The sequence below is a fragment of the Rathayibacter sp. AY1A5 genome, assembly GCF_002930875.1.
Classification (GTDB): domain Bacteria; phylum Actinomycetota; class Actinomycetes; order Actinomycetales; family Microbacteriaceae; genus Rathayibacter.
This window is the reverse complement of the sequence record NZ_PSTM01000001.1, coordinates 54,064-110,617: the sequence shown is the minus strand read 5'-3', so window position 1 is coordinate 110,617 and position 56,554 is coordinate 54,064. Positions and strand designations below refer to the sequence as shown.

The window sequence follows — 56,554 nt, the reverse complement described above, 5'->3', positions numbered from 1 at the left end:
GCGTCCGCAGGAGGTAGGAGATCAGGTAGAACGCGACGTAGTTGAGCATGATCGTGAGGATCACCTCGTGCGCGCCGGTGCGGGCCTTGAGCAGTCCCACGAGTCCGCCCCAGAGCGCGCCGCCCAGGATGCCGGCGGCGAGCGCGACGATCAGGTGCACGCCCCACGGGAGGTCGAAGGAGAAGCCGACCCAGCCCGCGCAGGCGGCGGCGATCAGCATCTGGCCGCGGCCGCCGATGTTGAACAGGCCGACGCGGAAGGCCAGCGCCACTCCGAGCCCGCCGGCGATCAGCGGAGTCGCGAAGGCCAGGGTGTCCGTCAGCGGCTTGATGCCGTTGGCGAAGCCCTCGCGGCGGAAGTTGTAGACCGAGCCCTGGAAGAGCGAGGAGTAGGCACCGGAGACGGACTGCCAGATCGCCTGCAGGGTGTCGAGCGGCCGGGCGAAGAAGTAGCCCGACGCCGCCTGGACGTCCTTGTCGGTCGCGGCGATCAGCACGCCGCCCGCGATGAGGGAGAGCAGCACGGCGAGCACCGACATCAGCGCGGTGCCGGAGAGGATCTCGCGCAGGACGCGGGAGGCGCCGCTCTCGAGCGGGCCGGGGCGCACCTCCTGATCCGGCTTCTGGCCGGGCTCGAGCCCGGACGCCTTCTCGGTCTCCGCGTCGGGATCGACCGCGGGCAGTTGCGCGTCGCTCACGCCGCCGCTCCCTTCTCGGCGGGCGTCTGCCCGGCCATCATGAGCCCCAGGACCTCGCGGGGCGTGTCGGCGGGGACGATGCCGATGATCCCGCCCTTGTACATGACCGCGATGCGGTCGGCGAGCGCCGCGACCTCGTCGAGCTCGGTCGACACCACGATCACGGGGACCCCGGTGTCGCGCGTCTCGACGATGCGCTTGTGGACGAACTCGATGGAGCCGACGTCGATGCCGCGAGTGGGCTGCGCCGCGATGAACAGCCGCAGCTCCCGGCTGAGCTCGCGCGCGAGCACCACCTTCTGCTGGTTGCCTCCGGAGAGGCGGCCGACGTGGGTGCCGATCCCCTGGGCGCGCACGTCGAACTCGCGCACCCGCTCCTCGGCGAAGCGCTCGAGCTCCTTGAGCCGCAGGCCCAGTCCCTTCACGAACGGACCGCGGTCGCTGCGGTCGAGCATGAGGTTCTCGGCGATCGTGAACTCGGCGACCAGACCGTCCTCGGTGCGGTCCTCGGGGACGAAGCCGACCCCCGACTCGAGGACGCGGCGCACGGACAGCCCGTCGAGGCGGCGCCCGTCCAGGGTCACCGAGCCCTCGACCCGCTCCTGCAGGCCCATGATCGCCTCGGTGAGCTCCGTCTGGCCGTTGCCCTGCACGCCCGCGATCGCGAGGATCTCGCCGCGGCGGACCTCGAAGGAGACGTCGTCGACGACGGCCTGACCGTTGGCGTCGCGCACGGTGAGGTTCGAGACGACGAGGGCCTCGTCGCCCGGCACCGCCTGCTCCTTCTGCACCGTCAGCTCGACGGCGCGGCCCACCATCAGCGAGGCGAGCTCGGCGTTGCTCGCCGTCGGCGACGCCTCCCCCACGACTCTGCCGAGGCGGATGACCGTGATGCGGTCTCCGACCTCGCGCACCTCGCGGAGCTTGTGCGTGATGAAGACGATGGCGGTCCCGGCCGCACGCAGCTGGCGCATGATCGCGATCAGCTCGTCGGTCTCCTGCGGGGTCAGCACCGCGGTCGGCTCGTCGAACACGAGCACCCGGGCGTCGCGCGAGAGCGCCTTGATGATCTCGACCCGCTGCTGCACGCCGACGGGGAGGTCCTCGACAAGGGCGTCGGGATCCACGTCGAAGCCGAAGCGGTCCGAGATCTCGCGCACCCGGGCGCGCGCGGCGGCGAGGTCCAGGCGCCCGCCGGCCTTCGTCTCCTCGTGGCCCAGCATGACGTTCTCGGCGACGGTGAACACGGGGACGAGCATGAAGTGCTGGTGGACCATCCCGATGCCCGCCTTCATGGCGTCACCCGGACCGGAGAAGTGCTGGACCGCGTCGTCCAGCAGGATCTCCCCCTCCTCGGCCTGGTAGAGGCCGTAGAGCACGTTCATAAGCGTCGACTTGCCCGCGCCGTTCTCGCCGAGGAGGCAGTGGATCTCACCGGGTTCGACGGTGAGATCGATGTGGTCGTTGGCCACGAGCGCGCCGAAGCGCTTCGTGATGCCACGCAGTTCGAGCTTCATGGGACCAATCTAACTTTCGGTTCGCGCCACGATGCGCCGTCGGCCGGGATCGAGGGACGCAGCGGAGCCGATCGGCCCGCCGGACCGACGAAGAGGCCGGCGGGCCCGAGGTGTGCTCGGGCCCGCCGGCCTCTTCGAGGAAGCGGCTAGGACGCCGCGGGAGCGGACGGGGAGGTGACGGTGATGGAGCCGTCGATGATGCCCGCCTTGATGGTGTCGAGCTCGCCCTGCAGGTCGCCCGAGACCTTCGACTCGAAGTCGTGGAACGGCGCGATGCCGACTCCGTCGTTCTCGAGGGTGCCCACGAAGGGAGTGGGGTCGAAGTCGTCGGCTCCGGCGGAGCTGGTGACGTCGGTCGTGCCGGCCTCGATGCCCTTGAGGATCGAGGTCAGGTACAGGTCGGCGCCGTCGGGGTAGGTCTCGTACAGGTCCGCGTCCACGCCGACCATCGCGATGTCCTTGCCGGAGTCGCGGATCGCCTCGATCGCCGACTGGAAGATCGGACCGCCGACGGGGAGGATGACGTCCGCGTTCTGGTCGATCAGCGACTGCGCGGCCGACTTGGCCTCGACGCCCGCCGCGAAGCCGCCGGTGAAGGAGCCGGTCTGCGCGTCGACGTCCCAGCCGACGACCTTGACGTCCTTCCCCTTCTGCTCGTTGTAGTACTTCACGCCGTCGGCGTAGCCGTCCATGAAGATCGTGACGGTCGGGAACTGCTGGCCGCCGTAGGTGCCGACGACGCCGGTCTTGGAGTACGACGCGGCCGCGTAGCCGGCGAGGAACGCCGCCTGCGAGGTGTCGAAGGTGATCGGCTTGACGTTCGGCAGGTCGATCGACGCGTCGTCGATGATCGCGAAGTCGATGTCCGTGTTCGCCTCGGCCGCGGCCGACGTGGCCTCGGCCAGCGCGAAGCCGACGGTGATGATCAGGTTGCAGCCCTGGTCGACGAGGCTGGTCAGGTTCGGGGCGTAGTCCGTCTCGGACTCCGAGGTGACGGTCTTCGGCGTGACGCCGAGGTCCTCCGAGGCCTTCACGAGGCCGTTGTAGCCGAGCTCGTTGAACGACTTGTCGTCGAACCCGCCCGCGTCGGAGACCATGCAGGGCAGGAAGTCGCCACCGGCGGCGGCGCTGGAGCCGCTCTCCTCGGGGGCGGAGGCGCAACCGGCGAGAAGCGCGGTGACGCCGAGGGCGGCGAGACCGCCGAACGCGGCCTTACGCGAGGTGATAGTCAAGATGTCGTCCTCCAGGAATGCGGCCCCGCGCGACGAGCGCAACAGGGCGTCGATCCCCACACGTTACCCAATGTGACAAGCCGCTCAGCCGCCCGGACGGTGGTGGTCAGGAAGAGTTACACAGTGTTGATCTTCGCGACATGCGGAGCGTGTCGCGGGGCGGTCGGCTGTGCTCGATTCCGAGCCGCGGAGCGGCTCGGCGCGGTCGGCTTCGCGACGGGTGCGTTCCGCAGAGCGGGTCACGTCGGGCTGGCCTGAATCGCTTGGCACGCGATTCCGGCTCGCGGCCCTCTCCCCTGCTGCCGGACGTCGAAGGCGTTCGGAGGAGCTCCGCGCTGCGCGCGGTCGGGCTCGACGCGATGCTCCTCCATGGTGGTCGAGTTGCCGCGGAAGCGGCGTATCGAGACCCAGCCACCAGCACCCAGGGCGACGGCCGAGGCCCTCATCGAGGGTGGTCGAGTGGCCGCGCGAACGGCGTATCAGGACCGCCGCACGCGCATGAGGCGAGGGGCGGAACGGCGAGGGGCGGAACGGCGAAGCGCGGCGCCTCCGAGGGGAGGGCCGCGCTTCGACGGGTGGGACGGAGGGCTAGAGGACGTCGGTGCGGCCGGAGAGGCGCAGGGCGTCGACGACGCCCTTGACCTTCTGGGCGTTCTCGGTCGTGGTCACCAGGAGTGCGTCGGGGGTGTCCACGACGACGATGTCCTTCACTCCGATGAGGGCGATGGTGCGGTTGCCGCCGCTGACTACGATGCCCGTCGCGGAGTCGGCCAGAACACGCGCGTCCTCGCCGAGGATGGCGAGGTCCGAGCGGAGTCCGCTCGAGTGCAGCTTCGCGATCGAGGCGAAGTCGCCCACGTCGTCCCAGGAGAAGTGGCCGGGCACGACGGCCAGCTTGCCCGCGGCCGCGGCCGGCTCGGCGACGGAGTAGTCGATCGCGATCTTCTCCAGGCCCGGCCAGATGCGGTCGACGACCGCGCCGCGCTCCGGGGTGTCCCACGCGGCGGCGAGCTCGAGCAGTCCGGCGAGCAGCTTCGGCTTGGCGCGGCCGAGCTCCTCGAGGAGGCGGTCGGCGCGGGCGATGAACATGCCCGCGTTCCAGAGGTACTGACCACTGGAGAGATAGGCGCGCGCGGTGTCGGCGTCGGGTTTCTCGACGAAGGAGTCGACGGCGAGCGTGTGCGTCGCCCCGTCGATCCCGAGGTGCTTCCCCGTGCGGATGTAGCCGAAGCCCACGGCAGGCTCGGTCGGCGTGATGCCGATGGTCGCGATGTAGCCCGCGTCCGCCGCGACGACGGCCTCGGCGACCGCGTCGTGGAACAGCTGCTGACCGCTGATGACGTGGTCGGCGGCGAACGAGCCGATGATCACGCCGGGCTGGCGGCGCTCGAGGATGGCGGCGGCCAGGCCGATCGCGGCGGACGAGTCCCGCGGCTCGCTCTCGAGGACGACGTTGAGGTCCTCGAGGCTCTCGAGCTGCTCCTCGACGGCGGCGCGGTGCGCGCGCCCGGTCACGACCATGATCCGGTCGGCGCCCGAGATGGGCGCGAGGCGGTCCCAGGTGTCGCGGAGGAGGGTCTGTCCCGACCCCGTCAGATCGTGCAGGAACTTCGGGGCGTCGGCCCGGGAGAGCGGCCACAGCCTCGAGCCGATCCCGCCGGCGGGGATCACGCTGTAGAAGCGGTCGAGCGGGGCGCGGCCATCGGTCTCAGGTGATGTCATGTCCGCAGGATACAAGGGAGCCCGAGCGCGACCGTCCGTTCACCCGGGCGCGCGCCGCCGTTCATCCCGCCGCCGTAGCGTCCGGGGCGTGAGAGTCGCGGTCGTCACCGAGAGCTTCCTGCCGTCGTTGAACGGCGTGACCACGAGCGTCCTGCGGGTGCTCGACGAGTTCGCGGAGCGCGGGATCGAGGCGCTCGTCGTCTGCCCGGCCGCGGGGGCGCCGGGCCACTACGCGGGCCACCGCGTCGTGGAGCACCCGGCGATCGCCTACCGCGACTTCCCGGTCGGGATCCCCACGCTCGCCCTCACCCGGGAGCTGGCCGACTTCGAGCCCGACGTGGTGCACGTCGCCTCGCCCTTCCTCCTCGGCGCCCGCGCCATCGCCTCGGCCGGCCGGCTCGGGGTGCCGAGTGTCGCGATCTACCAGACGGACGTCGCGCGATTCGCGGCCCGCTACGGCATCCGCGGCGCCCGCGCCCTCGCCTGGCGGGTGATCCGCCAGATCCACGCCGGGGCGGACCTGACCCTCGCCCCCTCCACGAGCGCCCTCGACGACCTCGCCGCCGCCGGCATCGAGCGCACCGCCCTGTGGGGCCGCGGCGTGCAGAGCGAGCGCTTCCACCCGCGCCGCCGCTCCTCCCCCTACGCGCAGGCCGTCCGTGCCGGACTCGGCGCCGACGACGCGCTCGTCGGCTACATCGGGCGCCTCTCCCCCGAGAAGAGGGTGGAGCGGATGGCGGCGCTCGCCTCCCTCCCGCACGCGGAGCTGGTCGTGGGCGGCTACGGCCCCTCCTCCGCCCGGGTCGCCGCCGCCCTCGGCCCGGCGGCGCGGATGCTCGGCCGGCTCGACGGCGACCGGCTGCCGGCGGTCTTCGCCGCGCTCGACGTCTTCGTGCACACCGGCACGGAGGAGACGTTCGGCCAGACGGTCCAGGAGGCGCAGGCGTCCGGCACCGCGGTGGTCGCGCCGCACGCGGGCGGCCCCACCGACCTCATCGAGCACGGCGTGGACGGCCTGCTCTACGCGCCCGAGAGCGACTCCGACCTCCGCCGGCAGGTGGAGCGCCTGGTCCGAGATCCCGCACTGCGCGCCCGGCTCGGCGAGGCGGGCCGCCGCCGCGTGCTCCACCGCACCTGGAGCGCGCTCACCGACGAGCTCCTCGCGCACTACGCGACCGCGGGGGCGCCCGCCCTCGCCCTGCCCCGCAGCTAAGGCTCGCCTAAGCCGCGCCCGCCTGCGAGCGCGCTTAGAATCGGAGGGCGAGTTTCTCGTCGCTCCCCGCCCCGTCCCCGTCCACGCGACGTGGGAACAGGTCAGGCCGTCGGAGCACAACCAGGGAGGGTTGTTCGTGTCAGTTCAAGCTGCTCAAACCCTCGCACCCCGGAAGCAGGGGAAGATCCGGCGTCCGGCCGGCACCCTGTACCGCGGTCGCGAAGGCATGTGGTCATGGGTGCTCCACCGGATCACCGGTGTCGCCATCTTCTTCTTCCTCCTCGTCCACGTCCTCGACTCCGCTCTCATCGCCGTGAGCCCCGAGGCGTACAACGCGGTCATCGGCACGTACAAGAATCCGATCATGGGACTCGGCGAGACCGGGCTCGTGGGCGCCATCGCGTTCCACGCGCTGAACGGCCTGCGGATCATCCTGGTCGACTTCTGGAGCTGGGCGACCCGCAACCAGCGCGTCCTCTTCTGGGTCGTCATGGGCCTCTGGGTCGTGCTGATGCTCGGCTTCGCGCCGCGCCACCTGATCAACGTCTTCAGCGAGGGGGGTGCGCATTGAGCACCGTCGCCGCACCGCGGACCCCGCACACCCCGACCCGCTCCTCCGGCACCAACTGGGAGAAGTGGGGCTGGATCTACATGCGCGCCTCCGGCGTCGTGCTGATCGTCCTGATCTTCGGGCACCTCATCTACAACCTGCTGCTGGGCGACGGCATCAAGGCCATCGACTTCGGCTTCGTCGGCGGCAAGCTGGCGAATCCGTTCTGGCAGTGGTGGGACGTCCTCATGCTATGGCTCGCGCTGATCCACGGCGGCAACGGCATGCGCACGCTGGTCAACGACTACGCGACCTCGCCCCTGCTGGCCAAGGCCTTCAAGGGCGGCATCCTCGTCGCCGTCGTCGCGCTGATCGCGCTCGGCACCTGGGTCGTCTTCGCGTTCGACCCGTGCCCCGCCGGCACCGCCGCGGACCTGCTGCCCTCCTTCTGCGCAGCGTGACCACGGTGCCGCGGATCGGAGAGGGGCCCGCGCCCCTCCCGGTTCGCGGCACCGCGTCCCGGCACCTCCCCCTCCCATCCCCGTACGACGGAGCACCCACCCCGTGAGCACACCAGGCCACTCCCACACCGGCGCCGACCAGAGCGCCTTCGCGCAGACCGTCGGACCCGACGGCGTCCACTACCACCAGTTCGACGTCGTCATCGTCGGCGCCGGCGGTGCCGGGATGCGCGCGGCCATCGAGGCCGGCCCCAAGGCGAAGACGGCCGTGATCTCGAAGCTGTACCCGACCCGCTCCCACACCGGAGCGGCGCAGGGCGGCATGGCCGCCGCCCTCGCGAACGTCGAGGAGGACAGCTGGGAGTGGCACACCTTCGACACCGTCAAGGGCGGCGACTACCTCGTCGACCAGGACGCAGCCGAGATCCTCGCGAAGGAGGCCATCGACGCGGTCATCGACCTCGAGAACATGGGCCTGCCCTTCAACCGCACCGAGGAGGGCAAGATCGACCAGCGCCGCTTCGGCGGCCACACCCGCGACCACGGCAAGGCGCCCGTCCGCCGGGCCTGCTATGCGGCCGACCGCACCGGCCACATGATCCTGCAGACGCTGTTCCAGAACTGCGTCCGGCTCGGCATCAACTTCTACAACGAGTTCTACGTCCTCGACCTGGTGATGACCGAGGTCGACGGAGTGGCCAAGCCCTCCGGCGTCGTCGCCTACGAGCTGGCCACGGGCGAGCTGCACGTCTTCCAGGCGAAGGCGATCATCTTCGCGACCGGCGGCTTCGGCAAGATCTACAAGACCACCTCCAACGCGCACACCCTCACCGGCGACGGCGTCGGCATCATCTGGCGCAAGGGCCTCCCCCTGGAGGACATGGAGTTCTTCCAGTTCCACCCGACCGGCCTCGCCGGCCTCGGCATCCTCCTCACCGAGGGAGCGCGAGGAGAGGGTGCGATCCTCCGCAACGCCTCGGGCGAGCGCTTCATGGAGCGCTACGCCCCCACCATCAAGGACCTCGCGCCGCGCGACATCGTCGCCCGCTGCATGGTCCAGGAGGTGGCGGAGGGCCGCGGCGCCGGACCGCACAAGGACTACGTGCTGCTGGACTGCACCCACCTGGGCGCCGAGGTCCTCGAGACCAAGCTCCCCGACATCACCGAGTTCGCCCGCACCTACCTGGGCGTCGACCCCGTCGTCGAGCCGGTCCCCGTCATGCCGACCGCGCATTACGCGATGGGCGGCATCCCGACCAACGTCAAGGCCGAGGTGCTCTCGGACAACACGACCGTCGTCCCCGGCCTCTACGCCGCCGGCGAGTGCGCGTGCGTCTCGGTGCACGGCTCCAACCGCCTCGGCACCAACTCCCTCCTCGACATCAACGTCTTCGGCAAGCGCAGCGGCAACAACGCCGCCGACTACACGAAGACGGTCGACTTCACCCCCCTGCCCGCCGACCCGGCCGGCGCGATCCGCGACATGCTCGCCTCGCTCCGCTCCGCGACCGGCACCGAGCGGATCGCCGCGATCCGCAAGGAGCTGCAGGACGAGATGGACAAGAACGCCCAGGTGTTCCGCACCGACGAATCCCTCGAGGCCGTCACCGGGACCATCCAGCGCCTGCGCGACCGGTTCCGCAACATCTCGGTGCAGGACAAGGGCAAGCGCTTCAACACCGACCTCCTCGAGGCCGTCGAGCTGGGCTTCCTGCTCGACCTCGCCGAGGTCGTCGTCTACTCGGCGCGCAACCGCAAGGAGAGCCGCGGCGGCCACATGCGCGACGACTTCCCGAAGCGCGACGACGAGAACTACATGCAGCACACGATGGCGTACCTCTCCGGTGACGCCCACTCCTCCGACGCCGGTGACCACATCCGGCTCGACTGGAAGCCCGTCGTGATCACCCGGTACCAGCCGATGGAGAGGAAGTACTAGCCATGTCGACCGCTACCCTCGAGCAGCCGCCCGCCGCCCCTGCGGCCCCGGAGGCGTTCACCGTCACGTTCATCATCCGCCGCTTCGACCCCGAGGTGGACGCCGAGCCGCGCTGGCAGGACTTCGACGTCGAGATGTACTCGACCGACCGCGTCCTCGACGCCCTGCACCGCATCAAGTGGGACCAGGACGGATCGCTGACCTTCCGCCGCTCGTGCGCGCACGGCATCTGCGGATCCGACGCGATGCGGATCAACGGCCGCAACCGCCTGGCCTGCAAGACGCTGATCAAGGATCTCGACATCTCGCAGCCGATCTACATCGAGGCGATCAAGGGCCTGCCCCTCGAGAAGGACCTCGTCGTCGACATGGAGCCGTTCTTCGCCTCCTACCGCGAGGTGCAGCCGTTCCTGGTCGCCAACACCCCGGCGCCCAAGGGCAAGGAGCGCGTGCAGTCGGTCGCCGACCGCGCCCGCTTCGACGACACCACGAAGTGCATCCTCTGCGCCGCGTGCACGTCGTCCTGCCCCGTGTTCTGGACCGACGGGCAGTACTTCGGCCCCGCGGCGATCGTGAACGCCCACCGCTTCATCTTCGACTCGCGCGACGACGCCGGTGGAGCGCGCCTGGACATCCTCAACGACAAGGAGGGCGTGTGGCGCTGCCGCACGACCTTCAACTGCACGGAGGCGTGCCCGCGCGGCATCCAGATCACGCAGGCGATCGCCGAGGTGAAGCAGGCCGTCATCCGCGGCCGCGCCTGATCCTCCCCCTCGCGAACGCGTCCGGCCCGCCGGGATCCTCGGATCCGGCGGGCCGGACGCGTTCCTGCGTGCAGGCGGGCGCGTGCACGGGAGCGCCGCGAGGCCTCAGTACGCTGGAGGAATGACCGAGGCGGCCGACACTCCCCGCGGGATCCCGGGCCTGTTCGAGCGGGTCATGCGGACGCGGCCGGTGCGGGTGATGCTCCACTACTCCGAGACCGGCGGGCCCCTCTTCGCCTCCGGACTCGCCTTCCAGGCCCTGTTCGCGGTCTTCGCGGCGCTCTTCGTCTTCTTCGCCGTCTTCGGCTTCTGGGTGCGCGACGACTCGGTGCTGCGCGACTCCCTCCTCGATCTGGTGACCCGCTCCGTCCCCGGCCTGATCGGCGGGAAGAACGCGCTCGTGTCGGTGGACGACCTGCTCGACTCGTCGATCCTCGGCTGGACGGGTGCGATCGCGGCCGCCGGCCTGCTCTGGACGGCGCTGAACTTCCTGGGGAGCCTGCGCCAGGCGGTCCGGCTGCTCTTCTCGCTCCCCGGACCCACGACCCTCTTCGTCCTGCTCAAGCTCAAGGACGCGGGGCTCGCCCTGGTCTTCGGGGCGGTGCTGCTGGTCTCGGCGGGTCTCTCCGTGTTCTCGACCTCGCTGGTGGACGTGGCGTTCGGCTTCCTCGGGATCGGCAGCGAGTCGATGCCGGCCCGTCTCGCCGGCAGCGCGGTCGGCCTGCTGATCATGCTCGCCCTGGACACGGGCACCCTCGCCGGCTCCTTCCGCATCCTCTCGGGCATCTCGATCCCCTGGAAGAACCTCTGGGCGGGGTCGCTGCTCGGCGGGATCGCTCTCGGCGCGCTCAAGGTCCTCGGAACGCAGCTGCTGGGCGGCGCCTCCCGCAATCCGCTGCTCGCCTCGTTCGCGGTCCTCATCGGTCTGCTGATCTGGTTCAACCTCGTCTGCCAGGTGATCCTGATCGCCGCGTCGTGGATCTCCGTCGGGATGAGCGACGCCGGGATCTCGGCGCGCAAGCTCACGCCGGAGGAGCGCGAGAAGGAGCGGGAGGAGCAGCTGCGCACCGCGCGCCGCACCCTCGCCGAGGCCGAGCGCGAGCGGCTTCGCGCCGCGCTGCCGGAGGCGTCCCTCCTGAAACGACGGCGCCTGGAGCGCCAGCTCGCGCAGCTCGAGGAGGAGCTCGAGCAGCTCGCCGCCTGACCCGGCGGTCCGCTTCCCGGTCTTCCCGGCGTCGCCGCGCCCGATTCCGCCTGCCGATTCTGTCCGTTTCTGTTGACTTCCCTCCTGAACGGGTCTAAAAAGAGGTAAACGCAGATCCGAGGTCGGCAACGACACCGCGGATCCGGCGCACCACCCACGGCGAGACGACGGAGTCCACATGTACGCACCGGAGCGGCACCAGGCGATCCTGGACCGCGCCCGCACCGACGGGCGTGTCGAGGTCCGCGACCTCGCCCTCTCCCTCGCCGTGACGCCGGAGACGATCCGCCGCGATCTCACCAGCCTCGAGAAGCGGGGCCTGCTGCGCCGTGCGCACGGCGGAGCCATCCCCGTCGAGCGGCTGGGCATCGAGCCCGAGGTCGCCGCCCGCGAGGGACACCTCGCCGGCGAGAAGGACCGCATCGCCACCGCGGCCCTCGCCGAGGTGCCCGACGGCGGCTCGATCGCCATCGACGCCGGCACCACCACGGTGCGGCTGGCGGAGCTGCTCCCCCTGGACCGCCGGCTGACGGTCGTCACCCACTCCCTCCCCGTCGCGATGGCGCTCGTCGGCCGGCCCAACATCGACCTCCACCTCATCGGCGGGCACCTGCGCGGAGTCACGCAGGCCGCCGTCGGGCCGTGGGCCGCCCAGGCCCTCTCCACGGTCTCGGTGGACGTCGCCTTCATCGGCACGAACGGCCTCAGCCTCGAGCGCGGGCTCACCACCCCCGATCTCGATGAGGCCGTCGTCAAGTCCGCGATCATCGCCTCCGCGCGCCGGGTCGTGGTCCTCGCCGACCACTCGAAGTTCGGCCGGCAGGACTTCGGGCACGTCGCTCCGCTGACCGCGGTCGACACCGTCATCACCGACGCCGATGTCGACGACGAGCTCGCCGACGACATCGAGTCGGCCGGCCCGGAGGTCGTCCGCGCATGATCGTCACCGTCACCGCCAACCCGAGCATCGACGTCACCCTCTCCACGAGCGGCTTCGCCGTCGGCGAGGTCAACCGCGCGCACGACGTGCGGCGCGACCCGGCCGGCAAGGGCGTCAACGTCGCCCGTGCCCTCGCGCGCAACGGCGTCGAGGCGACCGCGGTCTACCCGGCCGACGCCTCCACCGGCGTCGACCTGTCCACGATGCTCCGGGCCGCCGGAGTCCGCTCGGCCAGTGCGGCGATCGCCCACCCGATCCGCACCAACATCACCGTGGTCGACGACCGGACGGGCCGCACCACCAAGATCAACGAGCCCGGCCCCGCCGTCACGGAGGAGGAGGCTCACGCCCTCTCCGCGCTGATCGGCGAGCACGTCTCGGCCTCGCCCCGCTGGCTCGTCGCCTGCGGCAGCGTCCCCCCGGGACTGGGAGCGGACTTCTACCCCGCTCTCGGCCGCCTCGCCCTGCACTTCGGCGTCCCCCTCGCCGTCGACACCTCGGGAGCCCCCCTGACCGCGATCATCGCGGCCGGCACCGCCACCCTGGTGAAGCCCAACCTCGAGGAGCTCGAGGAGCTCCTCGGCCGCTCCCTGACGACGGTCGGAGACGTCGTCGCCGGAGCCCGTGAACTCCTGCAGCTGCCCGACGCGCGAGCGCTCGTCAGCCTCGGAGAGCACGGCGCCCTCCTCGTCACGGCGCACGCGTCGTGGTGGGCGGGCGCCCCCGCCGTCGTGCCCCTCAGCACCGTCGGCGCCGGCGACAGCACGCTCGCCGGCTACCTCTCGGCCGTCGACGCCACGGAGGCGGAGCGCCTCGCGACAGCAGTCGCGTGGGGTACCGCCGCCGTCCAGCTCCCGGGCAGCGAAGCCCCGGGTCCCGACTCCCTCCGCCTCGACGACGTCTCCGTCGTCGAGAACCCCGACCCCACCCTCCCGATTGGAGAACTGAGCGCATGACTGCTCTCACCGAGGCGTCGACGGTCATCGTCGACCTCACCGCCGCCACGAAGGACGAGGCCACCGCGCAGCTCGCGAAGACGCTCGCCGATGCCGGCCGCGTCACCGACCTCGACGGCTTCCTCGCCGACGTCCGCGACCGCGAGTCGCAGATGGCGACCGGCATGCCCGGCGGCATCGGGATCCCCCACGCCCGCTCCTCCCACGTCGTCTCGCCCAGCGTGGCGGTCGGAATCGCGAAGCAGGGCGTCGACTTCGGCGCCCCCGACGGCCCGGCCGACCTGATCTTCCTGATCGCGGCTCCGGACGGCGCCGACCAGGCGCACCTCAAGATCCTCGCCCAGCTCGCCCGCAAGCTGATCCACGAGTCCTTTACCGGTTCCCTCCGCGCCGCCGCCAGCGGCCAGGAGGTCGCGGACATCATCGCCCGAGAGGTCGTCGTCTCATGAGGATCGTCGCCGTCACGAGCTGCATCGCCGGCATCGCGCACACCTACATGGCGGCCGAGGCCCTCGAGCAGGCCGCGAAGAAGAAGGGGTACGAGATCCAGGTCGAGACCCAGGGCGCCGCGGGCTCCGATCCCATGTCGGACCGGACCATCGCCGACGCCGACGTCGTGATCCTCGCCGCCGACCTCGAGGTCCGCGGCAAGGAGCGCTTCGCCGGGAAGCCCACCCTCGAGGTGGGCACGTCGGAGGCGCTCGCGAAGGCGGCGGACGTCATCGACCGCGCCGTCGCGAAGGTGCAGGACGCGCCCGCCGCGAGCCCCGCCTCCGGCCCGCGCTTCGTCGCCGTGACCAGCTGCATCGCGGGCATCGCCCACACCTACATGGCCGCGGAGGCGCTCGAGCAGGCCGCGAAGAAGCGCGGCTACCCGATCCACGTCGAGACCCAGGGCGCGGCCGGCTCGGACGAGATGACCGCGGCCGACATCGCCGCCGCGGACGTCGTCATCCTCGCCGCCGACCTCGAGGTCCGCGGCAAGGACCGCTTCGCCGGCAAGCCGATCCTCCAGGTGGGCGTCGCCGAGGCCCTGTCCAAGCCGGACGAGGTCCTCGACCGCGCTCTGGCCCTCCGCGGCTCCGGCTCCGCCGCGTCCGCCCCCGCCCGCTCGACTCCGGCCGCGGCCCCCGCCGCGCCGAAGAAGGTCGGCGTCGGCACGCGCATCCGCCAGAACCTGATGACCGGCGTCTCCTACATGATCCCGTTCGTCGCGGCGGGCGGTCTGCTGATCGCGCTGTCGTTCCTGTTCGGCGGCTACCGCATCGTCGACTTCACGGCCCAGCAGATCATCGACGACGGCTTCAACGTCGCGAACATCACGGACTGGGCCGGAGTGATGTTCCTCATCGGAAGCGCGACCTTCGCCTTCCTGGTGCCGGTGCTCTCGGGCTTCATCGCCTTCGGCATCGCCGACCGTCCCGGCATCGCGCCGGGCTTCCTCGGCGGCGCGGTCGCGGTCACCGTCGGCGCGGGCTTCCTGGGCGGCCTCGCCTCCGGCTTCATCGCCGGCTACGCGGCCCTCTACATCTCGCGGATCAAGCTCCCCGCGGCGTTCAAGTCGCTGATGCCCGTCGTGATCATCCCCCTGATCGCCACCTTCATCACCGGCTTCCTGATGTTCGTGGTGCTCGGAGCGCCGCTCCGCGCACTGAGCGAGGGCCTGTCGTCCTGGCTCTCGGGCCTCTCGGGCGGCAACCTGATCATCCTGGGGATCATCCTCGGCCTCATGATGGCGTTCGACATGGGCGGTCCGGTCAACAAGGTGGCCTACGCCTTCGCGACCACCGGCCTCGCCTCCGTCCCCGCCGACGGCGACCCGAACTCCGTGCAGTTCAAGGTGATGGCGATCGTCATGGCCGCCGGCATGACCCCGCCGCTGGGTCTGGCCCTCGCCACGACGCTCCGCAAGCGCCTGTTCACGGACGCCGAGCGCCAGAACGGCAAGGCCGCCTACCTGCTGGGCGCGTCCTTCATCTCGGAGGGGGCCATCCCGTTCGCCGCGGTCGACCCGCTGCGCGTGATCCCGTCCGCCATGGTCGGCTCGGCCGTCACGGGTGCGCTCGTCGCGCTCTTCGGATCCACCCTCCGCGCCCCGCACGGCGGAGTCTGGGTCACCGGGCTCGTCGGGCAGCCGATCCTCTACCTGGTCGCCATCCTGGTGGGCATGGTCGTCACGGCCGTGTGCGTGATCATCGCGAAGAGCATCAAGCGCGCCCCCGTGGTCGCCGAGGTGCCCGAGCCCGCCACCGCGCAGGCCGTCCCCGCCTGATCCCCTCCGACCGACCGTCCTGAGCGGTCCCGCCGGCGGTCGCCTCCGCGCTCCTTCCCCTCTCCGAGGGAGTGGCGCGAGGCGGCCGCCGGCTTCCGCGTTCCGGGGTGCGAGCGCGGCCGGGCGGCCCGCTCCGCGGCTCCGAATAGACTGCTCCGGTGACTCGCAGCACCCTCCGCATCGCCTCCGTCAACGTGAACGGCGTCCGCGCCGCCTACCGCAAGGGGATGGGCGACTGGCTCGCCGCCCGCGACGTCGACGTCCTGGCCCTGCAGGAGGTCCGCGCCTCCACGGACGACCTCACGGGGCTCCTCGGGGACGAGTGGGACGTGCTGCACGACGAGGCGACCGCCAAGGGGCGCGCCGGAGTCGCTCTCGCCTCGCGCAGACGCGCCACGATCCACCGCGTGACCTTCGGCGCCGACGACTTCGACTCGGCCGGACGCTGGCTCGAGGCCGACTACGAGGTCGGCGGCCGCTCGCTCACCGTCGTCTCCACCTACGTCCACTCCGGCGAGGTCGGCACCCCCAAGCAGGTCGAGAAGTACCGCTTCCTCGACGCGATGGAGGCGCGCCTGCCCGAGATCCAGGCGCACAGCGAGCTCGCCGTGGTGATGGGCGACCTCAACGTCGGCCACCGCACGCTCGACATCAAGAACTGGAAGGGCAACGTCAAGAAGGCCGGCTTCCTCCCGGAGGAGCGCGCCTACGTCGACCGCTTCGTCGGCGCCGAGGGCGACCCGGACTACAACGCCGGTGCCGGACTGGGCTGGGTCGACATCGGCCGCCGGTTCGCGGGCGAGGTGCCCGGGCCGTACACGTGGTGGTCGCAGCGCGGTCAGGCCTTCGACACCGACACCGGCTGGCGCCTCGACTACCAGCTCGCCACGCCCGCGCTCGCCGACCTCGCCCGCAGCTACGAGGTCGACCGCGCCGCCTCCTACGACACCCGCTGGTCCGACCACTCCCCCGTGGTCGTCGACTACGAGCTCTGACCCTCTCCCCCGCGAACCGACCCCTCGAGGCCACCCATGACTCCCAGCACCCCGGGCGCCAAGCCCGTCATCTTCTCCGGCATGCAGCCCTCCTCCGGGTCGCTGCACCTCGGTAACTACATCGGCGCGCTCACCCAGTGGGTCGCGATGCAGGAGGACTTCGACGCCTACTTCTGCGTCGTCGACCTGCACGCGATCACGGTCCCGCAGGATCCGCAGCAGCTCCGCGAGCGCACCCGCGCGACCGCCGCGCAGTACATCGCCGCGGGCATCGACCCCGCGCGCTCGACCCTCTTCATCCAGTCCCACGTGCCCGCTCACGCCGAGCTCGCGTGGGTCCTCAACACCCTGACCGGCTTCGGCGAGGCCAGCCGGATGACGCAGTTCAAGGACAAGTCGGCGAAGCAGGGCGCTGAGGCCGCCTCGGTGGGCCTGTTCACCTACCCGATCCTGATGGCGGCCGACATCCTGCTGTACCAGACGGACGCGGTGCCGGTCGGCGAGGACCAGCGCCAGCACCTGGAGCTCACCCGCGATCTCGCCGCACGCTTCAACTCGCGCTTCGGCGAGACCTTCGCCGTGCCGGAGCCCCACATCGTGCGCGAGACCGCGAAGATCTTCGACCTGCAGAACCCGGGCGCCAAGATGTCGAAGTCGGCGGAGTCGGATGCGGGCCTGCTCAGCGTGCTCGACGAGCCGAAGTCGACCGCGAAGAAGATCATGCGCGCCGTGACGGACACCGAGTCGGAGGTGCGCTTCGACCGGGCGGCGAAGCCCGGCGTCTCGAACCTGCTGACGATCTACTCGGTCCTCGCCGACCGCTCCGTCGAGTCGCTGGAGCAGGAGTACGCGGGCCGCGGCTACGGGGACCTCAAGAAGGGCCTCGTCGAGGTGGTCGCCGCCACCTTCGACCCGATCCGAGCGCGGACCGCGGAGCTGCTCGCCGACCCGGCCGAGCTCGACCGGGTCCTCTCCCTCGCCGCCGACCGCGCGTCCGAGACCGCGGAGCGCACGCTCGCCGCCGTCTACGACTCCGTCGGCCTCCTCCGCCGCGTCCGCTGAGGCGGCCGTGCTGCGGCTCGCGCTCTTCGACCTCGACGACACCCTCTTCGCCCATGCCCGCGCTGTGCGGGAGGGGATCGTCGCGTACGCCGCCTCGCTCGGCGCCGCCTACGCCGGCGAGCCGGCCGACGTGCAGCGCCGCTGGCACCTGCTCGAGGAGGAGCACTACCACCGCTACCTCGCGGGCGAGCTCGACTACGAGGGCCAGCGCCGGGCGCGCGCCACGGACTTCGCCGCGGAGGCCGGAGTCGGGCTGACTCCCGAGGAGGCGAGCTCCTGGTTCCGCGGGTACCTCGAACACTACGTCGCCGCCTGGACCCTCCACGACGACGCGCTGCCCGCCCTCGACCGGCTCGACGCCGCCGGAGTCCGCCTCGGCGTCATCACCAACGGCGTGCTCGACTTCCAGCGGGGGAAGATCGAGGGCACGGGCCTCTCCGGTCGCTTCGAGCACGTGATCGCCTCCGGCGACGTCGGCGTCGCCAAGCCGGACGCGCGGATCTTCGCGATCGCCTGCGAGCGGTTCGGGGTCTCTCCGGAGGAGGCCCTCTACGTCGGCGACCGGCTCGGCACCGACGCCGTCGGAGCGGCCGCTGCGGGCCTGCGCGGCGTCTGGCTCGACCGCGTCGGCGGTCCCGAGCACGGCCGCGAGCTGCCGCCCGAGGCGGTCGAGCTGGGCGTGCGCCGGATCGGCTCCCTGGACGAGCTGGACGCGCAGCTCGGGCTGTCGGCGGACTGAGGCCCCGCCCGGTCCGGGTCTCGATAAGCCGCCTGCAGCGACTACGCGACCAGCATGCAGGTCCGAAGTGCCGGGTCTCGATGAGCCGGCTGCGGCGACCACTCGACCAGCATGGGTGTCCCCGAACCACCCCGTTGCGATAGCCGTTGCGCCGTCGTCGGAACGACGAAGCGCCCCACCCGACCCGAGGGTCGGACAGGGCGCTTCACGTGAACGGACTCACGCCATCCGCTCGTCGCGCAAGGCGAACGGGGAGGACGCGTGTCAGCGTCGTCCCCTAGCCGGACGGAACCCGCTCCCCGAGACGCGACCACCTCGATGAGCCGACCGCGCCGCGGCAGGCAGGGACTGCCGCGGAAGGAACTACTGCACGTCCTCGTCGATCCAGTCGAAGGTCTTGGTGACGGCCTTCTTCCAGAGGCGGTACTGGCGGGCGGCCTCGTCCTGGTCCATCTGCGGGGTCCAGCGCGAGTCCTCCTGCCAGTTCTGTCGCAGGTCGTCGAGGTTCTCCCAGAAGCCGACCGCGAGACCGGCCGCGTAGGCCGCTCCGAGCGCGGTGGTCTCCGCAACGACCGGTCGGACGACCGGGACGCCGAGGATGTCGGCCTGGAACTGCATGAGCAGGTTGTTGGCGATCATTCCGCCGTCGACCTTGAGCTCCTGCAGGGGGACGCCGGAGTCGGCGTTGACCGCGTCCAGGACCTCGCGGGTCTGGAAGGCGGTCGCCTCGAGCGCGGCGCGGGCGATGTGGCCCTTGTTGACGTAGCGGGTGAGGCCGACGAGGGCTCCGCGGGCGTCGGAGCGCCAGTAGGGGGCGAACAGACCCGAGAAGGCGGGCACGAAGTACGCGCCTCCGTTGTCCTCGACCGTGGCGGCCAGCGCCTCGACCTCGGGGGCCGAGCCGATGAGGCCCAGGTTGTCGCGCAGCCACTGGATCAGCGAGCCGGAGACCGCGATCGAGCCCTCGAGCGCGTAGTGCACCTCGCCGTCGCCGAGCTTGTAGCCGATGGTGGTGAGCAGACCGTTCTTCGAGTGGACGATCTCGGTGCCCGTGTTGAAGATCAGGAAGTTGCCGGTGCCGTAGGTGTTCTTCGCCTCGCCCGGGTCGAACGCCGCCTGGCCGAAGGTCGCGGCCTGCTGGTCGCCGAGGATGCCGGCGATCGGGACCTCGCGCAGCAGCGACGACGACTCGACGTGGCCGTAGACCTCGGAGGAGGAGCAGACCTCGGGGAGCATCGACTTCGGGACCCCGAAGGCCTCGAGGATGTCGTCGCGCCACTCGAGGGTCTCGAGGTCGAGGAACAGGGTGCGGGAGGCGTTGGTGACGTCGGTCTTGTGGACGCCGCCGTCGATGCCGCCGGTCAGGTTCCAGAGGACCCAGGTGTCCGTCGTGCCGAAGATCAGGTCGCCCGCCTCGGCCTTCTCGCGCGCACCCTCGACGTTCTCGAGGATCCAGACGATCTTGGTGCCGGAGAAGTAGGTCGCGAGCGGGAGGCCCACGATCGACTTGAAGCGGTCAGCGCCCTCGTCGCCGGCGAGGCGGTCGACGATCGACTGGGTGCGGGTGTCCTGCCAGACGATGGCGTTGTAGACGGGCTTGCCGGTCGTCCTGTCCCAGACGACAGCGGTCTCGCGCTGGTTGGTGATGCCGACGGAGGCGATGTCGTGGCGGGTCAGGTCGGCGCGGGAGAGAGCCTGGCCGATCACCTCGCGGACGTTGTTCCAGATCTCGATCGGGTCGTGCTCGACCCAGCCGGCGCGCGGGAAGATCTGCTCGTGCTCCTTCTGGCCGGTGGAGACGATCGATCCCTTCTTGTCGAAGATGATCGCGCGGGACGACGTGGTCCCCTGGTCGATAGCGATGACGTAGTCAGCCATGAATGATTACTCCTTCGTAACGGGGGTGAAAGGAAGCGCGGCGGTCTAGAGGACCGGGAGCAGCACGAGCGAGGCGAGGCCCGCGAGCACTCCACCGACGATCGGGCCGGCGACGGGCACCCAGGCGTAGCTCCAGTCGCTCGAGCCCTTGCCCTTGATCGGCAGCAGCGCGTGCGCGATGCGGGGGCCGAGGTCGCGGGCGGGGTTGATGGCGTAGCCGGTCGGGCCGCCGAGGGAGGCGCCGATCGCGATCACCAGGATGGCGACGGGCAGCGCGCCGAGCGCGGCCAGACCGCCGTCGCCCTGACGTCCGCCGCCGAAGCCGATGACGACGAAGACGAGGACGAAGGTGCCGATGACCTCGGTGACGAAGTTCCAGCCGTACGAGCGGATCGCCGGACCGGTCGAGAAGACGCCGAGCTTGTTGGCCGCGTCGGGCTCCTCGTCGAAGTGCTGCTTGTAGGCGAGCCAGCAGAAGACGGCACCGAGGATCGCACCGATCATCTGGGCGAGGATGTAGACGAGGATCGAGACGATGTTGACGGGCACGCCGGAACCGAACTCGGTCGCTCCACTCGCGACGAGGCCCAGGGTGACCGCGGGGTTGAGGTGCGCCCCCGAGTTGTACGAGACGATCACACCGGCGAAGACCGCGAAGCCCCAGCCGATGTTGACCATGAGGGTTCCGCCGTTGAGACCCTTGCTCTTCACGAGCGCGACGTTGGCGACGACACCGCAGCCGAGGAGCACGAGCATGGCCGTTCCCACGACTTCGGCGAGGAAGACCACTCCGAGATTGTCCACGTTGACCTTTTCCTTTTCGTAAGACGGACGCGCACAGGCGTCCGCGGCGGGCTTCGATGCCCGACGGTGTGAAGTTATCGGCGCCCTGTCCTAGCGACAAGGAACGGCGCGTGCACGTTTGTGCGTTGTCACGACGGAAGCCCCGGTCGAGGTGATCCTCGGTCCGGGGCTTCCGTCGATCCGCGCCTGACCGCCGATCAGGAGGCGGGCACGGCCGTCGGGGTCTGCACCGAGGTGCCCCCGACGTCGACGCCGTTGTACTCCTTGAGGTGTGCGATGGTCGCGTCGACCTCCGACGCGCGGGCGGCGTCGTCCCAGCCCAGCACGGCGCCCGTGTGCTCGGCGAGCTCCTCGAGGAGCTCGCGGCTCAGGCCGCCCGTGAAGGCGTGGTTGGTGCGGCGCATCACCAGGTCGATGAGGTGCACCACGCTCTCGCGCTGGGCGAGGTAGCGGATCTCACCGGTGGTGAAGTCCTTGTCGAAGTCGAGCGCCTCGTCGTGTCCGTCGGCCAGGGCCTCGATGACCTCCTGCGCCCGGGTGCCGTAGCGCTCGAGCAGCTGGCCCGTGCGGGCCGAGGAGAGCCCGGAGCGGTGCTGGCTGATCCACTGCGCGCGGGACGCGTCGGTGCGCGGGAAGCCCTTGCCGCCTCCGATGGGGGTCTTCACGGTGGAGACGCGACGGGTCACGCCGATCCGCTTGAAGACCTCGTTCGAGAGGTGCTCCGACAGGGCGCGGAACGTCGTCCACTTGCCGCCGACCAGGCTGAGCACGGGCGAGCCGTTGCCGGGGAGCGTCGAGGGCTCGATGCGGTAGTCGCGGGAGACGAAGCCCGGGGCCTCGTCGTCGTGGCGGGGCAGCGGGCGGATGCCGGAGAACTTGAAGACGATCTGCGAGCGGTCCACGCGGATGGCCGGGAAGACGTGGTTGACGAGCTCGAAGAAGTAGTCGATCTCCTCCTCCGTGCACACCGCCGGCTTCGTGGGGTCGGCGTCGATGTCGGTCGTGCCGACCATCACGCGGCCCTTGAGCGGGTAGATGAGGACGATGCGTCCGTCGCTGTGCTCGAAGAACATCTCGCGTCCCTCGCAGGCCTCGACCAGCTCGGGGTTGTCGAGCACGATGTGCGAGCCCTTGGTGCCGCCCATGAATTTCGTGGACGTGCCGAGGGCCGTGTTGGTGAAGTCGGTCCACGGTCCGGAGACGTTGACGACGACGTCCGCCGCGAAGGTGAACTCCTCGCCGGACTCGCGGTCGCGGAGGACGACGCCCTTCTCGTCGGCGCCGACGGCCTCGACGTAGTTGGCCGCGCGGGCCTTCCTGCCGCCGATCAGCGCGTCGTGGAGCACGTCGAGCGCGAGGCGCTCGGGCTCGTGCACGGAGGCGTCGAAGTAGGTGGCGGTGTACTTGATCTTCGGGTCGAGCTTGGGGAGCTCGTTCAGCGAGCGCTTGCGCCCGTGGAACTGGTGGCGCGGGACCGTGCCGCCGTCGCGGGAGAAGAAGTCGTACATCGTGAGGCCGACCTTGATCAGCAGCGCACCGCGCTCCTGCGGCTTGCCCGACTTGTGGGTCAGGAAGCGCAGCGGAGCCGCGAGGATGCCCGAGAACGTCGAGTAGATCGGGATCGTCGTCTGCAGCGGCTTCACGTAATGGGGAGCGATCTTCAGCAGGCCGTTGCGCTCGTGCACGCCCTCGTTGACGAGTCGGAACTCGCCGTTCTCGAGGTAGCGGATGCCGCCGTGGATCATGTGGCTCGAGGCGCTCGAGGCACCGGAGACGTAGTCGCCGCGCTCGACGAGGGCGACGTCGACGCCGTTGAGCGCGAGCTCGCGGAAGGTCCCGATGCCGTTGATGCCACCGCCGATGACCAGGACCGTGGCGCGGGGGTTGTCGCGGAGAGCAGCGACGCTCTCGCGCAGAGCGGAGTTTCCGGGAGTTCCGTCGGACTGTGCCACTTCGTACTCGCCTTCGTGTCGTAGGGGTGTCGTCGAGGCCTCCGCACCAGCGTGCACCGGGGAGATGACCGATTGATTTCGCGGAGGAATACAGCCATCCTTGACCCGACAACACATCCGGTCAAGACGGGTGGAAATCCGTGCAGGGAGCGCTATGACCCCGGTGAGACCGGTCGTCGAACTCGACGAGACGACCCACGCGACCCATCCCGACAAGACGCGGGACGCGCTGCGTGCGGCCCAGCTGTACTACATGCAGGATCTGACGATGGACGCGATCGCGCACGAGCTGCACACGTCGCGCTCCTCCGTCTCGCGCCTGCTCTCGCACGCCCGCGCGACCGGCCTGGTCGACATCCAGATCCGCTCCCCCCTCGACCGGGCGAGCGCCCTCTCGGCCGAGGTGCGGTCCCACTTCGACATCACGGCGCACATCGTTCCGGTGCCGGACCACACCAGCGAGATCGACCGGCTCGAGCGGGTCGCCCTGTCCGCAGCGAGGATCCTCGGGCAGTTCATCGACTCGAACATGATCGTCGGCATCGCCTGGGGCTCCACGATGAGCGCGATCAGCCGCCACCTGATCGCCAAGGAGACGCACAACACGCAGATCGTGCAGCTGAACGGCGCCGGCAACACCGAGACCACGGGCATCAACTACTCGAGCGAGATCCTCCGCCGCTTCGGTGACGCCTACGCGGCGAAGGTCCAGCAGTTCCCGGTGCCGGCGTTCTTCGACGACCCGACCACCAAGCAGGCGGTGTGGCGCGAGCGCTCCACCCGACGGGTCCTGGAGCTGCAGCAGCGGATGGACGTGGCGCTGTTCGGGCTCGGGTCGCCGTTCGCGGCGGTCCCCTCGAAGGTCTACATCGGCGGCTACCTGGAGCCGAGCGACTTCACCTCGCTTAGCGGCTCCGGGGTCGTCGGCGACGTCGCGACGGTGTTCTACCGGTCCGACGGCAGCTGGGACGACATCCCCATGAACGAACGTGCAAGCGGTCCGGACCTCTCCACGGTGCGCCGCGCGTCGCGCCGGATCTGCGTCGTGTCGGGCGCCTCGAAGCTGCCGGGCCTGCGCGGCGCCCTGGCGGCCGGCCTCATCACCGACCTCATCCTCGACGAGGGAACGGCCCGCGCCCTCATCTCGGACTGACGACTCCCGCCCTTCCGCGGGACGCGCCCGGGTACGCGGCACGCCGACCCAGGCGCACCGGAGCGGCGTCTCGCGGGAGCGGTCAGGACTCGCGAGCGTGCGCGTCGAGGAACTCGTAGACCTCGGCGTCGTCGATGCCGGGGAAGGTCCCCGACGGCAGCGGCGCGAGCACGTGCGCGTGCAGGCGCGCGCTCGGCCAGGCGTTGCCGTCCCAGCGCGCGGCGAGCTCCGACGGGGCGCGCCGGCAGCAGGACTCGTCGGGGCAGCGGGAGAGCTCGCGGCGGTCGGTGTCGCGGCCTCGGAAGAAGCGGGCCTCGGCGAACGGGACGCCCACGGTGATCGAGAACTCCTCGGTGGCGGTCGTGCCGGTCTGCGACGCCGACCAGAAGGTGCCCGCCGGAGTGTCGACGTACTGGTAGTACTCCGTCGTCCGGTTGGTCCGGGTGAACGCGGAGCGCGCCGACCAGTAGCGGCAGACGACCTGGCCCTCGACGGCCCCGGTGACGTCGGTCGGCAGCGGCAGCCCGTCGTTCTCGTAGGCCTTCTGGATCGAGCCGTCTCCCAGCACCCGCAGGAAGTGCATCCGGATGTCGAGGTGCGAGGTCAGCAGGTTCGTGAAGCGCAGGGCGGCGGCCTCGTGGGTGACGCCGAAGCCGTCGCGGAAGTCCTCCACCGAGACGTCCCGCTCGCGCTTCGCCTCCTGGAGGAACGCGACCGCCGGCTCCAGCGGCATCAGGCACGCGGCGGCGAAGTAGTTGATCTCGAGGCGCTGGCGGAGGAAGTCGGCGTAGGTCACCGGCCGCTCGTGCCCGAGGAGGCGGTGCGCCATCGCCTGCAGCGCCAGCGCCCGCAGGCCGTGGCCCCCGGGGATCGAGGCGGGCGGGAGGTAGATCCTGCCGTTCGCGAGGTCGATCACCGAGCGGGCGGAATGCGGCAGGTCGCCGACGTGGATGATCTCGAAGCCGAGGTGCCGGGCCATCTTCGAGACGGAGCTGTGGGTCAGTGCTCCTCCGCGGTGCCCGACGGTCCGGAGCATCTCGCCCGCCACCTCCTCGATCTCGGGCAGGTAGGAGCTGCGCTCGCGCAGCTGGAGCCGCTGGGCGGTGTTGGCCCGGCGCGCCTCCTCCGGTGTGGCACTCGCCTCGCTCCGGCGACGGGCGAGCTCGCGGTAGACGCCGAGGAACGCCTCCAGCACGGGCGTGCTCAGCCCCTTGTTGACCTTGAACTCGGGCAGGCCGAGCGAGCGGTACAGCGACCCCTTCTGCACGCGCGCCAGCTCGATCTCGAGCGCGGCCCGCTCGCTCGGCGGCTCGTCCGAGAGCAGCGCCGCCAGCTCGACGCCGAGCGCGGCCGCGAGGCGCTGCAGGAGGGAGAGGCGCGGCTCGCGGCGCCCCGTCTCGATCAGCGAGAGCTGGCTCCCCGACACGTCGACGCGCTCGGCGAGCTGCCCGAGGGTCAGTCCGCGCCGGGTGCGGAAGTGGCGCAGGCGCTGCCCGAGCAGCACGGCGTCGGAGCCCGGGGCGGGCGTCGAGGGATCGGTCACGGCGAGCTCCAGCGATCGGTTGTGACGGAAGCGCAAAAAGGTGGTTTCTTGACCGCCTGAGCGCCGGGAATACCTCCCGATCCTCCTCCATCCTGGCTTCAGGCGCCACTGAGCGCCCCTCCCGGCCCGGCCGGCCTCTTCCCGGCTGCGGCCGGCGACTCCCCACCCCCGTCGACGACGACCACCGAAAGCGGAGCCAGCATGAGCATCTTCAGCAACACCGTCCGACTCGAGCCGAGCACCATGACCGCGCCGACGTCCGTCCCCGCGCCCGTCGTGCCGTCGGCGCCCCTCGCCCTCCGCCGCTGGGTGCGCGAGACCGCCGCGATCCTCCAGCCCGACGCGATCGAGTGGAGCGACGGCTCCCCCGCGGAGTGGTACCGCCTGACCGAGCGGCTCGTCGCCTCCGGCACGCTCCTCCCGCTCAATCCGGAGTGGCGGCCCGGCTCGTTCCTGGCCCGCACCGACCCGGACGACGTCGCCCGGGTCGAGGACCGCACCTTCATCTGCACGACCGACGAGGCCGACGCGGGACCGACCAACAACTGGCGCGAGCCCGCCGCGATGAGGGCCGAGCTCGCTCCCCTCCTCGACGGAGCGATGCGCGGACGGACGATGTACGTCGTCCCGTTCTCGATGGGGCCCGTCGGCGGTCCGCTCTCGCAGCTGGGCGTCCAGGTCACCGACTCGGCCTACGCGGTGCTGAACCTGCGGATCATGGCGCGCGTGGGCTCCGAGCCGCTCGCCGCCTTCACCGAGGAGACCCCGTTCGTCCGCGGCGTGCACACCGTGGGGCTGCCCCTCCGCGACGCGGACGGCGTCACCCGCGAGGACGTCGCCTGGCCGTGCAGCCCCGTGAAGTACATCACCCAGTTCCCGGAGACGCGCGAGATCGTCTCGTACGGCTCCGGCTACGGCGGCAACGCCCTGCTGGCGAAGAAGTGCTTCGCCCTGCGCATCGCCTCGGCGATGGGGCGCGAGGAGGGCTGGCTCGCCGAGCACATGCTGCTGATCCGCATCGTCTCGCCCGAGGGACGGCGCTACCATGTCGCCGCCGCCTTCCCGAGCGCGTGCGGCAAGACCAACCTCGCGATGATGCAGCCCGCGATCCCCGGCTGGCGGGTCGAGACGCTGGGCGACGACATCACCTGGATGCGCCGCGGGGAGGATGGACGCCTCTGGGCGATGAACCCCGAGACGGGCTTCTTCGGCGTCGCTCCCGGCACCGGGGAGACCTCGAACCCGAACGCCGTGCAGACGCTCTGGGGCAACACGATCTTCACCAACGTCGCGCTCCGCGAGGACGGCGACGTGTGGTGGGAGGGCCTGACCGACGAGGTCCCGGAGCGGCTGACCGACTGGCGCGGGCAGCCGTGGACGCCGGCGTCCGGCACGCCCGCCGCGCACCCCAACTCCCGCTTCACCGCGCCGGCCGCGCAGTGCCCGTCGCTCTCCGCCGACTGGGACGCCCACGAGGGCGTGCCGCTGGACGCGATCGTCTTCGGTGGCCGACGGGCGAGCAACGTCCCGCTGGTCACGCAGGCCACCTCGTGGCAGCACGGCGTCTTCCTGGGTGCGACCGTCGCCTCCGAGAAGACCGCGGCCGCGGAGGGCACGGTCGGGGAGCTGCGCCGCGATCCGTTCGCGATGCTCCCCTTCTGCGGCTACAACATGGCCGACTACTTCGCGCACTGGCTCGCGATCGGCGCCGAGCTCGGCGATGCGGCGCCGGCCGTGTTCCAGGTCAACTGGTTCCGGAAGGACGCGGACGGCGAGTTCCTCTGGCCCGGCTTCGGCGAGAACGCGCGGGTGCTGCAGTGGCTCGTCCGCCGCCTGGAGGGGCTGGCGGAGGCGCGGCGGAGCCCCCTCGGCGACCTGCCGGTCGCGATCGACACGCACGGGCTCCTGCTCTCCGCGGCCCAGAAGGAGGAGCTGTTCTCCGTCCCGGTGGAGGCGTGGCTGGAGGAGTGCGCGCTCACGGAGGAGTTCTTCACGCGGTTCGGCGACCGGCTGCCGCCCGAGCTGTCCGCCGAGCTCCAGGCCCTGCGGCTCCGGCTCCTCGCCGAGAAGCTGCCGCTGGCGGCCTGATCCCCCTGACCGAGCCGGCTCCTGCCGGACACCCCTGTGGCCCGCGGGCGGATCATCCCCCTTTCCTCGCACCCCCGCGGGTCCACTCCCCCCTTCCGCTCCCACGACGACGGGCACCATGACCGACCGCATCACGCTCCGCTTCCTCGCCGCCCCGCAGGACGCCACCGCCGACGGCCGCAGCGCCCAGGCCGGCCGCGTCCTCGAGTGGATCGACAAGGCCGGCTACGCCTGCGCCGTGGGCTGGAGCGGCGGCTACTGCGTGACGGCGTACGTCGGCAACGTCCACTTCACCCGGCCCGTCTCGGTCGGCAACCTGATCGAGGCGACCGCCCGCGTCATCCACACCGGGCGCACGAGCATGCACGTGCTGGTGCAGGTCGCGCAGGCGGATCCGCGGACCGGCCTCTACGAGGACGCCACGCACTGCCTCCTCGTGTTCGTGGCCGTCGACGACGAGAAGAGGCCGCGGTCGGTCCCGGAGTGGCGGCCCCGCTCGATCGAGGACCTGTCCCTCGCCGAGGGCGCCGCCGCGCGCATCGAGGGCCGCCGGAGGCTGCACGACGTGATGCGCGCCCAGGAGTACACCGAGGAGGGCACCGGTCCGCGGATCGTGTTCCGCTTCCTCGCGGCACCGGGAGACGTCAACTGGGGCGGCAACGCCCACGGCGGGATCGTGATGCGCTGGATCGACGAGGCGGCCGACGCGGTCGCGCAGCGCTGGACCGGCCGCGACTCTGTGGCCGTCTACTCCGGGGGGATCCACTTCTACCGTCCGGTGCGCATCGGGCATCTCGTCGAGGTGGAGGCGCGCCTCATCCACACGAGCGCCCGGAGCATGCACTTGGCGGTGCACGTGCGCTCCGGGGACCCGCGGACCGGCGAGCTGGAGCTGACCACGCAGTGCCGGAGCGTCTTCGTGGTGCGGGGCGCCGACGGGGCGGCCGAGCCGGTCCCGCCTCTCGAGCTGCGGACCGAGGAGGACCGGCATCTGGACGCCCATGCGCGCGAGCTGATCCTCCTGCGCGCGGCGCTGCCGCCGCTCCCGCTCGCGGGGACGGCCGGCGCTAGGGTCGGAGCGTGAAGCTGCCGATCCTCGTCCTCAACGGCCCGAACCTGAACCTGCTCGGCACCCGCGAGCCCGAGCTCTACGGCTCGGACACCCTCGCCGACGCCGAGGCGCTGGCGGCGGAGGCGGCCGAGCGGCACGGCTTCACGGTCGAGACCTTCCAGAGCAGCTCGGAGGGCGCGATCGTCGACCGGCTGCACGCGGCTCGCGGCTCCGTCTCGGGAGTGGTGCTCAACGCCGGGGCGTACACGCACACGTCGATCGCGATCCGCGACGCCGTCCTCGCGACCGAGCTGCCGATGGTCGAGGTGCACGTGAGCAACGTGCACCGGCGTGAGCCGTTCCGGCAGCACTCCTACCTCTCGGACGTCGCGATCGCCGTGATCGTCGGCGCGGGGATCGCCGGCTACGGCTACGCGGTGGACGTGCTCGCGCGAGCGGCGGAGAAGCGATGAGCGGCCTCGGTCGCTCCTTCGGCAGCGCGGTCGACGCCTACGACCGCGGGCGGCCCGGCTACCCCGACGACGCCGTCGACTGGATCGTGGGGCACGCCCCCGCGCGAGTGGCGGGCGCCTTCGTCCCGGAGCGGGCCCGCGCGGCGGGAGCCGACGCCTCCGATCGGCTGCGCGCCGTGGACCTCGGCGCGGGAACGGGCAAGTTCACCGCGTCGCTCGCGTCCCGCGGCCTCGCCGTGACCGCGGTCGAGCCCGACGCGGAGATGCTCGCGCGGCTCGCCTCGAGTCTGCCGGGGGTCCGCCCCGAGGAGGGGACGGCCGAGGCGATCCCCGCCGCGGACGCCTCCACGGAGCTCGTCACCGCCGCGCAGTCGTGGCACTGGGTCGACGCCGAGCGCGCGGGAGCCGAAGTCGCCCGCGTCCTGGTGCCGGAGGGCGTGCTCGCACTGGTGTGGAACATCCGCGACGAGTCGGTCCCCTGGGTGCGCCGGCTCGGCGAGGTCGCCGGAGCCTCCTCCGCCGAGCGCTTCGAGACGCTCCGGCCGCCGCTCGGCTCCGCTCTCGAGCGGGTGGCGTTCGCGGCCTTCGAGTGGTCCTTCGAGCTGGACCGAGCCGGGGTGCGCGACATGTTCGCGTCCCGCAGCTACATCATCGCGATGCCCGACGAGGAGCGCGCCGCGGTCCTCGCGGCGGTCGACGCCGTGGTGGACGAGGAGTCGGGCGGGAGCGGGACCGTCGCGATGCCGTACTCGACGCGCGTGACGATCGCGCGCCGCTCCTCCTCCGCCTGACTCCGCGCCGCGCGCCGCGGACCGCCCCGCCCGCCGACTACCCTCGGAGGGCGCCGCACCGGCGCGAGCACCGAGAGCACGAGGAGAGACGCACGTGAGCATCATCGCCGCCGCAGACGGGTCCGCACTGGGCAACCCCGGCCCCGCCGGCTGGGCCTGGTACGTCGACGACGAGCGCTGGGCCGCGGGCGGCTGGTCGCACGGCACGAACAACATCGGCGAGCTCACCGCGGTGCTCGAGCTGCTGCGCGCGACCGCGCAGGAGGAGGAGCCGCTGCACATCCTCTGCGACAGCCAGTACGCCATCAAGGCCTGCACCGAGTGGCTGCCGGGCTGGAAGCGGAAGGGCTGGCGCAAGGCCGACGGCAAGCCGGTGATGAACGTCGAGATCATCAAGGCGCTCGACGAGGAGCTGCAGGGCCGGGCGGTCACCTTCGAGTGGGTGAAGGGGCACGCCAACCACCGGATGAACGAGGCCGCCGACGTCCGCGCCCGGAGCGCCGCGACCGCCTACCAGCGCCGGCAGCCCGTCGACGCCGGACCCGGATGGCCGACGGCCGCCGCCGCGCCCGCCGCGCCCCCCGTCGAGGACTCCGCCACCCTCTTCTAGCCGCGTTCCCCCTGGGGCAGCCGCAGCAGCCCCGTCGCCACCAGCTCGCGCACCCGCGGCAGCACCGAGTCGGACACCGCCTCCTCCTCGACCTGGAGGAGCGAGGCGACCGCCGCCGCGATCGCCGCCACGGAGAGCTCGCCGTCGCAGGCGCCGACCACGGCGGCCAGTGCCGTGTCGACCTCCTCGACCCGGGCGAAGCCGCCGCCCTGCCGCAGCCGCAGCACCGTCGGATCGTCGTTGCCCGGCCAGTAGTGCCGCTCCTCCGTGACGTCTCCGGCGACGACCAGGGCGAGACCCGCCAGAGCGCGATCGTCGAGCGACGCGAGGGCCTCGGCCGCGTCGAGGCAGGCGGCGAGGTGGCCGCCCAGGCCCGCGGTCGCCATCGGCGTGGTGATGCGCTCGAGGCGGCGGATCGGCGGGCGGGGCTGCTCGGGCAAGCGGAGCGTGACGTAGCCGAAGCCGACGCCGGTCACCCCGCGCCGCTCGAAGTCGGTCAGCCAGGCGTCGACCAGCGCGTCGAACGCGGGGCCGCGAGTCGTGCCGCCGTCCCGGATCCAGGTCTCGGCGTAGACCGCCGGATCCTGACGCTCGCGCTCCACGACCCAGACGTCCAGCGGAGAGGCGGTCCCGCCCATCCAGGCGTCGAGCCCCTCGGGCCCCGCCTCGAGCGCCTGCTCCAGCGGGCTGCGGGCGTCGGCGAGCCAGTCCGCGATCCGGTCGAAGGCGTCCGCGCCCTCCCGGTACTCCCAGTTCCCCAGGAGCTGCGCGACACCGCCGGGCACCAGGTGCTCGGCGGCTCCGAGGACGACGCGGCGCACGATCTCGTCGCCCTCCAGCCCGCCGTCGCGGTACTCGTAGGAGGGGACGCCCTCGGCTCGCGGCGTGATGACGAACGGCGGGTTCGTGACGATGTGGTCGAAGCGCTCCCCCGCGACCGGCTCGTAGAGGCTGCCGAGGCGGAACTCGATGTTCTCGATCCCGTTGAGCGCCGCGGTGAAAGAGGCGAGCGCGAGCGCGCGCTCGGAGATGTCGGTGGCGACCACCTGCTCGGCGTGGCGGGAGGCGTGCAGCGCCTGGATCCCGCAGCCGGTCCCCAGGTCGAGCACGCGGCCGACGGGCCGCTGGATCATCAGGCCGGTCAGCGTGAGGCTCGCGCCGCCGACGCCGAGCACGTGGTCCTCGTCCAGCGCGCGGCCGAGGGCGAGCTCCCCGAGGTCGGAGGCGATCCACCAGGAGGCAGCGCCGCGCTGGTCGACCACGTCGTAGGGGCGCAGGTCGAGGGCCGCGGTGACGACGGCTCCGGCCTCGACGCTCACCAGGCCGAGCTCCACCGCCCCCTCCAGCGCGAGAGCGCCGAACGCCTCGTCCGCGTCGTCGGCCGAGACGGGATCGGCCAGGAGGAACAGGCGGGCGAGGGTGGCCAGCGCGTCGTGGTCGCCGCTGCGCTCGAGGGCGCGGCGGGCGGGGACCCGATCGCCGCGGTGCAGCGCCTCGGCCGCTTCGTCGCCCCAGAGCCCCCGCACGGCGTCCACGCCGTAGCGGGCGCGGATCAGGTCGTCGCGCAGGAGGGCGATACGGGCTCGGTCGAACGGGTCTGCGGAGAACACCGCTCCATCCTCCTGCACACGGGTCGGCCACCGGGGCCGCCGCGGCCGTACGATCGGAGGCATGCCGCTGACCGGAGAGTACGAACCCAGCACGTCCGAGTGGGCCCGCGAGCAGGCGGAGCTCTACGAGCGGACCGGCGGAGCCGAGGGGAACCTCCTCCGCGGCCGCCCCATCATCGTCCTGACCACCGTCGGCTCGAAGAGCGGGAAGCTCCGCAAGACCGCGCTGATGCGCGTCGAGCACGAGGGCGAGTACGTGGTCGTCGCGTCCAAAGGCGGCGCGCCCGAGCACCCCGTCTGGTACGGCAACATGCTCAAGGAGCCGCACGTCGAGCTGCAGGACGGGCCCGTGAAGAAGGACTACGCCGCGAGCGTGCTCGAGGGCGATCTGCGCGCGGCCTGGTGGGAGCGCGCGGTCGCCGCGTGGCCGGACTACGCCGAGTACCAGACGAAGACCGAGCGGCAGATCCCGCTCGTGCTGCTCACTCCCTGGTCCTGAGCGCGGCGGGCGGCTCGGCCCGTCGCTGAGGCGGCCGTCCTCCGGTCGAGGTCGCGCCGCACGGCAGGCGCCTCACGCGGGCGGCGAGCCCAGCGGATCCCGTCCGGCCTCAGACCCGGGCCGCGATGAGGTCGAGCACCTTCGGGCTCGAGAGCAGCGCGAAGTGGCCGACCACCGAGACCGCGATGTTCTCGTGCGCCCCGGCGAGGCGGCTCCCTCCGGGGATGTACTGGTCGCGCATCCCGTAGATCGACGTGATGCGCGCGTCGGCCTCGCGCTCGGCCAGCAGGGTGCGGATCAGCGGGCGGTGGGGTGCGAACTCCCGGAGCGCCCGCGCCGGGGCGATCCGTGCGAGCGACGAGCCGTTGAACGGGGTCGAGACGGCGATCATGCGCTCGATCCGCCCGTCCTCGCGGTCGTCGACGACCATCATGTGCTTGCCGATCAGGCCGCCTTTGCTGTGCGCGACGACGACGACTCCGCGCAGATCGTGCTCGCGCAGGTAGTCCTGGCCGAGTCCGGCCGACGCGACGATCGGCCGCGTGTTGTAGCCGAGCGCGGGCAGCACGTGGATCGGATGGCCCGCCGCGTGCAGCCTCTCGGCGATGGGCCGGAGGAACTGCCACGTCTCGTAGATCCCGGGGATGAGCAGCACCGGAGCGCCGTCGCCGGACGCGTACCGCGACACGTCCCAGCCCTCCCGCAGGTGCACGAAGCGCGAGCCGTAGGCGTAGCGGTAGTCGCGGAGGTACGCGCGCCGCAGCGAGGTCGAGCGGCGCGGGCGGGCGGAGTCACGCGCCGGCATGGGCCCGCTCCAGCTCCGCGATGTCGAGGCGGCTCATCGCGAGCATCGCCTGCAGAGCGCGCGCGGACGCCTCGGGGTCGGCGCCTCCGAGCAGACGCGGGAGGACCTCCGGCACGATCTGCCAGGACAGCCCCCAGCGGTCGCGGAGCCAGCCGCACCGGCTCTCCTCGCCGCCGTCCGCGATCAGGGCGTCCCACAGCCGGTCGAGCTCGGACTGGTCGCCGACGGTCACGACGATCGAGACGGCCTCGGTGAACGGGAACCGCGGCCCGGCGTTGATCGCCTGGAACCGCTGCCCGTCGAGCTCGAACGTCACCGACAGCACCTCGCCGGGCGACGGGGAGCCCTCCGGCAGCACCTGGCTTCCGGTGATCCGCGAGTTCGGCACCAGCTCCGTGTAGAAGCGCGCCGCCTCCCCCGCGCCGTCGTCGAACCAGAGGAAGGTGCTGACCGCGCCCATCGGAGTCTCCGTCCTGCGCGGGAGGGTCTCCGCGGCTCCCTCAGTGTGCCGCGGTGGCGCCCTCCCCGCGACGGATCACAGCGGGTTGACGCCGAACGCCGTGGCCAGCTTGTCGATCTTCTTGGCGCGGCCCAGCCGGGGCAGGTCGCTGCCGTCGCGGATGACGCGGCCGCGGGCCTCGAAGTCGTCGAGGAAGTCGCGGGCCCAGGCGACGTCGGACGGCGTCGGGCTGATGACCTCGTTGATCACGGCGAGCTGCTCGGTGTCGAGGCAGAGCTTCCCGGTGAGGCCGAGCGAGACCGTGAGCGCGGACTGCTCGCGCAGCACGGGGTGGCTGTTCGAGACGGTCGGGCCGTCGATCGGGCCGGGCAGGTCGCCGATGCGCGAGGCGACGACCAGGCGCGAGCGCGGGTAGGCCATCGCGAGGTCGTCGGCGCTGGTGCCCGTGTCGCGGCGGTAGTCGCCGCTGCCGAACGCGAGGCGGAAGGTGCCGCGGGCGCGGGCGATCGAGACCGCCTCCTCGATGCCGAGGGCGGACTCGACCAGGGCGAGCACCGGGGTGGAGCCGCCGAGGCGGTCGAAGGTCTCGGTGACGTGCTCGGCGGCCTCGGTCTTGGCGAGCATGACGCCGGCGAGGCCGGGCAGGCCCTTCAGCGCGTCGACGTCGTCGGACCAGAACGGGGTGGAGTGGTCGTTGATGCGGACCCAGGCGCGCTTCTCGCCGGTCAGCCACTCCGCGACGTCGGTCCGCGCGTCGGGCTTCGCCTTGGGGTCGACCGCGTCCTCGATGTCGAGGACGATCTGGTCGGCGCGGGACGCGTGCGCGGCGTCGAACGTCTCGGTGCGGGTGGCGTTCACCAGCAGCCAGGAGCGCGCGATCTCGGGGGCGACGTCGCGCCCCTTCCGCTTCGCGATGGCGGTGGTGGTGGTCTCGGGCAACGTCACGTTCGGGTCCTCTCGGTGGCGCGGTCCTCGCTCCGCGGACGCCACCGCTCTGCGACGGCGCCGGGGACAAGGGTAGCGGCTCCCCGTCGGCGGGGCTCCGGGCACTCCGGCGTCTCCCCACTCCGGGGCTGCGACGCCCCGAGCGCTCCGGATCAGCGGCCCTCCGGACGCTCCCACAGCGTCAGCACGGTCGTCGGCACCCGGATCCGCTCGCGCGCGACGAACCCCGCCTCCGCGAGCACCGCGTCCGCCTCGCCCTCCGGCAGCGCCTGCCAGATCCGGTCCTCCCCGGCGAGCGCGGCGCGCAGCGCCTGGCCCTCCAGCAGGATGTCCGAATACGTGCCCGTCGTCCTGTACGGAGCGGCGAGGGCGACATCGTCCACGCCCGCGAACGCCTCCGGGTAGGCGGCGAGCGCCAGGCGGGGCCGGAGCGAGCCCGTCCCGGAGGAGCCGAGGAGGACGGCGTCGCCCTGACGGGCCCGCTCCTCGACGGCGGCCGCCAGACCGCGGAGGTCCTGCCCGGCCGGCTTCCCGGTGACCGTGCGCATCTGCACCAGGACCGGCAAGGCGGCCACCGCGATCAGGGCGAGGAGGGCGACGCCCGTCCGGGCCCTGAACGAGTCGAGCGCGAGGCCGAGGAGGACCGCGAGAGCGGGCGTGCTCGACGCGAGGTAGCGCGGAGTGAACATCGGCTCGACGAGGAGGGTCCCGAGCACCAGCACCGCCGTCGGCAGCACGATCCAGAGGACGAGGGCCGGCAGGAGCGGCCCGCGCAGGCCGCCCCGCACCGCGGCGACCGCGAGGAGCGCGACGGCGATCCCGGCCAGCCACCACGCGGATCCGAAGAACGGCTCGACCAGGACGGTGAACGCGGTCACCGGCTGCGAGCGGAGCCAGCCGACCTGGCCGCTCTGCCCTGCGGCGAGGAGCAGCACCGGCACGGCGCCCAGTGCCGAGAGGGCGCTCGCCGCGAGAGCCCGCACGGCACCCCTGGGCGCCGCAGCCGCGGCGAGAGAGACGAGAGCCGGCAGCACCAGCACGGAGTAGAGGAACACCGCGTCCGCCAGACCCGCGACGGCCGCGAACGCGGTCCAGCGCAGGGCTCCTCCGGAGCGGGCCGCCCGCACGACGAGGACCGCCGCTCCCACCACGAGCGCGGTGGCCAGAGCGGAGGATCGCGCCTCGGTCCCCGAGAACGAGGACCGCGGGAGCAGCACGAGCACCGCGGCGGCGAGGAGTGCCGCCCGGGGCCGGTCGAACGATCGCAGCAGGACGACGACGCCCGCCGCCGCCGCTCCCGTGGCGAGAGCGGACGGCGCCCGCACCGCGAGCTCCGACTCCCCGGCGATCGCGATCCAGCCGTGCATCAGCAGGCCGTAGACCAGGTGCACCGCGTCCTTCTCCTGCACGAAGGCGAGGAGCTCGCCCACCGGGAGCCGCGCCAGGCGGAGGGTCGCGGCCTCGTCGTTCCAGTAGGAGGGGATCCAGGAGCCGACGAGGGTCAGCGCGGTGGCGAGGGCGAGGACCGCGCTCGCGGGCAGGGTCCGGAGCGCGCGCATCCCGCCAGCGTAGAGGCCGGGCTCAGCGCGCCGAGCGCTCGGCGAGACCCTTCGCGTACGCGGCCTGGCCGACGTGCTGCGTGTCGTCGTCGATCACCGAGACCAGCCGCACCCCGAGGGTCACCGGCGGATCCCACTGCTCGTCGACGACGCGCTCGAGGTCCTCGTCGCCGAGCGTGTCGAGGAGGGCGAGCGTCTGCCGGTGCACGGCGTCGGCGTACTCCGCGAGCAGCGCGGCCGGCACCGCGGCGAGCGCCGCCACCTCGGCCGGCTCCTGCCCGTAGCCGGTCTCGTCGGGCCCGAAGGGCAGGCCGGACCGGCCGTGGAAGCCGTCGGCCGTCCACACCTGCTCGTGGCCGGCGAGCGGGGCGAGGTGGTCGTCCTGCACCCGGACGAGATGCCAGACGAGCCAGGCGGGCGAGTTCGAGCGGGCGTCCGCGCGGAACGCGAGCTGATCGGGGGTGCTGTCGTCGAGGACGGCGTGCACGTTCTCGTGCACCCGGCCGAAGGCGTCGCGGAGGAGGTCGATGGCTGCGCTCATGCCGCCAGCCTGCCGCTCCCGCGCCCGGCGCGGCACCCCCTCCGCGCGCCTCGGAGGAAGTGCGGAGGCGGGTGCCCGATACTCGGCCCGTGACCTCCGGATCCTCGAACCTGGCGACGAAGCCGTGGCTGACCTCCTACGCGGAGGGCGTGCCCGCCGAGATCGACCCTCCCACCCAGACCCTCGTCGACCTGCTCGAGGACTCGGTCGCGCGGTACCGCCGCGGCACCGCCCTCGAGTTCTTCGGCGCCGAGACCAGCTACGCCGAGCTCGGCGAGCAGGTCGCGCGCGCGGCGGAGGGCCTGCGGCGCCTCGGCGTGCGCGCCGGCGACCGCGTCGCGCTGGTGCTCCCGAACTGCCCGGAGCACGTGGTGGCGTTCTACGCCGCTCTCCGCCTCGGAGCGATCGTGGTCGAGCACAACCCGCTCTACACGCCGCGCGAGCTGCGGCGGCAGTTCGAGGACCACGGCGCCCGGTTCGCGGTCGTCTGGGACAAGATCGCCGACGTCGTCGCGACCATGCCCGCCGACCTGGGTATCGAGCGCGTCGTCTCCGTCGACCTCACCCGCTCCTTCCCGCTCGGCAAGCGCCTGGCGCTCCGGCTCCCCCTGCCGTCGGTGCGCCGGTCGCGCGAGAAGCTGACCGCGACCCCCCGCAGCCGCTCCCTGGTGCCCTTCGCGTCGCTGCTGAAGAACCGCCGCATCGCGCGCTCGCACCCGCGCCCGGTCCTCGGCGACACGGCCCTGCTGCAGTACACGAGCGGCACCACCGGCACACCCAAGGGCGCGATCCTCTCGCACGCGAACCTCCGCGCGAACGCCCTGCAGGGCCGCGCCTGGGTGCCGGGCCTGCGCGAGGGCGACGAGACGTTCTACGCGGTGCTCCCCCTGTTCCACGCCTACGGGCTGACGCTGTGCCTGACCTTCGCGATCAGCATCGGCGCGAAGGTCGTGCTGTTCCCGACCTTCGACGTCGGCCTCGTGAAGGCGGCCGCGAAGTCGTCGCCGCCCACCTTCCTCCCCGCGGTGCCGCCCGTGTACGACGCGCTGGCCCGCGCCTCCGAGCGCCACGAGCTCGACCTGCGCGGCATCCGCTTCGCGATCTCGGGAGCGATGAGCCTGCCGGTCGCGACGGTCGACCGCTGGGAGCGCGCGAGCCGGGGACTCCTGGTCGAGGGCTACGGAATGACCGAGAGCTCGCCGGTCGCCCTCGGCAACCCGGTCGGCCCGACCCGCCGGCCCGGCACGGTGGGCGTGCCGTTCCCTAGCACGACGATCCGCCTCGTCGACCCCGCCGATCCGTCGGTCGACCGCGGCCCGGGCGAGTCCGGCGAGCTCCTGCTCCGGGGGCCGCAGGTGTTCCAGGGGTACTGGAAGCGGCCGGAGGAGACGGCCGAGGCCCTCCTCCCCGGCGGCTGGCTGCGCACGGGCGACATCGCGACCGTCTCGGCCGACGGCTTCGTGACGATCGTCGACCGGGCCAAGGAGCTCATCATCACCGGCGGCTTCAACGTCTCCCCCTCCGAGGTCGAGGGAGTGCTGGAGTCGCACCCGGACGTGACGCGCGCGGCCGTCGTCGGGCTCCCCCGCGAGGACGGCGGCGAGAGCGTCGCGGCGGCCGTGGTCCTGCGGGCCGGGACGGCCGTGGATCCGGAGGCGCTGCGCGACTTCTGCCGGCTGCACCTGACGCCCTACAAGGTGCCCAGGCGGATCGTCCCGGTGGACGAGCTGCCGACCTCGCTGATCGGCAAGGTGCTGCGCCGCCAGGTGCGCGAGAGTCTGCTGGACTGAGGCGACCGGAGCGGGCGGTGGCCCGCGAGGAGGAGGACGACATGGCGAGGATCGTGCAGTACGAGCGGATCGGCGGGCCCGAGGTGCTCGAGACCGTCGAGGCGCCGGAACCCGAGGCGGGGCCCGGAATCGTGGTGGTCGCCGTCCGCGCGGCCGGCGTGAACCCGATCGAGTGGAAGGTGCGCTCCGGCCTGCGCCCGAGCCCGCCGTTCGACGGTCCGCGGAGGCTCGGGTCGGACGGCTCCGGCGTGGTCTCCGCCGTCGGTCCGGGAGTGGCCGGTTGGAGCGTCGGCGACCGGGTCATCGTCAGCGGCGCCACCGGCACCTACGCGACCGCCGTCGCGGTCTCCCCCGACTCCCTCGATCCGCTCCCCGACGGACTCGGCTTCGAGGAGGCGGCCGCGCTCGGCATCCCGGTCTCCACCGCCTACCAGGCGGTGGTCTCGCTCGGCGTCGCGGAGGGATCGACGTTCGTCGTCCACGCGGGCGCCGGAGCGGTCGGCCGGGCGGCGATCCAGTTCGCCGTCGACCGCGGAGCCCGGGTGATCGCCACGGCGAGCCCGGCGAACCACGAGGCGCTGCGCGCGCTCGGAGCGGTGCCGGTCGCCTACGGGCCCGGACTGCTCGAGCGGCTGCGCGCCGCAGCGCCCGAGGGCGTCGACCGCGTGCTCGACGCGGCCGGGACGGACGAGGCGCTCGCCGCCTCGCTCGCGCTGGTGGCGTATCCGCAGCACGTCGGAACGGTGGTCGCCGGCCCTCGTGCGGCAGAGCTGGGCATCCGGGCCTGGAGCGGCGGCAGTCCCGTGCCGCTGACCGAAAAGGAGCAGCGCCTCCGCCGCGAGGGCGTGCCGCTCGCCGCCCGGCTGGCGAGCGAGGGGCGCTTCGCGGTCGCGACCGGTCCGCGCCTCCCGCTCGAGCAGGCCGCCGAGGCGCATCGGCTCAGCGAGGACGGCCACGTCCGCGGGAAGATCCTGCTCGTTCCCTGACCCGGGCCGGCATCCGGCATCCGTCTCCCCACCGCTTCCCCCGCTCTCACCGTCGAGAAGGAGTCCCCGTGTCCACTGACGACACCACCCCCGTGATCCTGGGGGGCGCCCGCACCCCGTTCGCCCGCTTCTCCGGAGCCTTCGCGCCGCTCTCGGGCGTCGAGCTCGGCGCCGCTGCCATCCGAGGGGCTCTCGAGCGCTCGGGCGCCTCCGCGGCCGACGTCGACGCGGTCGTGCTCGGCCAGGTGATCCAGGCCGGAGCCGGTCAGGGCCCCGCCCGGCAGGCCGCGGTCCTCGCGGGCCTGGGCTGGGACGTCCCGGCGGTCACGATCAACAAGCTCTGCCTGTCGGGTCTCACCGCGGTGATCGACGCGGCGCGGATGATCCGGCTCGGCGAGGCGCAGGTGGTCGTCGCCGGAGGGCAGGAGTCGATGACCAACGCGCCGCACCTCCTGCTCGGATCCCGCTCGGGCCTGGGTGTCGGTCCGCGTCCGCTCGAGGACGCACTCCTCCACGACGGCCTGCTCGATCCGTTCGACCGCCGCCTGATGGGGAGGGTGACCGACGACGGCAACGCCGCACGGGGCATCCGCCGCGAGCGCCAGGACGCCTTCGCCGCGCTCTCGCACCAGCGGGCCGCCGCGGCACGGTCCACCGGCGTGCTCGCCGAGGAGATCATGCCGGTCGCGGTTCCGCAGCGGCGCGGACCGGACCTCGTCGTGTCCGCCGACGACGGGATCCGGGAGGACAGCACGGTAGAGACGCTCGCCCGGCTGGCCCCCGCGTTCTCGCCCGAGGGCACGATCACGGCGGGCAGCTCGTCCCCGATCACCGACGGTGCCGCCGCGCTGGTCGTCGTGTCCCGCGGCTGGGCCCGCGAGCGGGGACTGCCCTGGCTCGCGACCGTCGCCGAGCACGGGCAGGTCGCCGGACCGGACAACTCCCTCCACTCGCAGCCGTCGGCGGCGATCCTCCGGGCGCTCGGCCGCCGCGGTGCAGCGGTGTCCGACCTGGACCTGATCGAGATCAACGAGGCGTTCGCCTCCGTCGTCCTCCAGTCGGCGGACGATCTCGGCGTCGAGCCCGAGACGGTCAACCTCGACGGCGGGGCGATCGCGCTCGGCCACCCGGTGGGCGCCTCCGGAGCACGGCTGGCCCTGCACCTGGCGCTGGCCCTCCGTCGCCGGGGCGGCGGGCTCGGCGTCGCCGCGCTCTGCGGCGGAGGCGGCCAGGGCGAGGCGCTGATCCTCGAGGACTGACCGGCGGTCCGCCCCCAGGAGCGCGTCGGCGCCTCCGGCTACGCTCGCGGGATGAGCATCCTGAGCGCCGACGGCCTCGCCTTCGTCACCGAGCGCCACCTGGCCACCCTCTCCACCCCCGGCCGCCAGGGCCGCCTGCACGTGGTCGCCGTGGGCTTCACCTACGAGGACGGCGTCGTCCGCGTCATCACCTCCCGCGAGAGCCAGAAGGTGCTCAACGTCCGGCGGGGCGGCACCGCGACGGTCGGGCAGGTCGACGGCATCCGGTGGCTGAGCCTGGGCGGTCCGGCGACGATCGAGGAGGAGCCGGACGCCGTGCAGCACGCCGTCGAGCTCTACTCCCAGCGCTACCGCACCCCGCGCCCGAACTCCCTCCGCGTCGCGATCCGCATCGACGTCGACTTCGCCCTCGCCTCCTCCGGCCTGCGCGCGGAGTAGCCGGGTGGCCCGCGGCGACGCGCTGGGCGGGGGCGGCGCCGTCTCCTCCCTCCGCACCTACCGCTACGTCCGCCTCTCCCTGGTGGCGGCCGTGATGCTCCTCACGGCCGGCCTCGTCCACCAGCTCGTCGTCGGAGGCCCGCTGCGCTCGATCAGCGCCTCGTACTACACCCCGGTCCGCTCCCTCTTCACCGGGGCGCTCTTCGCGGTCGGCGTCGCGCTGGTCGTCCTCGCCGGGAGGAGCGTGCGGCGCTTCCTCCTGCTGCTGGCGGGCATGACGGCGCCGGTCATCGCGATCGTGCCGGTGCCCCTCGCCTCGGAGGAGCTGCAGCGCCTCCAGGGAGCGGTGTGCCCGGCGGGAGGGGCGTCGTGCCTTCCCGCGACGGCCGCGGGTGAGGTCGCCGCCTCCCTGCCCGCCTACCTGGTCACGGCCGCGGCCGTCCTCGTCGCCTCCGTGATCCTGCTCGCCCTCGACCGGGTCCTCGACCGCTGGGCGCTCGTCCGCACCGCGATCGCCGCCGCCCTCCTGATCGCTCTGGCGGCCTGGAGCACGCTCCCGTCGTTCCTGCGGCTCGGCCACTACGCCGCCGCCGGCGTCTTCTTCCTCCTCATCGCCGTCACCGCGGGTCTGCACGCCGTCGCGGTGCGCGAGGAGGGAGCGAGCGGGCCGGGGACGCCGCGCTTCTACTCCCGCTGCTACGCCGTTCTCGCGGTGCTGATCGCCGCGGTCGATGCGGCGCTGGTGCTCCTGCTTCTCACGGGGCGGGGAGCGGAACTTCTCGGCGAGCAGTGGCTCCTGCTCGGCGAGGCCGTCGCGCTGGCCCTCTTCGGGATCTTCTGGGTGCTGCAGACCGTCGAGAACTGGGATCGTCCCGACGTGCTGCTCGTCGCGCGGGGCTGAGGGGGCCGGTGACGGACGGCCCCCTCAGCCGCTCAGCGCTTGAGGGTGATCGAAGAGCTCCGCCCGAGGTTCCCTGCGGCGTCGTAGGCGTGCGCGACGATCGCGTACCGCCCGGCCGGGTAGGAGGAGGCCGAGACAGTCAGGCGCCACGTGCCGTCCGACGCCCTCGTCGCGTCGCCCAGCCGCGTGGCTCCGCTCCAGAAGCTCAGCTTCGTCGTGCCGACGTCGTCCTTGGCGGTGGCGACCAGGGTGACAGAGCCGCGCACCGTCGATCCGCTCGTCGGCGCGGTGATGACGGTCTTCGGAGCCGTCGTGTCGCGCGACGGCGCGGGCGAGCCCGTGGGTGCCGGAGCAGGAGCCGCGGTGGGCGCCGACGTGGGAGTCGGGGTCGGGTTCGGAGCCGGTTCGTCGCCGAGGCCCCAGGCCGTCCACAGCTCCTCCGCGATCATCGCCTGGCCGGCGACGTTCGGGTGGAAGTAGTCGACGTCCGTCGAGAGCTGGTCGAGCGAGATCGGAGCCGCCGTGAGGGCACCGCCGTCCCAGACGCAGTCGTTCGCGGCGGACGCGCAGGCCGATTCCAGTGCCTCGTTGAAGGCGGCCTCCCGGTCCTCCGCCGCCGCGAGCGAGGCGGTGTAGGCCGAGCCGGTCAGCGGGGCTCCGGTCGTGGCGTCGACTCCGCGCTGGGTCCGGCAGACCCCGCCCCAGGCCCAGATCGCGGCGCCCGGCGTCGGCTTCACGGCCTCCCACTCCGACTCGATGTCCGGGACCGAGCCGACGAGCACCGTCGCCTCCGGCCACTCCTCGCCGATCGAGCGCAGGATCCGGGTCGCCGACGCGGCGAAGGAGGCCGCGGGCGTCATCGCGTAGCCGTCGCGGGAGTCGGGCGAGAGGCTCAGCGAGCAGAGGTCGTTGCCGCCGATCAGCAGCGTGACCACGTCCGACTCCTCCCCGGCCGCGACCGCGGCGTCGATCCGCGACTCGACTCCGCTGATGACCGCACCCGACTTCGCGTAGTTCACCGCGCGGACCGCCGTCCGCGGATCCGCCGCCGCCATCCGGCTCGCGATCGAGTCGACCGCGGGCGCCGATCCCGTCGCCCAGGAGTTCTCGACGCAGTCGCGGTTCACCCCGCAGGTCGTCGCCGCGCGCGTGATCGAGTCGCCGAGCGCGAGCAGCGTCTGCGTCCCGGACGCCTGCGCCGGCGGTGCCGCCAGGAGCCCCGCCAGGAGCGCGATCGCCCCCGCGCCGACCCCTGCCGCTCTCCGCCGTGCCCTGTGTGCTGTGGTCCCCATGTCGTCCCGTCCCCTGGTCGTCCATCGTTCGAGTGCCTCGCGTGCTGCGAGAGCACGAGGGGCGAGCGTACGTCGCCGCGGATCCCCCGACGGACCGGAGGAGAACGGCTCCCGTCCGGCGCGGCCCGGATGGGGGACAAGGAGGACGCGCGGAGGCGGGCGGCCCACAGCTTCAGGCGCCCGATCGTCAGGACCTGCACGACCGGCCCGCGCGCTCTCCCGCCCGGAGAGCACGTGGACCGACGGCTCCTCCTCGATACTCTGAGGCGATGATCGGCCGTCGCCGTGGAGGGAAGAAGGATCAGCATGGACTACTCGAACGAGGACGATCTCAAGCAGAGGATCGGTATCGACTCCTGGAGGAATCTGTCGAAAGAGAAGTTCATCGCGTTCGCATCCGAGCTGCCGAACATGAGCGAGGAGCTCGCCCTGAAGGTCGTCGAGCAGTTCCCGGATTTCAAGAATCTCGTCCTCGACTCGTTCAGTGAAGTGCGAGATCAGGCGAGTTCAGCCGTTCGAGCCAACTGGAAGAGTCAGAAGAAGGTTCATAGGGCCTTCGCCGAGTACCGCGCCGTCCTGAACCGCGAACTGGATCGTGACACCCTGAGCGCGGCGGACCGCTACTCGGTCCTTCGGCTGTTCAAAGAAGCGATCGACGACGAAGCACTCAAGGATTCGGAGCACAAGGCGTTCGTGCTCCGGGCACTGGGCATCGTCGCGATGGTCGCAGTCGCCGGAGTCTCGACAGGAGTCGCCGTCCTCGGCGGTCGAGCCAGGATCGGCGGAGACGCCTAGTACCGAGTGCCGATCGAACGGACCACTCCTCCGCCGACGAGCGCGTCGAGGCCGCGAGGCGGTCGACCCGCCGAACAGGCGAGGTTCCCGATCCGGCCGCCGGCACAAAGCAGAAGGCCCGCTCTCTCGAGCGGGCCTTCTGTGGTGGTGGATCCGAGGGGATTCGAACCCCTGACCTCTTCATTGCGAACGAAGCGCGCTACCAACTGCGCCACGGACCCGTGCCTTCCGAGCCGTCACCGGACCGAACAACTCGTCCACACTAGCACGGACGAGCAGGCGCCTCGCACTCGCGTCAGGCCCCGCGGCGGCGCTGCAGCGCCTGGTCGAGGTCGATCGCGTCGACGCCGTCCACGACGCCCATGGCGGCGAAGCGGGAGGAGGGACGCGGGGCCTCGGGAGCGGGAGCGGCGGCACGCGGGACGCGCAACGGCGCCACTTCGGGAGCGGTCGCGGCGGCGCGCTGGGCGAGCTCCGCCTCCGCCGCGGCGGTGCGCAGGCGCTCCACGGCGTCGATCGACGCCATCGCGGAGGCGGCGACCGTGCCCCGGGACAGGTAGAGCGGCTTGGGGAGCGGCTGCGGCGTCCAGCTCGCACGGTCCTCGGCGAGCTCCTCGGAGGCGTCGTCCGCGGCCTCCTCGGCGAGCTCGGCCTCGAAGACCTCGGCGCGCCGGCGCTCGGTCGCGGCGGCCGTCGTCGCTGTCGCGGCCGGAGCGGCGGCGCGGCGGCGACCCGGCGCGAGCAGGATCAGCGTGCCGAGCCCCGCGACGGCGAGGAGCAGGCCGACGAGCGGCACCGCACCCGTGCCTCCGAACGGCAGCATCACGAGCCCGACCAGCGCGGCGACCGCCCCGACCAGCACGGCCAGCGCGGCGCCCTGGCGCCAGCGCAGGACCGAGGGCCCTGACCGCGTGCTCCGCCGTGCGCTCGCGGTCGCCCGTCGCAGCGCGTCGCGCGCCGCCTTCTCCGCCTGTGCCAGCTCCATCGCCTGTGCCTTCTCTTCGGCTCGTCGTCGTGTCTCGGTCACCCGGAGCCGGCGCTGCTGCAGCGCCACCTCGCGGGCCGTCGCCTCCGCACGCACGTGCTCGGGCACTTCCGCGGTCTCGGCGAGGATCCGCAGCGTCTGCTGCAGCCTCACCGCGTTGCGCTCGGTCGCGTTGTACGACCGCCTGCGCATCCACGTGGGGATCAAATAGGCGACCCACAGAACGGCGGCGAGCGCCCAGACGACGCCCCCGCCCAGCCAGTCGCTACTCATGCGGACAACGCTAGGAGCACCGGGCACTCCCGTCCGTCATTACGGGTAGGTGTGTCCGTGCGGATCGCGGATCAGCCGGGGCCCCGTCGGAGGGACACCGGCGCCGTCGGAGGGTCCGGAGAGACCCGAGCGGCGCGAGGCGCGGAGGTCCGCGTCGGTCGGCACGCCGACCTCCGACGGGACCTGCCCGTCGAGGTAGCGGCGGAGCACGCCGCGGGGCACCTCCTCCGCCACGAGGGCGAAGCAGAAGTGGTCGCGCCAGTCGCCGTTGATGTGGATGAAGCGCCGCCGCAGGCCCTCGTAGCGGAAACCGAGCTTCTCGACCACGCGCAGGCTCGGCCGGTTCTCCGGGCGGATGCAGATCTCGATCCGGTGCAGGCCCAGGTCGAGGAAGGCGTGGTCGGCCGCGAGGGCCACGGCGATCGGAGTGATCCCCCGCCCGGCATAGCGCTCGGACACCCAGTAGCCGATCGACCCGGAGGAGAGCGAGCCGTACCCGATGTTCGAGATGTTGAGCTGCCCGGCGAGCTCGCCGTCCCAGTCGATGAGGAACGGCACTCCCCCGCCGGCCCGCGCGTTCTGCTGCAGCGAGCGGATGCTGGCGCGCACGTCGAACGCGGCGCCTCCCCGGGGGTCGGACGCCTCCCACTGGCGCAGCCACGACCGGTTCGCGATCAGCTCCCGCTCGAGAGGGCGGGCGTCGCGCACGCGGATGGGGCGGACGGTGACACGACCCTCGGTGAGTGTCGGGATCGGGAGCGGCATGATGCGACCCTACTGCTCCGCCGCACTGCGGGAGGGGGACTGGACTCCGCGGCGTTCCGTGCTCTCGGGGAACGGAGGAACGGACGGGATCCCGTGCCGCAGCAGGGGGTCCCGTCCGTTCCGGAGGCGCGCTCGCCGGGGCTCAGAGGCCGGCGACGAAGTCCTTCAGCCAGGGCTTGAGGTCCTTGCCGAGGTCGTCGCGGTCGGAGGCGAGCTGCACGATCGCCTTGATGTAGTCGAGCTTGTCGCCGGTGTCGTAGCGGCGGCCGCGGAACACGACGCCGTAGACGCCGCCGAACTCGGCCGGGTCCTGGGCCATGCGCTCCAGCGCGTCGGTCAGCTGGATCTCGCCGCCCTTGCCCGGAGCGGTGTGCTCGAGCACGCCGAACACGTCGGGCTTCAGCACGTAGCGGCCGATGATCGCGAGGTTCGAGGGGGCGTCCTCCTTGGAGGGCTTCTCGACCAGCCCGGTGATCCGCACCACGTCGTCCTCGTCGGTCGCCTCGACCGCCGCGCAGCCGTAGAGGTGGATCTGGTCGGGGTCGACCTCGAGCAGCGCGACGACCGTGGTGTCGCGCTGCTCGGCGACGTCGATCATGCGGGAGAGCAGCGGGTCGCGGGCGTCGATCAGGTCGTCGCCGAGGAGCACGGCGAAGGGCTCGTCACCGACGTGGCGCTGCGCACGGGAGACCGCGTGGCCGAGGCCCTTCGGCTCGCCCTGACGGACGAAGTGCACGTCGGCGAGGTCGCTGGCGTACTTGACGTGCTCGAGCTTCTTGTCGTCCTTCTTCTGGGACAGGTTCTGCTCGAGCTCGGGCACCGAGTCGAAGTGGTTGGCGAGCGCGTTCTTGTTGCGCCCGATGATCACGAGCACGTCCTGGAGGCCGGCGTCCGCCGCCTCCTCGACCACGTACTGGATCGCCGGCTTGTCGACGACCGGCAGCATCTCCTTGGGGATGGCCTTCGTCGCCGGCAGGAAGCGGGTGCCGAGACCTGCGGCGGGGATGACTGCTTTGCGGATTCGAGTGCCCATGGGGCGCCATCCTAGCGGCGGGGGACGTCGCGGGAGTTTCGCGCCAGGACCGGCGACGGAAGGCGCCGGACCCCGTTCCGGGGCGGTCCGGGACGAGCGTCCCTCAGGGTCGTCCGCGCGGAGGCCGGCGCGGGGCCCGGTTCTAGACTGAGCGCATGCCAGCCGACATCACGCACGAGAAGCGGGCGCTGCGCGCCGAGCTGCGCGAGCGCCGCCGCACGCAGACCTCGACCGCTCGCGACCAGGCCGCGGAGCAGATCACCGCCCACCTGATCGAGCTCGCCACCCGCGTGGGGGCCCGCTCCCTCGCGTGCTACCTCTCCGCTCCGGACGAGCCGAGCACCCGGCCGTTCCTGGGCTGGGCCGAGAGCCACGGCATCCGCGTCCTCTTCCCCGTCTCGCGCCAGGACGGCCTGCTCGACTGGGCGGTCGGCGACGGCCACACCGAGACCCAGGGCCTGTTCGGCATGCCCGAGCCCGTCGGGCAGCTGCTCGGCCCCATCGCGATCAACGACGTCGACCTCATCGTCGTCCCGGCCGCCACCGTCGACCGGCAGGGGATGCGGATGGGCTGGGGGCGCGGCTACTTCGACAAGACCCTCGGCTCGATGGAGAAGTGCCCGCCGGTCTACGCCGTCGTCTTCGACAGCGAGCTCGTCGACCGGGTGCCCAGCGAGGTCCACGACCAGGCCGTCGACGGAGTCGTCACTCCCTCCGGCATCGTCGACCTGCGCCACTGACCCCGTCCTCCTTCTCCCCCACCCGCCTCCGAGGAGCCCCCTGTGCCCACCTACTCCTACCGCTGCACGCAGTGCGGCAACGCCTTCGACATCCAGCAGAAGTTCACCGACGACACGCTCACCGAGTGCCCGAGCTGCCAGGGGGCGCTGCGCAAGGTGTTCAGCGCGGTCGGCGTGACCTTCAACGGCTCGGGCTTCTACCGCACCGACTCCCGCTCCGGCGGGAAGTCGAGCGAGGGCGGCTCCTCCTCCTCGGGTGCCGGCTCGTCCGGCTCGGGCGCATCCGGCTCCGGCTCATCCGACTCGTCGTCGGGCTCCTCGGGATCGGGCGGCTCCTCCTCCGGATCCTCGGGTTCATCGGGCTCGGGCGGCTCCTCGTCCGGCTCGGGGTCCTCGGGCTCCGGATCGTCCTCCTCCTCGTCGTCCTCGGGCTCCTCCGGGTCCTCCTCCTCGGGTTCCTCCTCCGGGAGCTGACCCGCCACCCACCGCTCACGGCAGAAACGGAACGAACATGATCAACGGCTTCAAAGAGTTCATCCTCCGCGGCAACGTCATCGACCTGGCTGTCGCCGTGGTCATCGGCGCCGCCTTCACGACCATCGTCAACGCGATCGTGACGGGGATCTTCAACCCGCTCATCGGCGTGATCTTCGACGCCTCCTCCCTCGAGGCCCTGGTCTGGCCCATCCGACCGGGAGAGAACGGCGAGGACCCGACCGTCATCGCCTACGGCTCGGTCGTCTCGGCCCTGATCCAGTTCGTGATCGTCGCCTTCGTCCTCTACTTCGCGTTCGTCCTGCCGATCAACCACCTCAAGAACGCTGCCTTCGCCAAGAAGGCCGCCGACGCCCCCGCCGCGGAGGACAAGGCCCCCACCGAGCTCGAGCTCCTCGCCGACATCCGCGACCTGCTCGCCAACAACGGCACCGCAACCACCGCGAACTCCGGCAAGCACGTCGACTGAGTTGCTCTGTCTCCTTCCGCCGGAGGCGGAAGAGGACCGCGGTCGGCTTCCCGATCGGGGAACGCTTCGCAGAGCGTTGTGCGAACGGTGCGTCCGAAACGTCGGCACGCGTTTCGGACGGCACCTGCACCTTCGGGAGGTCGCCGAACGGGACCTTCGGCGTCTCCGACGGGGACTGCTCGGCCCTGTCTCCACGCGCTCCTCGGATACCGCCGGGCACCGGGCGGGAAGCGATCGGTCAGCAGGCATTGGACGGAAGCAGTCGGTCACCGGGCGCTGGGCGCACGCGGTCGCCAGCGGGCGCCGGGCCGAAGCAGTCGGTCAGCGAGCACCGGAAGGAAGCGGTCGTCTGCGGGCGCCGGACAGAAGCGGTCGGCCACCGTCGACGGGCCCGACGTGAGCGGTCGGCAGGCGTCGGCGTGACGTGGTCGCTCGTCGAGCAGGGGTGTGCCGGGGTGAGGTCCGAGGTCGCCGACGGGACATGTCTCGACTCGCGGATAACCGACCGGTCCGGCTGACGTCAGTAGTGCGGGGGGACGTCCTGGCGCAGGCGCGCGTCGTTCGGGCCGGTGTCGGGGCGCGCGGGCGGCGCGGAGGGGTCGGCGACCGGAGCATCGTGCGGCGACGGATCGGTGCCGGGCTTCGCGGGGAGCGTCGCCCGCCGGCCGCCGCGGGTGCGCCGCAACGGGCGGTCGGCACCCGCGGGGGCGTCGGGATCCGGCGCCACGATCAGTCGTGCGGCAGCGGCTCGTCGGGCTGCGTCTCCCCCGACGCCGGAGCGGCGGCGGCAGCAGGAGCGGCGGGAGCAGCGGCGGCGGCGGCAGGAGCGGCAGGAGCAGCAGGAGCCTCGCCGGCGGCGGGAGCAGCGGTCTGCTCCTCCCCCGCGGTCGCACCGATCAGCCCGGCCACCCGCGCGGCCACGGCCTCGGGGTCGGCGAACAGCTCGAAGTTGTGCACCCGCAGGTAGTGCCAGCCCAGCCGGCGCAGCAGCTCCGGACGCAGGCGCAGCGACACGCGCAGGCTCTGCGTGCTCACGTCGCGGTCGGTCTCGACCACCACGGCACGGGTCCCGTGCGCGGCGACGAGGGCCAGCTTGCCCTTGTGCCCGATGTTGACCCGGAGTCCGCGGCGCTCGAGGCGCGCGGCGAGATCCACCAGCATCGGCTCCGAGTAGTCGTCGCGGTCGCTCGGCTGGACGCGGTCCTCCGCCTCCTGCAGCACCTGCGCGAGCGCGACCATGCCGTAGCGCATGCGCGACTCGTCGATGTCGCCCGGGCGGAAGCACGAGACGATGTCCATCGAGCGGCGGGCACGGGTCATCCCGACCGCCAGCAGGCGCTCTCCGCCCGGCTCCGCGAGAGCGCCGAAGTTCGACAGCAGGCGGCCGTGGGGCGTCCGGCCGTAGCCGATCGAGAAGATGACGCGGTCGCGGCTCTGCGCGACCGACTGCTCCAGCGTCACGACGGCGAAGGGCTCGGGTCGGTCGCCGAGGATGAAGTCGCTCAGATCGGTGCGCTTGGCGAAGGCCGTCAGCACCGCCTGCTGCACCCGCACGGCGTGGCGAGGACTCGCGGTGATGACCATCAGCGACTCGCGCGGACGGATCACCGCGTGCTCGAGCACCAGCTCGACCACCTTCGCGACCTCGGCGTCGACGGACTCGACGGCTCCGGAGTCGTTCTCGGGCATGCCGTGCCCGCTCGCGATGTAGTGGAAGCGGAGCGAGTCGTGTCCGAGGAACGAGCCGGCCCAGGGCAGCGAGTCGATGCGGCCGCCGTAGAAGCGGCGGTTGACCAGCTCGGCCAGGTCCTCGCCGCCCGCGCGGTAGCTGCGGGTGAGCGTGACGGTGTTGAGCAGCTCGCCGAGTCGGGCGAGCGCCGACTGGGCGTGCAGCGCCTCCACGTCGGTCCGCGAGGCGGTGGAGCCGAACTCCGGCGTCTCGTCGACGCGCAGGCCGAAGGGAGTGGGGGTCTGCGTGACCGGGTCGCCGAACGCGACGACCTGCTTCGCCCGGCGGATCGCTCCGACGTTCTCGGCCAGCGTGGTCGCCCCGGCGTCGACGAGGAACACCGCGTCGAAGGTCGTCTCGGTGCCGATGCGGTGCACCTCGTACGGCGAGGCGAGCCAGGCCGGAGCCAGCACGCGCGAGAGGTGAGGAGCGGCCTTCTGCAGCTCCTGAGGGGTCGTCGCCGCCTCGGTGCGCAGCAGCGCGCGCAGCGCGTCGCGCTCCTGCGGCCAGTCGACGAGCCCGATCTTCCAGGTCTCGGAGAGCTTCCAGGCCAGCAGCTCGGCGCTCGAGGCGGCGTGCGCCTCGTCGACGAGCTTGAAGTCGGCCTCGAGCCGGTCGAGCACGCTCGTGTTGCCGCCGAGCAGCGCACGCTCGTCGGTCAGCATGATCTCGAGCGCCGAGCGCCACCAGGCCAGGTCCAGCTCGCCCGCGACCAGCTCGGCCGGCACGTGGCGGCGCGAGAGATCGGTGAGCAGCGGGTCCAGGCCCCAGTCGCGCAGGGTGGCGAGGAGGGTCGTCCGCTCCTGGAGGTTGGCGAGCACCTCGCTGTCCTCGGCGAGGCCGGACACCATCGAGGCCAGCTCGGCGAGAGGGAGCGAGGCGAGCTGCAGGTTCGTCCCGCGTCGGCCGAGCGGCTCGTCGAGACGGCTCAGCTGGTCGGTCACCTGCTGGTAGGCCACCTGCACGTCGGCGACGCCGACCGGGACCTCGGGGATCGTGCCGGCGACCGCGTAGCGCTGCCACAGCGTCCGCTGCTGCTGCACCCGGCGGAGCGCCGCGTTCAGGTCGGTGACGTGCGCGCCGGGACGCAGGTACTCGCGGGCGAGCTTCTTCAGGCGCCGACGGTTGGTGGACGACATCTCGGCGGCCTCGCGGCGCGGCGAGGTGGCGACGATGAGGTCCTGGATCGAGCGGTCGAAGACGGCCGGCTGGAACTTGTCCAGCGTCTCGCGGACGTCCTGAAGCAGACGCAGGTAGATGCCGAGCTCTGCGACCGACTCGAACGGGCGCATCCGCGTCTGGCCGATGACGTCCTGGGCGCGGTCGAGCAGGCGCGGCAGGTCGCGCAGGTGCAGTCGCTTGGCCAGCTCGTGGGCGATCTCGGCGTCGGCGGTGGAGTCGAACTGGGCCCCGTACCAGGGCGAGTCGCCCGGGCCGTAGCGGAACTCGCCCAGGCGCGCCGACTCGATCAGCATCCGGGTCGCCTCGGGGCGGCTGTGCGCGAGAGCGGTGACGGAGCGGCGGTCGAGGCGGGCGGCGGTCGACGGGGGCGTCCGCAGCTGCGAGAGGCGGGCGAGCTCCTCGAGGGCCTGCAGCGCCGAGACGCCGAAGCTCTCGTCGCGCCGGGAGAGCGCGCCGCGGTAGTCGAGCAGCACCTTCCGCAGCCGGAGCAGGGCGTCGTCGATCTCGCTGACGGAGGGGCGCGCGGCCTTCTCGTTGCGGCCGATCGACTGGATGAGGTCGCGGCGGAGCGTGCGGGGTCCGACCGCGATGCCGCCCAGGCCCGCCGAGAGCAGGCGCTGGTGGATGCTGTCGAGGCTCGACCGGCGGGCGCTGACGACCAGCACGCGCTTGTGCTGGGCGGCCAGGGCGCCGATCGCGTTGACGATGGTCTGGGTGCCGCCCGTGCCGGGAAGGGTCTTCACGACGAGCGAGTTGCCGGCCGCGATGTTCGCGATCACCTGCTCCTGCTCGGCGTCCGCGTCGAGGAGGAGGTTGTCGGTCGCCGGAGGACGCTCGTCCTGCGGGATGATCGACGCCACCTTCTGCGACTGCTGCAGCGCCCGCTTGGCGGCCGGGTTCCCGGCGACGGCGTCGAGGACCGGGTGCTCGAGCATCCGGGCGTCGCGGAGCATGTCGCCCGCCACGTCGGCGAAGCTCGAGACCACGAGGCGCGGGTGCACGGCGAACCACGGCAGGTGCGAGGTCAGGCCGCGCAACTGGTCGATGACCGGCTGCGGCTTGAAGACGCCGTTCTGCACGGCCAGCTCGACGAACTGCTCGGGGTCGATCGTGATGCCGAACTGCTGCTTGAGGGCGCGCGCGAGCTGCGGATTGAAGTAGGGCTGGCCCTTGAGCTTGAGCTCGAAGTCGCGGCCGTAGCGGCGGATGGCGAGCGGGCGCAGGAGCACGGGTGCGGTGAACTCCGTGTCGCCGGCGCGCCACTGGGCGAGGCCGATGGCGAGGTGGACGCCCTCGATGCCGCGGACCGAGCGCAGCTCGATCCCCTTGTCGGTGATCGCACCCGCGGCGTTCTTCGCGGTGCGCAGGGCGAGCTCGTCGCGGATGAGCGAGGAGAGGAGCGTCGTCTTGCCCGAGATGAACGGGGGCAGCCCGCCGGGGTGCGTGGTCGAGAGCTCGATGCGCGTCCGGGGCGAGTCCACGAAGTGGAGCAGGGGCGACGGACCGCCGACCTTGGCGAGCTCGTCGCGCCACGACTGCCACACCGGATCGGCCACGTTGCCGCCCTGGTAGCCGGCCTCGCCGCTCGTCACCTGCACGGGAGAGGTCGCCGTCGGGGAGAGCCGATGCGCGGACGCCTCCCCCTGGTCACCGGATTCGGGTGAGGTCGCCACCGGTCCGGCTCCTGGGAAATCGTCGACTCGTTGCACACGGACACCCTAAACCGGGCACCTCCGAAAGGCCGTAGCGACGCGGGTCGGCGGCACGGCACCTCCGAACGGCTCACCTGCCTGGAGCATCGGAGGCACGCGGAGCGCCGGGTCGGATCGGCGAGCGCGCCCGCCCGATCGGGGCGGGCGGGGGTCAGGAGTGCCAGACGGCCAGGGGCGGCGCCGTCTCGACCCGGCGCTCGTCGCCGACCACGCGGATCCGGCTGCTCACGCGGTCGTGCCCGGCGGCCGCGGCGACCGCGGTCATGACGAGCCGGGCGTGGTCGCGCGTGAGATGCCCGAAGGCGCTCCGCAGATCGACGGGGCGGCCGGTGGCGAGCGACACGGCGATGCGCGCGACCGCCTCCTCCGAGAGGTCGAGGAGGCACGCCTGCTCGACGAGGACGGCGAAGTCGATCCGCGGAGCGGCCTCCGTGGCGGCACCAGCCGCCCACGGGTGCTCGGGGCGGAGGCATCCGGCGCGGACGAGGAGCTGCTCCGCGGCCTCGAGGCCGGGCCCGGCGAGGACGGGGATCATGCCGCGGTCCGCTCGGCGCGGCGCCCGGAGGCGCGGACCCCGACGGACACGACGGCCGACAGCAGGCAGGCGACGCCGGCGATCAGCGGCGCGAGCCAGCCGAGGACGCTCACCTCGTCGACGTCCGTGCCGAAGTACTGCCAGTGCGCGATGGCGTAGACGAAGAGGGAGAAGAAGCTGAGCGCGACGCCCGTGAGCGCCGACACCAGGTCCGCCGGACGGACGAGGGGCTCGTGCTTGGCAGAGGCGGCCTGCTCGATCGCGGGCTCGGAGAGGGCGGCGGGCGGGACCTGCGGGAGGGTCGCGGTGGCGGGGTGCTGCGTCATGTCTCCGAGGCAACCAGCCGCGCAGTGTCACGGTCGTCACTCGCTGGCATGACGTCCTGAGCCGAGCGGATGGTGGCGCGGTCGGCCGGTCAGGGAGCGACGGGGACGTCCGCTCGAGCCGGTCGGCGTCCGAGCGACGACTGGAACCGCAGAAGGTACCCGTCCGGATCGGCCACCACCAGCTGACGGACGCCCGCCTCCTCCGCTCCGACCCGGTACCAGCGGGTCTCGAGCGGCGAGAACAGCGGCGTCCCGGCCTCGGCGAGCGCCGCCGCCGTCCGGTCGGCGTCGTCGACGTGCAGCTGCAGGTTCATCCCCCGGCCGAGCGGGCGCTCCAGCGGTGCAGCGATCCAGTTGCGGCCCCGCCCCGCCTCTTCGAGCATCACGTGCGCGGAGCCGAGGACCAGGTACGCGAAGCCCTCCTCGGGCCGGGCGTAGTGGATCCGGAACCCGCAGGGACCGCACCAGAACCCGAGGCTCCGGTCGAGGTCGGCGACGAGCAGCTCGGGGACGAGATCGGGATCGGCCATCCGCGCGTTCTACGCCTCGGCGCTTTCGGGGCGCTTCGTGCGGCCCGGGAGCAGGAGCAGGCCCGAGACGCCCACGACGATCAGCAGGATGGCCGCGACCGTCACGAAGGAGGCCAGCGCCAGCACGGGCATGATGATCGTCAGGACGCCCGCGATGACCGAGGCGATCCCTGCCGCGATCGGCAGCCACGCGGGGCCGGCGACGGTGCGGCCGCTGGTGATGCTCGAGACGCCGTCGAGGATCCAGCCCGCGCCGATCACGAGGCCCAGGACACTCAGCGACTCGAACGGGTTCGACAGGCACAGGATGCCCGCGACCAGGATCAGGGCGCCGAGCAGGCCCGCGAGCCAGCGCACCCGGGCATCGAGCCGCGAGGCGGTGAAGGCCAGCAGCAGGCGGAAGACGCCCGCGGCGATCAGGTGGATGCCGAAGACGATGGCGACGGTCAGCAGCGTCGGACCGGGGATCAGGACGGCGATGACGCCGAGCACGATCGCGATCAGCGAGACGGCGATGATCCACCAGCGCTCGACGGAGGTGCGGGACATCGTGGGCGCGGCGGTCTCGGACATGGCGTTCCTTCGCGTCGGGGAGTGCGGACCCCTCGAACGTTAGGGCACCGGGGCGGGGTGGCGCGGGGCCTTGCGCCCGCCCGCCCGAGGACGCAGGTCAGTGGCGCGATCCGGTGCGCGCCGCGGCACGGTGCCGCCGCACGCGGCGCACCACGAGCGCGAGCAGCAGCACGCCGAACGCGCTGTAGATGATCGCGTCGAGCACGCCCGCGTACTGGTCGACGAGCTCGTACTGCGTGCCGAGGGCCGCGCCGAGGCCGATCAGCAGGCCGTTCCAGACGCCGGAGCCGAGGATCGTCAGTCCCGAGAACAGCAGCAGGTTCATCCGCTCGGCCCCCGCGGGGAGCGAGATGAGGCTGCGCACGCCCGGGATGAGGCGACCGAAGAGGACCGCCCAGGTGCCGTGCCGGCGGAACCAGCCGACCGCCTTCTCGAAGTCCTCGCGGTCGACCAGCGGGAGCTTGGAGAGCAGGCGGATCGAGCGCTCCGTGCCGATGCGGTGGCCGAGCGCGTAGAGGATCAGGCCGCCGAGGTAGGCGCCGAGGGTCGCCGTGATCACGACCAGCACCAGGTTCATCCGGCCCTGCTGGGCGAGGAAGCCGGCCAGCGGCAGCACGAGCTCGCTCGGGATCGGCGGGAACACCGTCTCGATCAGCGTCAGCAGGCCGACGCCCGCCTCTCCGAGCGCGGCGATCACCCGCGCGGCGACGCCGACGAGTCC

At 72.3% G+C, this 56,554-nt stretch carries 54 protein-coding genes and 1 tRNA gene (2 of these 55 running past the window's edge); 29 read left to right on the top strand and 26 right to left on the bottom strand.

The window, feature by feature from the left end; genetic code table 11:
- From C5B98_RS00580 to C5B98_RS00565, 4 genes are all read right to left on the bottom strand, one after another.
- On the bottom strand, window positions 1-697 hold the 5' portion of the coding sequence (locus C5B98_RS00580) for an ABC transporter permease (RefSeq protein WP_219812597.1). 614 nt of this gene lie to the left of the window's left edge; 697 of the gene's 1,311 nt are visible here — the first part of the coding sequence; the start codon lies at window positions 695-697; the stop codon falls past the left edge of the window.
- Entirely contained in the window at window positions 694-2,214 is a 1,521-nt protein-coding gene (locus C5B98_RS00575) for an ABC transporter ATP-binding protein (protein WP_104223182.1), read from the bottom strand. The genes C5B98_RS00580 and C5B98_RS00575 overlap by 4 nt, the downstream gene beginning before the upstream one ends.
- 146 nt (window positions 2,215-2,360) lie before the next feature.
- A complete protein-coding gene (locus C5B98_RS00570; protein WP_104246690.1) occupies window positions 2,361-3,446 on the bottom strand; it encodes a BMP family protein in 1,086 nt (361 codons plus the stop codon).
- Between the two features lie 588 nt (window positions 3,447-4,034).
- Window positions 4,035-5,168, bottom strand: coding sequence for a mannose-1-phosphate guanylyltransferase (locus tag C5B98_RS00565; RefSeq protein ID WP_104223184.1), 1,134 nt, complete (start codon window positions 5,166-5,168; stop codon window positions 4,035-4,037).
- A gap of 88 nt (window positions 5,169-5,256) precedes the next feature.
- Here C5B98_RS00565 and C5B98_RS00560 point away from each other — a divergent pair, with 88 nt between their 5' ends.
- From C5B98_RS00560 to C5B98_RS00495, 13 genes are all read left to right on the top strand, one after another.
- Window positions 5,257-6,381, top strand: coding sequence for a glycosyltransferase family 1 protein (locus C5B98_RS00560; protein WP_181065415.1), 1,125 nt, complete (start codon window positions 5,257-5,259; stop codon window positions 6,379-6,381).
- Window positions 6,382-6,565: 184 nt separating this feature from the next.
- Entirely contained in the window at window positions 6,566-6,952 is a 387-nt protein-coding gene (gene sdhC / locus C5B98_RS00555) for a succinate dehydrogenase, cytochrome b556 subunit (RefSeq protein ID WP_258059417.1), read from the top strand.
- The gene (locus C5B98_RS00550) at window positions 6,949-7,392 is read left to right on the top strand and encodes a succinate dehydrogenase hydrophobic membrane anchor subunit (protein ID WP_104223187.1); all 444 of its coding nucleotides are present in this window, start codon (window positions 6,949-6,951) and stop codon (window positions 7,390-7,392) included. The genes sdhC and C5B98_RS00550 overlap by 4 nt, the downstream gene beginning before the upstream one ends.
- A gap of 202 nt (window positions 7,393-7,594) precedes the next feature.
- Window positions 7,595-9,331 (top strand): succinate dehydrogenase flavoprotein subunit, encoded by a 1,737-nt coding sequence (gene sdhA, locus C5B98_RS00545; protein ID WP_104327170.1) that lies wholly within the window; start codon window positions 7,595-7,597, stop codon window positions 9,329-9,331.
- A 2-nt stretch (window positions 9,332-9,333) separates the two neighbouring features.
- Entirely contained in the window at window positions 9,334-10,095 is a 762-nt protein-coding gene (locus C5B98_RS00540) for a succinate dehydrogenase iron-sulfur subunit (RefSeq protein ID WP_068254543.1), read from the top strand.
- Window positions 10,096-10,216: 121 nt separating this feature from the next.
- The gene (locus C5B98_RS00535; protein WP_104223189.1) at window positions 10,217-11,299 is read left to right on the top strand and encodes a YhjD/YihY/BrkB family envelope integrity protein; all 1,083 of its coding nucleotides are present in this window, start codon (window positions 10,217-10,219) and stop codon (window positions 11,297-11,299) included.
- Window positions 11,300-11,477: 178 nt separating this feature from the next.
- The gene (locus C5B98_RS00530) at window positions 11,478-12,239 is read left to right on the top strand and encodes a DeoR/GlpR family DNA-binding transcription regulator (RefSeq protein ID WP_104327109.1); all 762 of its coding nucleotides are present in this window, start codon (window positions 11,478-11,480) and stop codon (window positions 12,237-12,239) included.
- Entirely contained in the window at window positions 12,236-13,195 is a 960-nt protein-coding gene (locus C5B98_RS00525) for a 1-phosphofructokinase family hexose kinase (RefSeq protein ID WP_104327108.1), read from the top strand. Before C5B98_RS00530 ends, C5B98_RS00525 begins: the two co-directional genes overlap by 4 nt.
- On the top strand, window positions 13,192-13,644 hold the full coding sequence (locus tag C5B98_RS00520; RefSeq protein WP_097166616.1) for a PTS sugar transporter subunit IIA: 453 nt from the start codon (window positions 13,192-13,194) through the stop codon (window positions 13,642-13,644). Before C5B98_RS00525 ends, C5B98_RS00520 begins: the two co-directional genes overlap by 4 nt.
- Entirely contained in the window at window positions 13,641-15,467 is a 1,827-nt protein-coding gene (locus C5B98_RS00510) for a PTS fructose-like transporter subunit IIB (protein ID WP_104232839.1), read from the top strand. The genes C5B98_RS00520 and C5B98_RS00510 overlap by 4 nt, the downstream gene beginning before the upstream one ends.
- Before the next feature lie 158 nt (window positions 15,468-15,625).
- The gene (locus C5B98_RS00505) at window positions 15,626-16,462 is read left to right on the top strand and encodes an exodeoxyribonuclease III (RefSeq protein WP_104327107.1); all 837 of its coding nucleotides are present in this window, start codon (window positions 15,626-15,628) and stop codon (window positions 16,460-16,462) included.
- 36 nt (window positions 16,463-16,498) lie between these two features.
- The gene (gene trpS / locus C5B98_RS00500) at window positions 16,499-17,524 is read left to right on the top strand and encodes a tryptophan--tRNA ligase (RefSeq protein WP_104327106.1); all 1,026 of its coding nucleotides are present in this window, start codon (window positions 16,499-16,501) and stop codon (window positions 17,522-17,524) included.
- Window positions 17,525-17,531: 7 nt separating this feature from the next.
- Entirely contained in the window at window positions 17,532-18,263 is a 732-nt protein-coding gene (locus C5B98_RS00495; RefSeq protein WP_104327105.1) for an HAD family hydrolase, read from the top strand.
- A 363-nt stretch (window positions 18,264-18,626) separates the two neighbouring features.
- Here the strand turns inward: C5B98_RS00495 and glpK are convergent, their stop codons facing one another.
- The 3 genes from glpK to C5B98_RS00480 form a co-directional block, all read right to left on the bottom strand.
- Entirely contained in the window at window positions 18,627-20,141 is a 1,515-nt protein-coding gene (gene glpK, locus C5B98_RS00490; protein ID WP_104226427.1) for a glycerol kinase GlpK, read from the bottom strand.
- Window positions 20,142-20,186: 45 nt separating this feature from the next.
- Entirely contained in the window at window positions 20,187-20,897 is a 711-nt protein-coding gene (locus C5B98_RS00485; RefSeq protein WP_374952909.1) for an MIP/aquaporin family protein, read from the bottom strand.
- Between the two features lie 245 nt (window positions 20,898-21,142).
- Window positions 21,143-22,897 carry a glycerol-3-phosphate dehydrogenase/oxidase gene (locus C5B98_RS00480; protein WP_258061232.1) on the bottom strand — a complete coding sequence of 585 codons (1,755 nt, stop codon included), beginning with the start codon at window positions 22,895-22,897 and terminating at the stop codon, window positions 21,143-21,145.
- A gap of 154 nt (window positions 22,898-23,051) precedes the next feature.
- Here C5B98_RS00480 and C5B98_RS00475 point away from each other — a divergent pair, with 154 nt between their 5' ends.
- Window positions 23,052-24,050 carry a sugar-binding transcriptional regulator gene (locus C5B98_RS00475; RefSeq protein ID WP_104223198.1) on the top strand — a complete coding sequence of 333 codons (999 nt, stop codon included), beginning with the start codon at window positions 23,052-23,054 and terminating at the stop codon, window positions 24,048-24,050.
- A gap of 82 nt (window positions 24,051-24,132) precedes the next feature.
- Here C5B98_RS00475 and C5B98_RS00470 read toward each other — a convergent pair whose 3' ends face one another.
- The gene (locus tag C5B98_RS00470) at window positions 24,133-25,593 is read right to left on the bottom strand and encodes a helix-turn-helix domain-containing protein (protein ID WP_104291619.1); all 1,461 of its coding nucleotides are present in this window, start codon (window positions 25,591-25,593) and stop codon (window positions 24,133-24,135) included.
- Between the two features lie 201 nt (window positions 25,594-25,794).
- Here C5B98_RS00470 and C5B98_RS00465 point away from each other — a divergent pair, with 201 nt between their 5' ends.
- The 5 genes from C5B98_RS00465 (at window position 25,795) to C5B98_RS00445 (ending at window position 30,606) form a co-directional block, all read left to right on the top strand.
- Window positions 25,795-27,681 (top strand): phosphoenolpyruvate carboxykinase (GTP), encoded by a 1,887-nt coding sequence (locus C5B98_RS00465; RefSeq protein WP_374953043.1) that lies wholly within the window; start codon window positions 25,795-25,797, stop codon window positions 27,679-27,681.
- Between the two features lie 118 nt (window positions 27,682-27,799).
- Complete coding sequence (locus tag C5B98_RS00460) at window positions 27,800-28,765, top strand: acyl-CoA thioesterase (protein WP_104327104.1); 966 nt, start codon at window positions 27,800-27,802, stop codon at window positions 28,763-28,765.
- Window positions 28,762-29,205, top strand: coding sequence for a type II 3-dehydroquinate dehydratase (gene aroQ / locus C5B98_RS00455; RefSeq protein WP_104238317.1), 444 nt, complete (start codon window positions 28,762-28,764; stop codon window positions 29,203-29,205). Before C5B98_RS00460 ends, aroQ begins: the two co-directional genes overlap by 4 nt.
- Entirely contained in the window at window positions 29,202-29,996 is a 795-nt protein-coding gene (locus C5B98_RS00450; protein ID WP_104327103.1) for a class I SAM-dependent methyltransferase, read from the top strand. Before aroQ ends, C5B98_RS00450 begins: the two co-directional genes overlap by 4 nt.
- Window positions 29,997-30,090: 94 nt before the next feature.
- Entirely contained in the window at window positions 30,091-30,606 is a 516-nt protein-coding gene (locus C5B98_RS00445) for a ribonuclease H (protein ID WP_104327102.1), read from the top strand.
- Here C5B98_RS00445 and C5B98_RS00440 read toward each other — a convergent pair.
- A complete protein-coding gene (locus C5B98_RS00440; protein WP_258063395.1) occupies window positions 30,603-32,216 on the bottom strand; it encodes a methyltransferase in 1,614 nt (537 codons plus the stop codon). The two genes, C5B98_RS00445 and C5B98_RS00440, sit on opposite strands and share 4 nt — an antisense overlap.
- A 61-nt stretch (window positions 32,217-32,277) precedes the next feature.
- Between C5B98_RS00440 and C5B98_RS00435 the strand changes: the two genes are divergently transcribed.
- Complete coding sequence (locus C5B98_RS00435; RefSeq protein WP_104223205.1) at window positions 32,278-32,715, top strand: nitroreductase family deazaflavin-dependent oxidoreductase; 438 nt, start codon at window positions 32,278-32,280, stop codon at window positions 32,713-32,715.
- 109 nt (window positions 32,716-32,824) lie between these two features.
- Here the strand turns inward: C5B98_RS00435 and C5B98_RS00430 are convergent, their stop codons facing one another.
- The 5 genes from C5B98_RS00430 to C5B98_RS00410 all read right to left on the bottom strand — a co-directional run bounded on the left by C5B98_RS00430 (window position 32,825) and on the right by C5B98_RS00410 (window position 37,025).
- Window positions 32,825-33,520: a triacylglycerol lipase gene (locus C5B98_RS00430; RefSeq protein ID WP_104249466.1), complete on the bottom strand. Its 696-nt coding sequence runs from the start codon at window positions 33,518-33,520 to the stop codon at window positions 32,825-32,827.
- Window positions 33,507-33,980, bottom strand: a complete 474-nt coding sequence (locus C5B98_RS00425) for a VOC family protein (RefSeq protein ID WP_104263191.1) — start codon at window positions 33,978-33,980, stop codon at window positions 33,507-33,509. The genes C5B98_RS00430 and C5B98_RS00425 overlap by 14 nt, the downstream gene beginning before the upstream one ends.
- A gap of 75 nt (window positions 33,981-34,055) precedes the next feature.
- Window positions 34,056-34,919, bottom strand: coding sequence for a CoA ester lyase (locus C5B98_RS00420; RefSeq protein WP_208543400.1), 864 nt, complete (start codon window positions 34,917-34,919; stop codon window positions 34,056-34,058).
- 158 nt (window positions 34,920-35,077) lie between these two features.
- Window positions 35,078-36,484: a glycosyltransferase family 39 protein gene (locus tag C5B98_RS00415; RefSeq protein ID WP_104327100.1), complete on the bottom strand. Its 1,407-nt coding sequence runs from the start codon at window positions 36,482-36,484 to the stop codon at window positions 35,078-35,080.
- Window positions 36,485-36,506: 22 nt separating this feature from the next.
- Window positions 36,507-37,025 (bottom strand): DinB family protein, encoded by a 519-nt coding sequence (locus tag C5B98_RS00410; protein ID WP_104223209.1) that lies wholly within the window; start codon window positions 37,023-37,025, stop codon window positions 36,507-36,509.
- An 89-nt stretch (window positions 37,026-37,114) separates the two neighbouring features.
- On the opposite strand from C5B98_RS00410, the gene C5B98_RS00405 reads away from it, so the two are divergent.
- From C5B98_RS00405 to C5B98_RS00385, 5 genes are all read left to right on the top strand, one after another.
- Entirely contained in the window at window positions 37,115-38,815 is a 1,701-nt protein-coding gene (locus C5B98_RS00405; protein WP_104223210.1) for a long-chain-fatty-acid--CoA ligase, read from the top strand.
- Window positions 38,816-38,856: 41 nt separating this feature from the next.
- Entirely contained in the window at window positions 38,857-39,801 is a 945-nt protein-coding gene (locus C5B98_RS00400; RefSeq protein ID WP_104327168.1) for an NADP-dependent oxidoreductase, read from the top strand.
- A 68-nt stretch (window positions 39,802-39,869) separates the two neighbouring features.
- Window positions 39,870-41,060, top strand: coding sequence for an acetyl-CoA C-acyltransferase (locus C5B98_RS00395; RefSeq protein WP_104327099.1), 1,191 nt, complete (start codon window positions 39,870-39,872; stop codon window positions 41,058-41,060).
- A 51-nt stretch (window positions 41,061-41,111) separates the two neighbouring features.
- Window positions 41,112-41,498, top strand: coding sequence for a pyridoxamine 5'-phosphate oxidase family protein (locus tag C5B98_RS00390; RefSeq protein WP_104226440.1), 387 nt, complete (start codon window positions 41,112-41,114; stop codon window positions 41,496-41,498).
- Window positions 41,499-41,502: 4 nt separating this feature from the next.
- Window positions 41,503-42,399: a hypothetical protein gene (locus tag C5B98_RS00385; RefSeq protein WP_104327098.1), complete on the top strand. Its 897-nt coding sequence runs from the start codon at window positions 41,503-41,505 to the stop codon at window positions 42,397-42,399.
- 32 nt (window positions 42,400-42,431) lie between these two features.
- Here the strand turns inward: C5B98_RS00385 and C5B98_RS00380 are convergent, their stop codons facing one another.
- Window positions 42,432-43,691 (bottom strand): GDSL-type esterase/lipase family protein, encoded by a 1,260-nt coding sequence (locus C5B98_RS00380; protein ID WP_104327097.1) that lies wholly within the window; start codon window positions 43,689-43,691, stop codon window positions 42,432-42,434.
- A gap of 306 nt (window positions 43,692-43,997) precedes the next feature.
- On the opposite strand from C5B98_RS00380, the gene C5B98_RS00375 reads away from it, so the two are divergent.
- Window positions 43,998-44,486, top strand: coding sequence for a hypothetical protein (locus C5B98_RS00375; protein ID WP_104226443.1), 489 nt, complete (start codon window positions 43,998-44,000; stop codon window positions 44,484-44,486).
- 145 nt (window positions 44,487-44,631) lie between these two features.
- Here C5B98_RS00375 and C5B98_RS00370 read toward each other — a convergent pair.
- The 4 genes from C5B98_RS00370 to galU all read right to left on the bottom strand — a co-directional run bounded on the left by C5B98_RS00370 (window position 44,632) and on the right by galU (window position 47,542).
- Window positions 44,632-44,707: transfer RNA gene (locus C5B98_RS00370), tRNA-Ala, on the bottom strand.
- 74 nt (window positions 44,708-44,781) lie between these two features.
- On the bottom strand, window positions 44,782-45,744 hold the full coding sequence (locus C5B98_RS00365) for a hypothetical protein (RefSeq protein ID WP_104223216.1): 963 nt from the start codon (window positions 45,742-45,744) through the stop codon (window positions 44,782-44,784).
- Window positions 45,745-45,783: 39 nt separating this feature from the next.
- Window positions 45,784-46,509, bottom strand: coding sequence for a GNAT family N-acetyltransferase (locus C5B98_RS00360; protein WP_104223217.1), 726 nt, complete (start codon window positions 46,507-46,509; stop codon window positions 45,784-45,786).
- A 142-nt stretch (window positions 46,510-46,651) separates the two neighbouring features.
- Window positions 46,652-47,542: a UTP--glucose-1-phosphate uridylyltransferase GalU gene (gene galU, locus C5B98_RS00355; RefSeq protein ID WP_104223218.1), complete on the bottom strand. Its 891-nt coding sequence runs from the start codon at window positions 47,540-47,542 to the stop codon at window positions 46,652-46,654.
- Window positions 47,543-47,697: 155 nt separating this feature from the next.
- On the opposite strand from galU, the gene C5B98_RS00350 reads away from it, so the two are divergent.
- From C5B98_RS00350 to mscL, 3 genes are read left to right on the top strand one after another with little or no spacing between them, the layout of a single operon-like run.
- Window positions 47,698-48,282, top strand: coding sequence for a 5-formyltetrahydrofolate cyclo-ligase (locus C5B98_RS00350; RefSeq protein ID WP_104223219.1), 585 nt, complete (start codon window positions 47,698-47,700; stop codon window positions 48,280-48,282).
- A 42-nt stretch (window positions 48,283-48,324) separates the two neighbouring features.
- Window positions 48,325-48,756, top strand: coding sequence for an FmdB family zinc ribbon protein (locus C5B98_RS00345; protein WP_104223220.1), 432 nt, complete (start codon window positions 48,325-48,327; stop codon window positions 48,754-48,756).
- 37 nt (window positions 48,757-48,793) lie between these two features.
- On the top strand, window positions 48,794-49,246 hold the full coding sequence (gene mscL, locus C5B98_RS00340; protein ID WP_181027096.1) for a large conductance mechanosensitive channel protein MscL: 453 nt from the start codon (window positions 48,794-48,796) through the stop codon (window positions 49,244-49,246).
- A 520-nt stretch (window positions 49,247-49,766) separates the two neighbouring features.
- On the opposite strand, the gene C5B98_RS16750 is transcribed toward mscL, so the two are convergent.
- From C5B98_RS16750 to C5B98_RS00310, 7 genes are all read right to left on the bottom strand, one after another.
- Window positions 49,767-49,973 carry a hypothetical protein gene (locus tag C5B98_RS16750; protein ID WP_104232858.1) on the bottom strand — a complete coding sequence of 69 codons (207 nt, stop codon included), beginning with the start codon at window positions 49,971-49,973 and terminating at the stop codon, window positions 49,767-49,769.
- A 2-nt stretch (window positions 49,974-49,975) separates the two neighbouring features.
- On the bottom strand, window positions 49,976-53,830 hold the full coding sequence (locus C5B98_RS00335) for a DEAD/DEAH box helicase (RefSeq protein WP_374953042.1): 3,855 nt from the start codon (window positions 53,828-53,830) through the stop codon (window positions 49,976-49,978).
- A gap of 190 nt (window positions 53,831-54,020) precedes the next feature.
- Window positions 54,021-54,404 carry a hypothetical protein gene (locus C5B98_RS00330; RefSeq protein WP_104268384.1) on the bottom strand — a complete coding sequence of 128 codons (384 nt, stop codon included), beginning with the start codon at window positions 54,402-54,404 and terminating at the stop codon, window positions 54,021-54,023.
- Complete coding sequence (locus C5B98_RS00325) at window positions 54,401-54,730, bottom strand: hypothetical protein (RefSeq protein ID WP_104327096.1); 330 nt, start codon at window positions 54,728-54,730, stop codon at window positions 54,401-54,403. The genes C5B98_RS00330 and C5B98_RS00325 overlap by 4 nt, the downstream gene beginning before the upstream one ends.
- Window positions 54,731-54,819: 89 nt before the next feature.
- The gene (locus C5B98_RS00320) at window positions 54,820-55,260 is read right to left on the bottom strand and encodes a VOC family protein (protein WP_104225074.1); all 441 of its coding nucleotides are present in this window, start codon (window positions 55,258-55,260) and stop codon (window positions 54,820-54,822) included.
- A gap of 9 nt (window positions 55,261-55,269) precedes the next feature.
- On the bottom strand, window positions 55,270-55,833 hold the full coding sequence (locus C5B98_RS00315; protein ID WP_104225073.1) for an HdeD family acid-resistance protein: 564 nt from the start codon (window positions 55,831-55,833) through the stop codon (window positions 55,270-55,272).
- A gap of 97 nt (window positions 55,834-55,930) precedes the next feature.
- Window positions 55,931-56,554 carry the 3' portion of a DedA family protein gene (locus C5B98_RS00310; RefSeq protein ID WP_104225072.1) on the bottom strand. Its footprint extends 78 nt past the window's final position, so 624 of the gene's 702 nt are visible here — the last part of the coding sequence; its start codon lies off the right edge, out of view; it ends in the stop codon at window positions 55,931-55,933.

Coding starts and splice junctions, on each gene's coding strand:
- C5B98_RS00425 (WP_104263191.1), bottom strand. CDS start 33,980: ATGGGCGCGGTCAGCACCTTCCTCTGGTTCGACGACGGCGCGGGGGAG.
- C5B98_RS00565 (WP_104223184.1), bottom strand. CDS start 5,168: ATGACATCACCTGAGACCGATGGCCGCGCCCCGCTCGACCGCTTCTAC.
- C5B98_RS00380 (WP_104327097.1), bottom strand. CDS start 43,691: ATGGGGACCACAGCACACAGGGCACGGCGGAGAGCGGCAGGGGTCGGC.
- C5B98_RS00450 (WP_104327103.1), top strand. CDS start 29,202: ATGAGCGGCCTCGGTCGCTCCTTCGGCAGCGCGGTCGACGCCTACGAC.
- C5B98_RS00430 (WP_104249466.1), bottom strand. CDS start 33,520: ATGCCGGCGCGTGACTCCGCCCGCCCGCGCCGCTCGACCTCGCTGCGG.
- C5B98_RS00530 (WP_104327109.1), top strand. CDS start 11,478: ATGTACGCACCGGAGCGGCACCAGGCGATCCTGGACCGCGCCCGCACC.
- galU (WP_104223218.1), bottom strand. CDS start 47,542: ATGGGCACTCGAATCCGCAAAGCAGTCATCCCCGCCGCAGGTCTCGGC.
- C5B98_RS00435 (WP_104223205.1), top strand. CDS start 32,278: ATGCCGCTGACCGGAGAGTACGAACCCAGCACGTCCGAGTGGGCCCGC.
- C5B98_RS00325 (WP_104327096.1), bottom strand. CDS start 54,730: ATGACGCAGCACCCCGCCACCGCGACCCTCCCGCAGGTCCCGCCCGCC.
- C5B98_RS00365 (WP_104223216.1), bottom strand. CDS start 45,744: ATGAGTAGCGACTGGCTGGGCGGGGGCGTCGTCTGGGCGCTCGCCGCC.
- C5B98_RS00475 (WP_104223198.1), top strand. CDS start 23,052: ATGACCCCGGTGAGACCGGTCGTCGAACTCGACGAGACGACCCACGCG.
- C5B98_RS00350 (WP_104223219.1), top strand. CDS start 47,698: ATGCCAGCCGACATCACGCACGAGAAGCGGGCGCTGCGCGCCGAGCTG.
- C5B98_RS00520 (WP_097166616.1), top strand. CDS start 13,192: ATGACTGCTCTCACCGAGGCGTCGACGGTCATCGTCGACCTCACCGCC.
- glpK (WP_104226427.1), bottom strand. CDS start 20,141: ATGGCTGACTACGTCATCGCTATCGACCAGGGGACCACGTCGTCCCGC.
- C5B98_RS00330 (WP_104268384.1), bottom strand. CDS start 54,404: ATGATCCCCGTCCTCGCCGGGCCCGGCCTCGAGGCCGCGGAGCAGCTC.
- C5B98_RS00460 (WP_104327104.1), top strand. CDS start 27,800: ATGACCGACCGCATCACGCTCCGCTTCCTCGCCGCCCCGCAGGACGCC.
- C5B98_RS00535 (WP_104223189.1), top strand. CDS start 10,217: ATGACCGAGGCGGCCGACACTCCCCGCGGGATCCCGGGCCTGTTCGAG.
- C5B98_RS00400 (WP_104327168.1), top strand. CDS start 38,857: ATGGCGAGGATCGTGCAGTACGAGCGGATCGGCGGGCCCGAGGTGCTC.
- C5B98_RS00360 (WP_104223217.1), bottom strand. CDS start 46,509: ATGCCGCTCCCGATCCCGACACTCACCGAGGGTCGTGTCACCGTCCGC.
- C5B98_RS00510 (WP_104232839.1), top strand. CDS start 13,641: ATGAGGATCGTCGCCGTCACGAGCTGCATCGCCGGCATCGCGCACACC.
- C5B98_RS00540 (WP_068254543.1), top strand. CDS start 9,334: ATGTCGACCGCTACCCTCGAGCAGCCGCCCGCCGCCCCTGCGGCCCCG.
- C5B98_RS00315 (WP_104225073.1), bottom strand. CDS start 55,833: ATGTCCGAGACCGCCGCGCCCACGATGTCCCGCACCTCCGTCGAGCGC.
- C5B98_RS00485 (WP_374952909.1), bottom strand. CDS start 20,897: ATGCTCGTGCTCCTCGGCTGCGGTGTCGTCGCCAACGTCGCGCTCGTG.
- C5B98_RS00525 (WP_104327108.1), top strand. CDS start 12,236: ATGATCGTCACCGTCACCGCCAACCCGAGCATCGACGTCACCCTCTCC.
- C5B98_RS00320 (WP_104225074.1), bottom strand. CDS start 55,260: ATGGCCGATCCCGATCTCGTCCCCGAGCTGCTCGTCGCCGACCTCGAC.
- mscL (WP_181027096.1), top strand. CDS start 48,794: ATGATCAACGGCTTCAAAGAGTTCATCCTCCGCGGCAACGTCATCGAC.
- trpS (WP_104327106.1), top strand. CDS start 16,499: ATGACTCCCAGCACCCCGGGCGCCAAGCCCGTCATCTTCTCCGGCATG.
- C5B98_RS00390 (WP_104226440.1), top strand. CDS start 41,112: ATGAGCATCCTGAGCGCCGACGGCCTCGCCTTCGTCACCGAGCGCCAC.
- C5B98_RS00575 (WP_104223182.1), bottom strand. CDS start 2,214: ATGAAGCTCGAACTGCGTGGCATCACGAAGCGCTTCGGCGCGCTCGTG.
- C5B98_RS00375 (WP_104226443.1), top strand. CDS start 43,998: ATGGACTACTCGAACGAGGACGATCTCAAGCAGAGGATCGGTATCGAC.
- C5B98_RS00410 (WP_104223209.1), bottom strand. CDS start 37,025: ATGAGCGCAGCCATCGACCTCCTCCGCGACGCCTTCGGCCGGGTGCAC.
- C5B98_RS00415 (WP_104327100.1), bottom strand. CDS start 36,484: ATGCGCGCGCTCCGGACCCTGCCCGCGAGCGCGGTCCTCGCCCTCGCC.
- C5B98_RS00465 (WP_374953043.1), top strand. CDS start 25,795: ATGAGCATCTTCAGCAACACCGTCCGACTCGAGCCGAGCACCATGACC.